The 57,010-nt window shown below is 49.3% G+C and carries 55 protein-coding genes (1 of these 55 running past the window's edge); 17 read left to right on the top strand and 38 right to left on the bottom strand.

The features are described from left to right. Positions 1 to 418, top strand: partial view of a response regulator gene (locus BQ7364_RS01675; protein ID WP_072683097.1) — the 3' portion only. Its footprint begins 296 nt before the window's first position; only the last 418 of its 714 coding nucleotides appear in the window; its start codon lies beyond the left edge, outside the window; its stop codon occupies positions 416 to 418. Between the two features lie 6 nt (positions 419 to 424). Beyond that, complete coding sequence (locus BQ7364_RS01670; protein WP_072683096.1) at positions 425 to 688, top strand: hypothetical protein; 264 nt, start codon at positions 425 to 427, stop codon at positions 686 to 688. Between the two features lie 430 nt (positions 689 to 1,118). Here the strand turns inward: BQ7364_RS01670 and tnpA are convergent, their stop codons facing one another. From tnpA to BQ7364_RS01655, 3 genes are all read right to left on the bottom strand, one after another. Continuing rightward, a complete protein-coding gene (tnpA, locus tag BQ7364_RS01665) occupies positions 1,119 to 1,586 on the bottom strand; it encodes an IS200/IS605 family transposase (RefSeq protein WP_072683095.1) in 468 nt (155 codons plus the stop codon). Positions 1,587 to 1,832: 246 nt separating this feature from the next. Continuing rightward, positions 1,833 to 2,984 carry a lactaldehyde reductase gene (fucO, locus tag BQ7364_RS01660; protein WP_072683094.1) on the bottom strand — a complete coding sequence of 384 codons (1,152 nt, stop codon included), beginning with the start codon at positions 2,982 to 2,984 and terminating at the stop codon, positions 1,833 to 1,835. 92 nt (positions 2,985 to 3,076) lie between these two features. Then, a complete protein-coding gene (locus BQ7364_RS01655; protein ID WP_072683093.1) occupies positions 3,077 to 3,634 on the bottom strand; it encodes a TetR/AcrR family transcriptional regulator C-terminal domain-containing protein in 558 nt (185 codons plus the stop codon). Between the two features lie 329 nt (positions 3,635 to 3,963). On the opposite strand from BQ7364_RS01655, the gene BQ7364_RS01650 reads away from it, so the two are divergent. From BQ7364_RS01650 to BQ7364_RS01630, 5 genes are all read left to right on the top strand, one after another. Further along, complete coding sequence (locus tag BQ7364_RS01650) at positions 3,964 to 4,359, top strand: hypothetical protein (protein ID WP_072683092.1); 396 nt, start codon at positions 3,964 to 3,966, stop codon at positions 4,357 to 4,359. Continuing rightward, a complete protein-coding gene (locus BQ7364_RS01645) occupies positions 4,353 to 4,826 on the top strand; it encodes a potassium channel family protein (protein WP_072683091.1) in 474 nt (157 codons plus the stop codon). The genes BQ7364_RS01650 and BQ7364_RS01645 overlap by 7 nt, the downstream gene beginning before the upstream one ends. Positions 4,827 to 4,828: 2 nt before the next feature. Further along, the gene (locus BQ7364_RS01640) at positions 4,829 to 5,494 is read left to right on the top strand and encodes a potassium channel family protein (protein WP_072683090.1); all 666 of its coding nucleotides are present in this window, start codon (positions 4,829 to 4,831) and stop codon (positions 5,492 to 5,494) included. Next, complete coding sequence (locus BQ7364_RS01635; protein WP_072683089.1) at positions 5,491 to 6,969, top strand: TrkH family potassium uptake protein; 1,479 nt, start codon at positions 5,491 to 5,493, stop codon at positions 6,967 to 6,969. Before BQ7364_RS01640 ends, BQ7364_RS01635 begins: the two co-directional genes overlap by 4 nt. A gap of 279 nt (positions 6,970 to 7,248) precedes the next feature. Beyond that, positions 7,249 to 7,890 (top strand): CatA-like O-acetyltransferase, encoded by a 642-nt coding sequence (locus BQ7364_RS01630; protein ID WP_072683088.1) that lies wholly within the window; start codon positions 7,249 to 7,251, stop codon positions 7,888 to 7,890. A gap of 255 nt (positions 7,891 to 8,145) precedes the next feature. Here the strand turns inward: BQ7364_RS01630 and BQ7364_RS01625 are convergent, their stop codons facing one another. The 15 genes from BQ7364_RS01625 to BQ7364_RS01555 all read right to left on the bottom strand — a co-directional run bounded on the left by BQ7364_RS01625 (position 8,146) and on the right by BQ7364_RS01555 (position 25,141). Beyond that, positions 8,146 to 9,555, bottom strand: coding sequence for an ATP-binding protein (locus BQ7364_RS01625; protein ID WP_072683087.1), 1,410 nt, complete (start codon positions 9,553 to 9,555; stop codon positions 8,146 to 8,148). Positions 9,556 to 9,666: 111 nt separating this feature from the next. Continuing rightward, the gene (locus BQ7364_RS01620) at positions 9,667 to 10,116 is read right to left on the bottom strand and encodes a hypothetical protein (protein ID WP_072683086.1); all 450 of its coding nucleotides are present in this window, start codon (positions 10,114 to 10,116) and stop codon (positions 9,667 to 9,669) included. Positions 10,117 to 10,180: 64 nt separating this feature from the next. Continuing rightward, complete coding sequence (locus tag BQ7364_RS01615; RefSeq protein WP_083538356.1) at positions 10,181 to 11,512, bottom strand: MFS transporter; 1,332 nt, start codon at positions 11,510 to 11,512, stop codon at positions 10,181 to 10,183. A 51-nt stretch (positions 11,513 to 11,563) separates the two neighbouring features. Next, a complete protein-coding gene (locus BQ7364_RS01610) occupies positions 11,564 to 12,886 on the bottom strand; it encodes a hypothetical protein (RefSeq protein ID WP_072683084.1) in 1,323 nt (440 codons plus the stop codon). 54 nt (positions 12,887 to 12,940) lie between these two features. Beyond that, positions 12,941 to 15,967 (bottom strand): AAA domain-containing protein, encoded by a 3,027-nt coding sequence (locus BQ7364_RS01605; protein WP_072683083.1) that lies wholly within the window; start codon positions 15,965 to 15,967, stop codon positions 12,941 to 12,943. 190 nt (positions 15,968 to 16,157) lie between these two features. Continuing rightward, positions 16,158 to 17,219 (bottom strand): HipA domain-containing protein, encoded by a 1,062-nt coding sequence (locus BQ7364_RS01600; protein WP_072683082.1) that lies wholly within the window; start codon positions 17,217 to 17,219, stop codon positions 16,158 to 16,160. A 151-nt stretch (positions 17,220 to 17,370) separates the two neighbouring features. Beyond that, positions 17,371 to 17,766 carry a BlaI/MecI/CopY family transcriptional regulator gene (locus tag BQ7364_RS01595; RefSeq protein ID WP_072683081.1) on the bottom strand — a complete coding sequence of 132 codons (396 nt, stop codon included), beginning with the start codon at positions 17,764 to 17,766 and terminating at the stop codon, positions 17,371 to 17,373. 185 nt (positions 17,767 to 17,951) lie between these two features. After that, on the bottom strand, positions 17,952 to 18,410 hold the full coding sequence (locus tag BQ7364_RS01590) for a hypothetical protein (protein ID WP_139248532.1): 459 nt from the start codon (positions 18,408 to 18,410) through the stop codon (positions 17,952 to 17,954). A 75-nt stretch (positions 18,411 to 18,485) separates the two neighbouring features. Further along, positions 18,486 to 20,417 (bottom strand): BglG family transcription antiterminator, encoded by a 1,932-nt coding sequence (locus BQ7364_RS01585; RefSeq protein WP_072683079.1) that lies wholly within the window; start codon positions 20,415 to 20,417, stop codon positions 18,486 to 18,488. Positions 20,418 to 20,488: 71 nt separating this feature from the next. Further along, on the bottom strand, positions 20,489 to 21,718 hold the full coding sequence (locus BQ7364_RS01580) for a hypothetical protein (RefSeq protein WP_006057241.1): 1,230 nt from the start codon (positions 21,716 to 21,718) through the stop codon (positions 20,489 to 20,491). A 9-nt stretch (positions 21,719 to 21,727) separates the two neighbouring features. Then, the gene (locus tag BQ7364_RS01575) at positions 21,728 to 22,147 is read right to left on the bottom strand and encodes a PTS sugar transporter subunit IIA (protein WP_072683078.1); all 420 of its coding nucleotides are present in this window, start codon (positions 22,145 to 22,147) and stop codon (positions 21,728 to 21,730) included. Next, on the bottom strand, positions 22,140 to 23,018 hold the full coding sequence (locus BQ7364_RS01570) for an HAD-IIB family hydrolase (protein WP_083538355.1): 879 nt from the start codon (positions 23,016 to 23,018) through the stop codon (positions 22,140 to 22,142). Before BQ7364_RS01570 ends, BQ7364_RS01575 begins: the two co-directional genes overlap by 8 nt. Continuing rightward, on the bottom strand, positions 23,002 to 23,814 hold the full coding sequence (locus BQ7364_RS01565) for a PTS system mannose/fructose/sorbose family transporter subunit IID (protein ID WP_072683076.1): 813 nt from the start codon (positions 23,812 to 23,814) through the stop codon (positions 23,002 to 23,004). The genes BQ7364_RS01570 and BQ7364_RS01565 overlap by 17 nt, the downstream gene beginning before the upstream one ends. Beyond that, positions 23,807 to 24,619 (bottom strand): PTS mannose/fructose/sorbose/N-acetylgalactosamine transporter subunit IIC, encoded by an 813-nt coding sequence (locus BQ7364_RS01560; protein WP_072683075.1) that lies wholly within the window; start codon positions 24,617 to 24,619, stop codon positions 23,807 to 23,809. Before BQ7364_RS01560 ends, BQ7364_RS01565 begins: the two co-directional genes overlap by 8 nt. An 18-nt stretch (positions 24,620 to 24,637) precedes the next feature. Then, a complete protein-coding gene (locus tag BQ7364_RS01555) occupies positions 24,638 to 25,141 on the bottom strand; it encodes a PTS sugar transporter subunit IIB (protein ID WP_072683074.1) in 504 nt (167 codons plus the stop codon). Positions 25,142 to 25,589: 448 nt separating this feature from the next. Here BQ7364_RS01555 and BQ7364_RS18285 point away from each other — a divergent pair, with 448 nt between their 5' ends. Continuing rightward, positions 25,590 to 25,700 carry a transposase gene (locus BQ7364_RS18285; RefSeq protein WP_234973134.1) on the top strand — a complete coding sequence of 37 codons (111 nt, stop codon included), beginning with the start codon at positions 25,590 to 25,592 and terminating at the stop codon, positions 25,698 to 25,700. Between the two features lie 538 nt (positions 25,701 to 26,238). Here the strand turns inward: BQ7364_RS18285 and BQ7364_RS01545 are convergent. The 8 genes from BQ7364_RS01545 to BQ7364_RS01510 form a co-directional block, all read right to left on the bottom strand. Further along, positions 26,239 to 26,979, bottom strand: a complete 741-nt coding sequence (locus tag BQ7364_RS01545; RefSeq protein ID WP_159432742.1) for a YdcF family protein — start codon at positions 26,977 to 26,979, stop codon at positions 26,239 to 26,241. 269 nt (positions 26,980 to 27,248) lie between these two features. After that, entirely contained in the window at positions 27,249 to 27,821 is a 573-nt protein-coding gene (locus BQ7364_RS01540) for a guanylate kinase (protein WP_072683072.1), read from the bottom strand. 240 nt (positions 27,822 to 28,061) lie between these two features. Then, entirely contained in the window at positions 28,062 to 28,895 is an 834-nt protein-coding gene (locus BQ7364_RS01535; RefSeq protein WP_072683071.1) for a Cof-type HAD-IIB family hydrolase, read from the bottom strand. Next, on the bottom strand, positions 28,888 to 30,372 hold the full coding sequence (locus BQ7364_RS01530) for a glycoside hydrolase family 1 protein (protein ID WP_072683070.1): 1,485 nt from the start codon (positions 30,370 to 30,372) through the stop codon (positions 28,888 to 28,890). The genes BQ7364_RS01535 and BQ7364_RS01530 overlap by 8 nt, the downstream gene beginning before the upstream one ends. Position 30,373: 1 nt before the next feature. Next, positions 30,374 to 30,883 (bottom strand): PTS sugar transporter subunit IIA, encoded by a 510-nt coding sequence (locus BQ7364_RS01525; protein WP_072683069.1) that lies wholly within the window; start codon positions 30,881 to 30,883, stop codon positions 30,374 to 30,376. 5 nt (positions 30,884 to 30,888) lie between these two features. Further along, on the bottom strand, positions 30,889 to 32,280 hold the full coding sequence (locus BQ7364_RS01520; protein WP_072683068.1) for a PTS transporter subunit EIIC: 1,392 nt from the start codon (positions 32,278 to 32,280) through the stop codon (positions 30,889 to 30,891). Positions 32,281 to 32,298: 18 nt separating this feature from the next. Continuing rightward, positions 32,299 to 33,171, bottom strand: a complete 873-nt coding sequence (locus BQ7364_RS01515; protein ID WP_072683067.1) for a PRD domain-containing protein — start codon at positions 33,169 to 33,171, stop codon at positions 32,299 to 32,301. Positions 33,172 to 33,503: 332 nt separating this feature from the next. Then, the gene (locus tag BQ7364_RS01510) at positions 33,504 to 34,421 is read right to left on the bottom strand and encodes a LysR family transcriptional regulator (RefSeq protein ID WP_072683066.1); all 918 of its coding nucleotides are present in this window, start codon (positions 34,419 to 34,421) and stop codon (positions 33,504 to 33,506) included. 195 nt (positions 34,422 to 34,616) lie between these two features. On the opposite strand from BQ7364_RS01510, the gene BQ7364_RS01505 reads away from it, so the two are divergent. Next, entirely contained in the window at positions 34,617 to 36,383 is a 1,767-nt protein-coding gene (locus BQ7364_RS01505; protein ID WP_072683065.1) for an FAD-dependent oxidoreductase, read from the top strand. Between the two features lie 46 nt (positions 36,384 to 36,429). Here BQ7364_RS01505 and BQ7364_RS01500 read toward each other — a convergent pair whose 3' ends face one another. Further along, entirely contained in the window at positions 36,430 to 37,470 is a 1,041-nt protein-coding gene (locus BQ7364_RS01500; protein ID WP_072683064.1) for a hypothetical protein, read from the bottom strand. Between the two features lie 34 nt (positions 37,471 to 37,504). Continuing rightward, positions 37,505 to 38,017: a hypothetical protein gene (locus BQ7364_RS01495; protein WP_072683063.1), complete on the bottom strand. Its 513-nt coding sequence runs from the start codon at positions 38,015 to 38,017 to the stop codon at positions 37,505 to 37,507. A gap of 421 nt (positions 38,018 to 38,438) precedes the next feature. Between BQ7364_RS01495 and BQ7364_RS17630 the strand changes: the two genes are divergently transcribed. After that, the gene (locus tag BQ7364_RS17630) at positions 38,439 to 38,657 is read left to right on the top strand and encodes a hypothetical protein (RefSeq protein ID WP_139248531.1); all 219 of its coding nucleotides are present in this window, start codon (positions 38,439 to 38,441) and stop codon (positions 38,655 to 38,657) included. Positions 38,658 to 38,746: 89 nt separating this feature from the next. Here BQ7364_RS17630 and BQ7364_RS01490 read toward each other — a convergent pair whose 3' ends face one another. Then, on the bottom strand, positions 38,747 to 39,949 hold the full coding sequence (locus BQ7364_RS01490; RefSeq protein WP_072683000.1) for an IS110 family RNA-guided transposase: 1,203 nt from the start codon (positions 39,947 to 39,949) through the stop codon (positions 38,747 to 38,749). An 834-nt stretch (positions 39,950 to 40,783) separates the two neighbouring features. Next, positions 40,784 to 41,671, bottom strand: coding sequence for a 4Fe-4S dicluster domain-containing protein (locus BQ7364_RS01485; RefSeq protein ID WP_072683062.1), 888 nt, complete (start codon positions 41,669 to 41,671; stop codon positions 40,784 to 40,786). 141 nt (positions 41,672 to 41,812) lie between these two features. On the opposite strand from BQ7364_RS01485, the gene BQ7364_RS01480 reads away from it, so the two are divergent. Beyond that, a complete protein-coding gene (locus tag BQ7364_RS01480; protein ID WP_072683061.1) occupies positions 41,813 to 42,559 on the top strand; it encodes a TetR/AcrR family transcriptional regulator in 747 nt (248 codons plus the stop codon). A gap of 343 nt (positions 42,560 to 42,902) precedes the next feature. Here the strand turns inward: BQ7364_RS01480 and BQ7364_RS01475 are convergent, their stop codons facing one another. The 5 genes from BQ7364_RS01475 to BQ7364_RS01455 are packed head-to-tail and all read right to left on the bottom strand — an operon-like array spanning position 42,903 to position 47,184. Continuing rightward, positions 42,903 to 43,853, bottom strand: coding sequence for an alpha/beta hydrolase family protein (locus BQ7364_RS01475; protein WP_072683060.1), 951 nt, complete (start codon positions 43,851 to 43,853; stop codon positions 42,903 to 42,905). After that, positions 43,850 to 45,274, bottom strand: a complete 1,425-nt coding sequence (locus tag BQ7364_RS01470) for a glycoside hydrolase family 1 protein (protein ID WP_072683059.1) — start codon at positions 45,272 to 45,274, stop codon at positions 43,850 to 43,852. Before BQ7364_RS01470 ends, BQ7364_RS01475 begins: the two co-directional genes overlap by 4 nt. A gap of 2 nt (positions 45,275 to 45,276) precedes the next feature. Beyond that, a complete protein-coding gene (locus tag BQ7364_RS01465; protein WP_072683058.1) occupies positions 45,277 to 45,627 on the bottom strand; it encodes a PTS lactose/cellobiose transporter subunit IIA in 351 nt (116 codons plus the stop codon). Next, positions 45,624 to 46,853, bottom strand: coding sequence for a PTS sugar transporter subunit IIC (locus tag BQ7364_RS01460; protein WP_072683057.1), 1,230 nt, complete (start codon positions 46,851 to 46,853; stop codon positions 45,624 to 45,626). Before BQ7364_RS01460 ends, BQ7364_RS01465 begins: the two co-directional genes overlap by 4 nt. Then, a complete protein-coding gene (locus BQ7364_RS01455) occupies positions 46,846 to 47,184 on the bottom strand; it encodes a PTS sugar transporter subunit IIB (RefSeq protein ID WP_006057274.1) in 339 nt (112 codons plus the stop codon). Before BQ7364_RS01455 ends, BQ7364_RS01460 begins: the two co-directional genes overlap by 8 nt. Before the next feature lie 336 nt (positions 47,185 to 47,520). On the opposite strand from BQ7364_RS01455, the gene BQ7364_RS01450 reads away from it, so the two are divergent. From BQ7364_RS01450 to BQ7364_RS01435, 4 genes are all read left to right on the top strand, one after another. After that, a complete protein-coding gene (locus tag BQ7364_RS01450; RefSeq protein ID WP_072683056.1) occupies positions 47,521 to 49,353 on the top strand; it encodes a BglG family transcription antiterminator in 1,833 nt (610 codons plus the stop codon). Between the two features lie 574 nt (positions 49,354 to 49,927). Beyond that, positions 49,928 to 50,299 carry an iron chaperone gene (locus BQ7364_RS01445; RefSeq protein WP_072683282.1) on the top strand — a complete coding sequence of 124 codons (372 nt, stop codon included), beginning with the start codon at positions 49,928 to 49,930 and terminating at the stop codon, positions 50,297 to 50,299. Beyond that, the gene (locus BQ7364_RS01440) at positions 50,296 to 50,892 is read left to right on the top strand and encodes a hypothetical protein (protein WP_072683055.1); all 597 of its coding nucleotides are present in this window, start codon (positions 50,296 to 50,298) and stop codon (positions 50,890 to 50,892) included. Before BQ7364_RS01445 ends, BQ7364_RS01440 begins: the two co-directional genes overlap by 4 nt. 52 nt (positions 50,893 to 50,944) lie before the next feature. Further along, entirely contained in the window at positions 50,945 to 52,048 is a 1,104-nt protein-coding gene (locus BQ7364_RS01435; RefSeq protein ID WP_072683054.1) for a radical SAM/SPASM domain-containing protein, read from the top strand. A gap of 151 nt (positions 52,049 to 52,199) precedes the next feature. Here BQ7364_RS01435 and BQ7364_RS01430 read toward each other — a convergent pair whose 3' ends face one another. The 3 genes from BQ7364_RS01430 to BQ7364_RS01420 form a co-directional block, all read right to left on the bottom strand. Further along, positions 52,200 to 53,303, bottom strand: coding sequence for a metallophosphoesterase (locus tag BQ7364_RS01430; protein WP_072683053.1), 1,104 nt, complete (start codon positions 53,301 to 53,303; stop codon positions 52,200 to 52,202). After that, positions 53,303 to 54,655, bottom strand: a complete 1,353-nt coding sequence (locus BQ7364_RS01425) for an MATE family efflux transporter (protein ID WP_072683052.1) — start codon at positions 54,653 to 54,655, stop codon at positions 53,303 to 53,305. The genes BQ7364_RS01430 and BQ7364_RS01425 overlap by 1 nt, the downstream gene beginning before the upstream one ends. A 64-nt stretch (positions 54,656 to 54,719) precedes the next feature. Continuing rightward, positions 54,720 to 55,370, bottom strand: coding sequence for a hypothetical protein (locus tag BQ7364_RS01420; RefSeq protein WP_072683051.1), 651 nt, complete (start codon positions 55,368 to 55,370; stop codon positions 54,720 to 54,722). A 457-nt stretch (positions 55,371 to 55,827) separates the two neighbouring features. Between BQ7364_RS01420 and BQ7364_RS01415 the strand changes: the two genes are divergently transcribed. Both BQ7364_RS01415 and BQ7364_RS01410 read left to right on the top strand, forming a co-directional pair. Continuing rightward, positions 55,828 to 56,175 carry a hypothetical protein gene (locus tag BQ7364_RS01415; RefSeq protein WP_072683050.1) on the top strand — a complete coding sequence of 116 codons (348 nt, stop codon included), beginning with the start codon at positions 55,828 to 55,830 and terminating at the stop codon, positions 56,173 to 56,175. A gap of 71 nt (positions 56,176 to 56,246) precedes the next feature. Then, positions 56,247 to 56,960 carry a GntR family transcriptional regulator gene (locus BQ7364_RS01410; protein WP_072683049.1) on the top strand — a complete coding sequence of 238 codons (714 nt, stop codon included), beginning with the start codon at positions 56,247 to 56,249 and terminating at the stop codon, positions 56,958 to 56,960. The last annotated feature ends 50 nt before the right edge of the window (positions 56,961 to 57,010 follow it).

Here is a 57,010-nt window from a genome sequence, read left to right as displayed (position 1 = left end):
CGACGATTATCTGACCAAGCCGTTTTCCACTACCGAGCTGATGGCGCGGATCCGGGTAGCGATCCGGCATGCGTTCCGCCAAAACACAGCGGCGGTCCAGAAGGTGCTGACGGTCCGCGAGCTGTCGCTGGATCTGGAAAAACGCCAGGTCACACTGCGAGGCCAGCCGCTGCACCTGACGCCGATGGAATACAATCTGCTGAGCCTGTTTCTGCGCAACAGCGGCAAGGTCTTAACGACCCGCTATCTGATCAGCTCGATCTGGGGCAGCGGATATGGTGAGGATACGCAGGCACTGCGGGCCTTAATGGCCGGGCTGCGGCGCAAGATTGAGGAAAATCCCGCGAAGCCCCGCTACATCGTCACCGAAATCGGCGTCGGCTACCGGCTGGTGGATCAGGACATGCAGAAAGGATAAAAAACAATGCAGAAAATACAAACACAGGAAGCGCTGGCCGCGCTGAAAAATGGTGAAATCCTGTTGACCCGGCAGGCGGATCAGGTGCAGTTTTACGCGCTGGTGAACGGGCGGGTCCGGATTCAGAATTCCAACAGCCGCTTCACGTTAAGCATCGAGGAATGGCAGGCCTTGTTCTTCAAAGAGGAATTCTGGCTTTATGAGCCGGTGGAAACGAGCGAGATCTCGTTGGAAAAAGACGCCGAATATTACGGCTGGAATCATAAATAATTCAACTTTCAAAGCAACAGTTCGACACAAGAGCTGGTCATAACGAAATGCCTGATTGAACACGCCGCAGGAAATCATCCGGCGTTGTTGCGGTGCGTGAAAAGTCCGTCATGTCCGGTTGGACGCACTTTCCGGCAAATTCAGAAAAACGCGCCTTTAAAACGAGCGCAAAGAAAGTGGTCGATCAGGACTGCATCAAGGCCGCTGGAAACGAAATGGATCGTTTCCGGCGGTCTTTTTTCATCCAGCTTATCCCCAGCGGCTTTGCTTTTTAAAGCATAATGTAAAAATCGCCATCAAAACCACCCGTAAAACGGGTGGTATCCTCTGGCCCTATAAGGGCCTTTTGTTGCACTGGGCCTTCGCCCATTGAAGCCTGACAGCTGCAACACTTTCTCCAGCTGCCTCTCAAAGAGGCTTCCCTATTGCTTTATTTCACCGGCTCACCCGTAAACGGGTCGATAAATTCCTTCATGCTCATTTGATCTGCCAGTTTGTCTTCCTGCAACTGGTTTTGAATATACTCTTTGATTACTTTTTCATTCTTTCCTACCGTATCCACATAGTACCCTCTTGCCCAGAATTTTCTGCTCCCGAATTTGTACTTCATGTTGGCATGTCGTTCAAAGATCATTAATGTTGATTTACTTTTCAAATATCCCATAAACTCTGAGATGCCATACTTCGGTGGTATTTCGATCAACATATGCACATGATCTGGACACGCTTCCGCTTCCAATATCTTGCATCCCGGTTTTCTTTCGATCAACATTCTCAAAATCTTTCCGATGTCCAACCTCAATTTGTTATAGATCACCATTCTTCGATATTTTGGAACGATGATGATGTGATATTTGCATCGCCATGTCGTGTGTGATAAACTGTTTTTGTCATTCATTTGACAAATACCCTCCTTTATTTTGTTGTTGGCTGTCAGACCTTCTTCATTATATCGGAGGGTATTTGTTTTTTTAACACTTTAAGCTCTGGCACCACGCGCATAGCACGTGGTATCCACTTCGTATGAAAAAAACACCGGGGTTTGACAATCCCGGTGTTTTTCAATCAATTCTTCATTGATCCCTGACGCTCGCTTCAAACGATACAGGCCATTTCTAAAAGCGCAGGAAATTCAGCCGGCCTCTCAGAACGCTTTCTTATAGACCTCCAGCACCAGCTCAAAGGTGCATGGGCGCGGATTGCCGCCGGTGCAGACGTCCGCCATCGCCGCTTCTGCCAGCGCTGGCAAATCTTCTTCCTGAACACCGATTTCTTTCAGGGTCTGCGGGATGTTGACATCCAGAGACAACTGACGCACCGCGTCGATTGCCGCCTGACGGTATTCGTCTTCCCTCATCGCGTCGACTCCCTTAACGCCCAGGACACGGGCAATTTCACGGAATTTCTCGCCGGTGTAATCCTTGTTGAACTCCATGACATACGGCAGCAGCACCGCGTTGGCAACGCCGTGCGGAATGCCGTAGAAGGCGCTTAATGGATGCGCCATGCCATGCACGACGCCCAGACCGACGTTGGAGAACGCCATGCCGGTCATATACTGACCCAGCGCCATGTCTTCGCGGCCCTTCGGATCATTGTTGACCGCAGCGCGCAGCGAACGGCCGATCAGCTCGATCGCCTTCAGGTTCAGCGTATCCGCCAGCTCCCAGGCAGCCAGCGTCGTATACCCTTCAATCGCGTGCGTCAGCGCATCCATACCGGTGGAAGCCGTCAATCCCTTTGGCATGCTTGACATCATCTCCGGATCGACGATCGCCACAGCCGGCAGATCATGCGGATCCACGCAGACGAACTTCCGGCGCCTGGCTTCGTCGGTAATGACGTAGTTGATCGTCGTTTCCGCGGCCGTACCGGCAGTCGTCGCCACCGCGATCATCGGCACTGCTTTATTTTTCGTAGCGGCCGTGCCTTCCAGGGAGACCACATCGGCGAATTCCGGATTGTTGATGATGATGCCGATCCCCTTGCCGGTATCCTGCGGCGAACCCCCGCCGATGGCGATCAGATAATCCGCGCCGGCTTCCTTGAAAGCCGCGACCCCTTCCTTGACCATATCGACAGTCGGATTGGCTTTGACCTTATCATAGATCGCATACGGCAGCCCTGCCGCATCCAGCAGATCAGTGACCTTTTTGACGACGTTAAACCGGACCAGATCCGCATCGGTGACGATCAGCGCCTTGCGGAAGCCGCGGCTTTTCACCTCGTTTACGATTTCGTTGACTGCGCCGTAGCCATGGTAGCTTGTTTCATTTAACATAAAGCGATTTGCCATATTTGATTTCCTCCTTCGCTTTCTTTACTTTAATTGTAAATAAATTAACAAAGGATTCAAGTGACACTTTGACAAAAATGGTACAATCGGATTTATTCCAGTTCTGTATCCCGCAGCATTGCCCGCAGCTTTTCCGGCTGAGCGTCGATCAACAAATCCACGATCGTTTCCGGGCTTTCCTTTGCCCCCTGAATCACCCATTTCACCGTCATCTGCATCGAACCCCGGCAATACATCTCAAGCAGAAACTGAATCTGGGGCGTCAGCGGCTGCTGCGTCTTCTGTTCGATCCATTTTGTATAGAAATCAAGAATGCATTGATAATCATAGTGCATCAGCGAATTGTAGTCCTGCGAACGAAAAGCCTGAGAAAAAAATGTTTTTTCCTGCCGGATAAATTCGAATTTTTTTAACAAGCCTTCCCGCAGCGTGTACTGGACGCCCATCAGCTTAAACGACTTCTGAGCCAGCCGTTCAAAATACCAGTTAACCAGATCGTATTTGTCCTGAAAATGCCGGTAGAACGACTGCCGGGTCGTATGGGCTGACTCCACAATATCCCGCACGGTGATTTTATCCAGAGGTTCCGTTTCCATCAATGTCTTGATCGCCTCGGCCAGCCGGTACTTCATCATTTCCTTTTCCGCCATCCTGACTCATCCTTTCGCTTTGCCTGTTCGCTTTCATCATAAAAAAAAACGTGCTCTCCGTCAACCGCCGCCTCCGCCGATTTCCTGATTTTCTTATTTGTCAACGTTCTTTTTCCTCACCTTCCCGCTCTGGCTTAAAGAAAGACGCGCGTTTTATCCGATGGGAACCCCCGGCAGATGTTGTCTTTTTCTTTTGTCCGCCAGCTTTTTTATCCTTGAACCGGATCTCATCCTCACGCCATTCTCACACGCCGCCGGTTCTTTCTCACACAAAACTCACAGCTTTCACGGTATTCTATTCCCGTCAAGATGAAGCGGAGGTGTTCATGATGAATGAAATCGCAAATCCCATGACGTTGGAAGCCTTAACGGAAAGTATCCGGACTGCCGTCCGGCTGCAGAATTACGCCGGCGGAGAACACGAAATCGCCGAAGCGATGCGCATGCATCCTCATTCGCCGGTCCCGCACAACCTGATGGGCATCCTGCTGGCCAGCCATCATGAGCTGTTTGCCGCCATGAAACATTTCCGGGCAGCCGCGGCCCTCGATCCCACTTATATCCCGGCCCGCTGCAATCTGGAGCTGTGCGCCTCGTTTACCGATCAGGGGAATTTCGCTTATTCCCCAGGCGACTGTCAGAGCGTTCCAGCCTGGAATCCATGGAAGATCGTCTATGACGAAAAAGGGATCGGTCATGTAGTAAGGAGGAAACATTCATGTTAAGTATTCATGTCAACTGGCTTGGCAAATCCAAATTGACGGTGATCGTCGGCTGCGGGCGGCTGGGTTCCACGCTGGCCGACCAATTATCGGACGAGGGCAAAAACGTAATTCTGATCGATCAGAACGAAGCGGCGTTCCGCAAATTATCGCCGGCCTACGCCGGACTGACGTTAGTCGGCGACGCGACGGACGCCGCCACTTTGAAGCAGGCTGAAATTGAACGGGCGGATCATCTGGTCATCGTCACCAACAACGACAATACCAACATCATGATCGCGCAGCTGGCCCGGGAATGCTTCCAGACGCCGCATGTGATCTGCCGGCTGTATGATCCGCAGCGGGAATGTGTTTACCGGGAATTCGGGATCCAGACGATCTGTCCGACCGCGCTGTCGTCTCTGGCGATCGAACGGCTGTTAAACAATCCGGCCAGTCTGAATCAGACAGGTCAGGAAGGAGGAAATTGAACATGAAGAAACGAATTCTGATTGTCGGCGGTTTTCATAAAGCGCAGACGTTGGCGCGGTCGTTTCTGGAAAAAGGCTACGACGTCACGGCGATCAATAAAAATCCCCTGCATTGCCGGGTTCTGGCGCAGATGAGCGATTTGACGGTATTGACCGGCGATGGCTCCAAGCCCTTCGTGCTCGAAGACGCTCAGGCGGAAAATGCAGATATCGCGATTGCGCTGACGCCGCGGGATGACGACAATCTCGTGATCTGTCAGCTTTGCAAGAAACAATTCCACGTCCGCAAGACAGTTTCACTGGTGGCCAATCCGGAAAAAATCAAATTTTTCTACCGGATGGGGATCGATTCTGTCGTCTGTGCGTTGTCTGCCATTACCAGCATTGTGGAGCAGCAGACCTTTCTCGATGAATTTACAACCCTGCTTCCCCTGGGGGATGGCGAGCTGCGGATTTCCGAACTGCGGCTGCCGGCTACCTCTCCCGTTATCGGGAAGACGCTCAGCGAAATTCAGCTCAGCCGCGACGTCATCATCGCGACGATTCTGCGTCAGGATCAGCCGCTGGTTCCGCATGGAGATACGAAGCTATTAGCGCAGGACGTCCTGATTCTGATCGCCGCCGCCAAACAGGAAGCCGCCTCCGTCAGGGTGCTGCAGGGCAAATGAAAAATTCAGGATGGAGCCGGCTGCGGCATGGCGGCATTATCGGCAAATTTATGATGTTGTGCGGCTTGCTTTGCGCCGTACCGATGGTGACGGCCTGTTTTTATCCAACCCTGCCCAAAGAACTGGAAGCCTTCGCGCTGCCGGCTGGAATTTCGCTTTTGGCGGGGTTGTTCAGCTGTTGGAAAGGGGCGGTGCAGGATCAGGAGGAACCACGTCCGCAGCTGATTCAAAAAGGGGGATTCTTCGTCTTGTTCGCCTGGCTGTACGGAATTTTCATCGGGGCGCTGCCCTTTGTTTTAGCCGGCCGGTTAAACTGGATTCAAAGCTTGTTCGAATCGGTCAGCGGCTGGACGACGACCGGTTTATCCGTGCTGGATGTGACGCAGGTTTCACCGATATTTCTGTTTCACCGGGGCTTTATGCAATATTGCGGCGGTCTGGGCTTCGTCATGGTGATGACGTTGTTCATCCAGAATAAACAAAGCATGAACCTGTTTCAGGCTGAGGGACATTCCGATCAGCTCACCCCGAATCTGGGCCGGACAGTGCGTTTGATCGTGTTGATGTACACAACCTTCCTGGCGCTGGGCGTCGCGGCCTATGTCCTGGCGGGCATGAATTTCTTCGACAGTCTGATCCATGCGATGTGCGCCTTATCCACCGGCGGATTCTCCACCCGCGTGGAAAGCATCGGCTACTATCAAAGTCCGCTGATCGAATTCATCACGATCGTACTGATGGTGATCGGAACGACGAACTTTGCGGCGTTGTTGCTGCTGGTGCGCAGACAGGCGCGTAAGTTTATGGCCGTCAGCGAAGTCCGGTTTATGGGACTGGTGCTGGCGATGGCAATTCCTCTGACGGCGCTGGTGTTGTTCTTTGCGGCTTACGCCGATCTGCCCGGCAGTTTCCGGATCGCTTTCTTCGAGGTGGTTTCCGCGTTGTCAACTTCCGGTTTTTCCACAGTCGGTTATACGCAGTGGCCGCAGGCCGCGGTGTTCGTACTGATCGTCATGATGTTGATCGGCGGCGGAATTGGTTCGACGGCCGGGGGTCTGAAACTGACGCGGGTCTATCTGATGCTGCGGGGGCTGGGTGAAAGTTTGCGCCGCAGAAACGCGCCGGCGGGCGCCGTTTCCTGTATGTTTTTTAAGCGGCCGCAGGGACGGGTAGCCATTGATCAAAAGTTGTTAGCAGATACCGCAAATTTTGTTTTCTGTTATTTTCTGATTTATCTGATTGGAACGTTCTTGTTGATGCTGACGGCGAATTGTTCGTTGATCGAAGCGATGTTCGATTTTTCTTCCGCATTGGGGACTGTCGGGTTGTCAATCGGCATCACCGGACCGGCGACGCCTGCTTTGGCCTTGATCGTGGAAATGGCGGGAATGCTTTTAGGGCGGTTGGAGATCTTCATTCTGCTCTCAGGGATCCACGCGGGGTTCCTTCGCTTAAAAAACGCGGTTTTCCAATAGCGGTTTTGCTTTGTGAAAGCGAAAGACGCCGGCCTTGAGAAGAAGTGGAAAGACAGTTTCTCCGCTTTCTTTCCTCTTGAACCTGCTTCTTTATCTTGAGAATCAACCAGGTCTGTTCTATAATGAAAACAAGTTATAGCAGCGCATAATCAGGTTGAGCGTTTCGACTCACAGCCGTAAATTGTGGATTAGAATCCGTAAGGGTTGGAATCTGCGTTTACGGCTTTTCAATTCATGCCCGCTTTCATTTCAAACTGCGTCAGCGCAAAGGAGAAAATCATGAATTATCAAATTTTAGATCTGGAGACCTACAAGCGAAAGAGCCATTTTGAATACTTCAGTCAGTTGGCTTATCCCTATGTCGGCGTGACCGCTGACGTCGATATCACAAAGTTCCACGCCAAAATAAAAGAACAGCGCCTGCCGTTCTTCCTTTCCTTCTGTTATTGCGCCGCCCAGGCCGCAAATGCCGTTCCGGAATTCCGCCAGCGGATTCTCAAGGGGCAAATCATTCAGTTTGATCGCTGCCGGACTTCTCATACCGTCGCGCTGGAAGATGGGACATATTGTTACTGCACGCTGGATTATTCGCTGCCTTTCCCCGACTTTTTGCCTTATGCGCAAAAGATGCAGGAGGCGGCAAAGCAAGGCGGATCGATTGCGGAAAACGAGGAAGACACGCTGGATTTTTTCTACATTTCCACGCTGCCCTGGATTTCATATTCCGCATTGATTCAGCCGGTGCCGATCCCCGCTGACAGCAATCCCCGGATCACCTGGGGCAAGTTCTCAACGCGGGATAACCGGCTGGTTCTGCCAGTATCCGTGTTATGCCATCATGCCTTAGTCGACGGCCGCCATCTTGGGCTGTTTTATCAGGCGCTGGATCAGGCCTTAGCCCAGCTGTGCGCCGCTCTGTGACGCTGATCGGTCACGCCTCGAAGAAACCGGCGTTTCTTGTCAACCAGCCGCCAGTCCAAACTTAAGCGCCGGAAGCCGCCCCGCAGGGACGGCTTCAAAGACAGATCCAATCACGATTGTTGATCAACATCGCTGCCCTGAGTGATTCAAAGATTTTCCAGTCCTTTACTCTGTGTCACCGTGAGCTTCTGCCAAAAGAAATTGAAACCAGAAAATTCACGCTGACAAAAGACGGCACTCTTCATCGTTTCTTTTTCACACTTGAGGTTCGCGAAACAATTCCATCATTTCAGTGAACGAAATCAAACTGACATGGTCCAGCGTTTCCGCCATCTCGCGGCAGCCTTGCGTAAAACCGGTCTTCGCAAATAAAAATAAGTGAACTTCTGTGTAAGAAAACAGCTGGCTGCGGCTGACTAATGTTTTTAACACGCCTTGATCGACCTTTTCATTCGTCCATTTGCATTCACCGAACAAGGCCGTCGTTTTATCCTGAACGCCCATAATGTCAATTTCCGTCTGTTTTTTTTCGCGGGGATCCGTTCCCCACCAACGACCCAGCTCTGAAAAAAACACAGGTGATCTGCCTGCCAGAAGCAATTTCCAAAGATATTGCATACAGATCTGTTCAAAAACATTTCCCATGTATTCTGATAAATAGGGCTCGATCCGCTTAAAAGCCAGTTCTTTCGCTCCGCGGGAAATAATTGAGCTGTTCTGTGGAACAAACCGGTACCAGAACCGGAAAAGATTGTCGCTGATCACATAGACGGCCTTTCGGGAAGCCTGATCACCATACGGTATTTCCTTTTGAACCCATCCCAATCCTAACAGATTCTTCAGATAGGCGGCACAGACATTCGTATTTTCGCCAACCTTTGAAGAAATCTCCGACAAACGGGAAGCCCCGTTAGCGATTGCTGAAATGATCGCATTGTAAAGGGCAGGTTCACGAACTTCTTGTTTCAGAAGATTTTCCGGCTCCTCAAATAAGGCGGACGTCGGATCTAAGAATGTATTCTTAATATTTTCAGCGACGCTGAGCCGATCGTCAATCTGAAGCAGATACTGAGGCGTCCCGCCCACCGCTCCGTAAACAAGCGCTTGTTCTTCAGCAGAGTAGCCGGGGAAACAGCGGCAGACTTCTTCAAAATCAAACGGCAGGATCTTCATTTGAGCTGTTCTCCGGCCATAAAGCGGAGCCTTGTATGCCAAAACATGATCTTCCATATAAGACATCGAGGATCCGCACAAGATAAGCATAAGTTTAGACGTTTCTTTATATTGATCGATCAGAAGCTGGAGCGTGGAAGCTAAGCTGGCAGAAGCTCGGGCTACATACGGGTATTCATCAATGACCAAAACCAACCGCTGATGTTCGGCAAGTTGAAAGACCATTTCTAAAGCTGCCTGAAAGGAAAGAAACGTCGTCTCAGCCTTGAACCCTGTTTCCATTTCCAAAATACTGCGGCTGAAATTCTCTAAATTCTGTTTAGCATTGCTTTCCACACCCATAAAATAAATGGCTTTTTTATCGTTGATAAACTGATTGATCAACGTCGTTTTGCCTACCCGGCGGCGGCCGTAAATCACGGCAAATTCAAAACGATCCGATTGATAAAGCCGATCTAAAGCAGCGAGTTCACGAGTTCTGCCAATAAACATCCGGTTCTCCTCCTTATCCTTTTAATTCACTATAAAGTAAATGATAAATTTAGTCAAGTATGATTTGGCAAATCGTATCTGAGTAATTTTGTTGATAAGAAAGGTAGGCGTTTACTGCGGGTTCCTCGGCTCGCGGTTGCCTTTGATCGTCAGTTCCATGGATTCCAGCTGATGAAACACGCATTCCACTTCATCCTCAATCTGACTGCGGATCGCTTCCGAAAACGGTTCAAGAAATTCCGCGATCGCTTTGTCATATTGATTTTTATACTTTGTGTTCAGCTGTTTCCAGTTCACTGCCCGAAACCAGGACAAACGTTCTTCATGAATCTTCAGCTGACCTTGCATCATCATCACGGCCAGAATGGGATATCCTGGATAGTGCTGCCACAGTGTCGCGTTGTCGTTGCTGGAATAGCCGTTTTCCAAAAACTTGACCGTGTACCGTTTGGCCTGATCCGAGGAGAGAACATAAGCGCGGTCGGCCCGCATGTCAATCCGCTGATCCGCCACCGCGCTCAGCGCTTCATAAATTTTTGATAGAGGGGGATTTTTTTCCATGCTTGACTCCTTTATTTTTATTCTTCTATTATACCCTGTCCGCGAACGCTGCGGACTTTTTTACTCAACTCGCCTCGGATTCCGCGCTGACGCCTTCCTTCAGGAAACGATTCAGACGGCGGTTTCTGACAAACGGCAGGTAGAGGATCAGACAAATTCCCTGACCGATCGCTGAAAGCAGGCCCAGAGCCAGGCTTTCGCCAAAGAAACCGAATGCCAGCGTCGAGATCAGCCGGCCTGCCGTCATGATCGACGTTTCCAGCGCGACTAACCGGCCGCGCATCTGTTCCTCGCAGCCCAGAATCATCGCCGAGGAAACGATGATGTTGCCAATCGAATTGAACAGATTGGCAATCAGATACGAAACGCATACTAACGCCGGATTGCGGCTCAAGGCGGTGATGAACGAGGCGATTGTGCCGATGATCATCGGCAGTAAGCTGCACAGCTTATCGCGCAGCGGTTTGGGCAGCATTCCGGGAATAAACGTTCCGGCTACCGCGCCGACGCTGCCGAAGGTCAGATATAAACTGTAAAATTCATCGGCCAGTCCCTTCTGCTGCAAAAACGGCAGCGTCACCGAGGATAAGCCCGATACCAGTACGTTCCAGGCTAAAAGCAGAAGCAGCAGATCGCGCAGGGACGGATTGCCAAACGTGATCTGTAAGCCCTCTTTAAAATCGTTGAAAAAGGAACTTGACGCTGAGACCGGGACTTCGGTCGGCCGCAGCGTGATGAAGCATTCCGACAACGACGAAGCCCAATACAGCACGCCGTTGACGATCAACAAAGTTGCCGGCCCACACATCAGCGCCAACAGGCTGCATATTCCCTTGCCAGTCAGGTTGATAACCATGAACAATCCTGTGTTCCACGACTGTGCCTTCATGAACTGGCTGCGTGAAACGACAAGCGTAAACGCGGCCGTTGCGGCTGGATTAAACAGCGCGTTGCACAGCGCCATCGCCGCCGCGCACAAAATCAGCACCGGCACTGACAACGCTCGTCCCCAAAACCAAAGTCCGGCCAGCACCAGCGTCACTCCACGGATAAAGTCCATCAGCACCATCATCCTTTTCTTGCTTCGCCGGTCGACGATCGGTCCCAAAAACGGCGTGATCAGCACCGAAACCGCCATGCTGATGGAACTCATAACGCTCATCATCATCGTCGATCCCGTCTGTTTGTAAACCCAGATCCCGGCCGCTATGCTGAACAGCACATCGCCAAAGCCGGAAAACAGGTTGCCCTGAAGCAAAAGCAGATAGCTGCGGTTGCGCAGCAGCGGCTTTTCGTTCTCCTGCCTTGGTTCCTCCCCCTGTCCTTCTTCCACTTTCTTTGCGGCTTCATCCGTCAATGCCTGCGGCATTTCTGCTTTCATTTCTTTCTTTCTCATCTTGATCACCCGGATTTACTATAACAAAAACAGGACCCGCAAGTCCTGCCTTTATCCATTGATCCAAATTTCGCGGATCAGCGCCGGTTTCCGCCGTTTTGTAATCCGCTCAAAATTTGCCAGTCCTTTGTAGCTGCCGCTCTGCTGCACCAGCGTCAGCAGTTCGTCATGGAGCAGCGGAATCAACTCCTGCGGACGGTAGACCGTGTCTTCAATCTCCGGCAGAATCTCTTTCAATATTCGCTGCTGCAGCAAGCCCGGCGCTTCCCCAGTCTGCTTCGCTTCATAATACCGGTAAACGGCCAGGGTTCCGGGCGTCGTCCAGCGGTCAAGATAGACCTGCGCCAGTTTCAAAATCCGCGCCGGATCCAGAGGACAGCGAAATAAATGCGGCAGATAGTACAACGCCAGATATGGCGCCTGGGCTAACGCCCGGTCGATCCGCTCCGTCCCCCTCTTTGCGCCGCCTTCGCACAGGCACAGCCCCAGCTCCATCCAGCCCTGACTTGTCAGCTCCTTGGGCAGCGCTGCCAGCGTTTGTTCGAATGATCCGCTCCTGCGGAATGCGTCGTCCTGATCAAATTGCTTCCAGATCCGAAAACGCATAACCTCTGTGAGGGTACGCACGGAATCCGATAATGGATACAAGCCGCTTAACACCTGATTGAAGCAATCCAGGGCTTCCGCCTTGCGGTTCAGCGCGGATAGGAAGGTGCCCTTGCGGTGCAGCCAGATCCCGTCGTGCGGCTCACACTGCTCCAGCCGTTCCAGTAAGGTTTCGGACAGTTTCCGATCCGTCCATTGATTGATGTTGATCTGCCAGAATAAGACGATCATCATGACATATAAATCCTCATCCAGCACTTGAGCCAGATCAAGGTACATGGAAATCTGATTTTTCAGCTTCGCATCAAATTCACGGTAGCGGATATACAACGGTTTGTGCGGCTGCGTATCCGGAAAGGCAAGATGTTCGATGATCAAGGACAGGCATAGCTGCAGCTCCATCGTGATCACCTGCGTTGTCAGCGGCAAGGCTTCGATATCCGTAAGCAGCTCACCGAGCGCTTTCTGATCGAACTGTTCGTAAGCCTGCTTCAGCCGCTGGATTCGTTCTTTACGCAAATCAACCTGTTCGGGTTGTTTTAACGGCGTTTCGCCCAGTTTTCGAAGCAGCAGCTCCAGCCGTTCTTCATCCTGAATTCCCTGGCCCTGTTCCAATTTATATAACGTCATCCGCGAACAAATCGCTTCTCCCGTCTCATCGAGGATAAATTGATCCTGCGTCCAGCCGCCGGCCGGATCTTCCATTAAGCGCTGACGGCGGTGAATGCCGATCAACACCCCGGCTACGCGTTTTGTTTCTTCCTGCATACACAGCCCTCCTCTGTCGGCTTCTTAAGGCTCTGACCAGCCACTTCGTTCATGCTACTCACCCAAAGCTTCCAGAATGGATTCCTTGATAAACGAATAGCGGCGCACATAGTCGTTGCGGATCGTGATCAGCCGGAGTTGATGCGCCTCGCAGATCTGGCGCTTTTTCTGATCCCGGCTGCGGACCTTGGCATCGTTGAAATGCTCCGTGCCGCCGACCTCCACCGCCAATAACGGCCGGTGGCTCAAGTCGTAGATCACAAAATCAAAATGAGCCTGATTTCCATACATAAACAACTTGCGATCTCCGGGATCCAATTCCAGAACGTCAGTGATCTTCACCTTCTGTTCGACTAAAATCTGGCCGAATACCGATTTGATGTGCAGCAGTGTTTTCAAAAACTCATCTTCCGCGGCGGTGTTGAAATACTTAAAGTTTTTGACCTTCGACTGAAACAGCTGACTTTCCCGGGCGCTGATTTGAGTTTGCCCCTGCTTTCCGACATATTGCATCAGTTCCAGCAGATCGTTGGTTTTCCCCTGGGAGAGGCGGGCGATCTGGGCCCGGTCGGCGATCATCGTGAAATGCTGCTGAGCGCGGGTGACGCCGACGTTGATCAGCTCCTGATTGTTTTTCACCCAGTCAAACGTGCCCTGCGTCGTCGATTCTGTCATCGCGCAGCTGAGAATCACCGTGTCCTTCTCGTCGCCCTGGAAGGTGTGGATTGTTCCAACCTTAACGAAATCGAGGTCCTGTTCAGACAGAACCCGCCGGATCATCTGTGCCTGACGGCGAAACGGCGTGATCACCGCGACATTCTTCTGGGGATGATCGCGAATCTGGCGGACGATCTCCGCGACTTCTTCCATCGCCACGTTTTTCTGCTTCTGCGCCGAGGAATGCACGTCGATCAGCGTCAGCGCATCCGGTGAAGCTGGCGGGCCGCACAGCACCAGCTCCCCACCGTAATATTTCTGATTGGAGAAGGCGATGATCGGATCTGCGCAGCGGTAATGATGTTTTAACAGAATAAATTTTGAGATCGTGTCGATTTTCAGCATCGTGCTGAGAATCGAGTTCATCTTATAATCATAAGCCTGGGGAATATCGTAATCCCAGACCAGCCGGGTATTGCGGGAAGCGGGCAGCGTGATGACCGGCTGCAGCTGGCTCGGATCGCCGACAAACAGTGCCCGGCGGCACCGGGCCATCGGCAATAAGGAAAGCGGATTGCTGCACTGCCCGGCTTCATCCATGATCATGAGATCAAAAATGGGTTCCGCGGTGGCCAGCTTGCTGCAGGACACATTGGTGGAAATCAGAAATGGAAAACAATCCAGCACCTGTTCCAACCCTTCACGCCTCTGAATCAGCGCCCGGAACTCAAGAAAACGGTCTTCCGGGTTGTCAATCCGGACGATGGATCGCAATGATTCATTGCGTTTGTTCAACAGGCGCTGCAGCACAGCCCGCGATTTCAGATCAAGATACCGCAGAACCTCGCGGGGATCCTGAACTGCCTGGATTTCATCTTCACTTACGCCTTCCAGTGACTGGCGCTGACGGCGCAGTCCGGCAAGCTGGCTTTCAATCGCCATCGCAGTCATCTGGGCGCTTGGTTCCTGCCGGCTGCTAAACCGCAGCTGGTTTAATACCCCTTCCAGCGATTCGATCTGTTCATCCAGCTCCAGCCGGGTTTCAATCTGATCCAGCAGCTGATTCATCTGCTTGCGGCTGCCGCCCAGTTTCTTCGTCAATACCTTCAGTTCTTCCCGTTCTTCCCGCGTCGGCGGACAGGCCTGAGCTTGATCTAAAAACAGCTTGATCTGCACCAGCGCCTCCTCAATCCGCTGATTGGAGCCCAAGCGCAGGATTGGAAAGCGTATTCGCCGGTCTCCGCTTTGCAGGGAGTTCAGCTTGCGGTCCAGATTGTCGATCGCTTCGTTGTTATTGGAAACGACCAGGGCGGTCTGGTTATTGAGAAAGCAGGAAAGCAGCACGTTGACGATCGTCGCGCTTTTCCCGGTCCCCGGCGGTCCCTGGACATACACAACGTTTTGATTCATGGCGTTATAAATCGCCCGGAACTGATTGATGTTGACCTGCGACCCCAGCGTCAGAATCGGCGTCTTCCGCCGGCGGACTTTTTCCGGCATGCCAAAGAAGGCTTTCAGCGGAGCACAGAGCGTCTGATTCTGCATCTGGTTCTGAATTTCATTGTATTCTGTTTCAATGTTAATGTTCATCCGGCGCTTGAGTTCAAACAAATACGGCCGTTCATCCACAGTTTCGCCTCGTCCGCAGTTCACCGCAATCTGTTCGCTCATCATCGCAGCCTGAGTCGGATAGCGGTCGATGAATTCCCCGGCTGAGCAGTCGAGATAGCGCTGCAGTAAAAACCGCGGCTGCTCCTGGTCGTCGCTGACTTTGATGTTGAAGCCAAGATCCGGCGAGACGATCAGCCGGCGGTGAACCAGATCGAGCAAAAGATCGCGGTAAACGATTGGAATCATCCCATCCCGCCGCTGCAGGGCCAGTACGTTGATCGCCAGCTTCAGCCAGGCCGGAGCTTGTTTTCGCCGCTGCAGGCGCAGCTCGTTCTGCAGCCGGCGCACCATCTGATCAAATTGTTCCAGCCCCAGCGGCATCGCGTTCTTCTTTAAAATATCAGGATCCAGACCATCGACCAGCGTATAGCTGTGAACGGAGGTGTCCTGATCCAGCAGGTAGCATTGCCGGTAATAGCCGAGCACCCGCTCATTGATGCCGGTATATTCCAGAAAGTCAAAGTCATTGTAATGCGTGCGGATTTTATCCATCAGGGCTTCCTGCAGCGGAAAGATTGTACTTTCGATGACCCGCGCCGACAGAATTTTATCAAAATAGACCGTTCCGTCCAGAACGTCCATTGACTTCTCCGGGTTGAACATTTTCACTTTCATTTTTCGGCTCGGGACTTCGATGTCTTCGATCGCAATCCAAAAAAATGTCCGCTTCTGATCGCTCGTGTTGTCATACTCGATCTGCAGCCATTTTCCGCTCTGTATCGATTTTGAACACTCCAGGGCCTTGGAATTCATAGATTGACTTGCTCCTTAAGTTGATTATACCACAGCCGTTTTCAAATAGAAAAGCAGACCGTACAAAGGGTACCCCAGGGCAGTCCGCTTTTCAACATCCAGAATTGAAAGAGAATTATCAATAACTTCCATAAGCTTGAACGTGTTCCGTCCAAATCAAAGAACAGAACCGCCTGGATCCGCTTTGCACTCAGTACTTATTCCCACAGGCTTGAACGAACGCCGCTTGTCCGTTCATCAGGAACGTTATGATTTCAGAGGCGTTCACGGAAATAGGGATGGACTCCATGATGTCCCGTAAGACCGATTCCGTAAATTGCGGCGGGTTGTACTCAATCTGATTTTGGATAAGAAATTCTCTGAAGGCGTCGATCAGCCGATCCTGGGATCGATCTAAATTTCTGGGGTATCCCATCGCGATTAAAGAAAGATTATTATCAAAGTTCGGCGCCATTCCCAGAACCTTACCGGTCGTCCGGGATCGTAAAATACCGTAATTCATCTCATGGCGATCGGGATTTCTAACGATTGCGTCCAGATACAAAAGATCTAAATATTGCCTGCCGCAATCTGGATTCAGATTCTTCAGCGTTTGATAATTCAATGTGTAATCTTCCGTTTGATCACCAATCAGCGCGGCCGCTGGTTCAAAATTCATTTCCTGTTTCGTAAAATCCTCCGACATGATATAGTCTTCTTTTAATCGGTAGACCGCCATGTCCATGCCTAAAAAGCGTCCGAGCTGAGCACAGAAGAATTCGCTGAAAAGTTGTTCAGGACTGCCTTGCTTGCTTAACCACCAGACTCCGTCAACAAGCTTCCAGCCTTTTTCAAAGCTGCCGATATTGGTCAACTCCGGAGTGTGCGAGGATCGCGGATCTAATCTTTGGGAAAACACCTCCAAATCTCCCGCTAAGGCAAGATCGGAATAGGTATCGGTTTTAAAGCGGATATCCTCATACGTCAAGGTGTCGGTGTCTAATTTGATCCAATAGTTATCTGTAATACACGCAGCTCTAACTGCCATGGTTGTGGATAACTCATCCTTCCTCTGCAGCTGAAGCGCTTTTTTAAGAAGACGGGAATGTACGCGATCCCCGTCAATCGCCCGACTTTGGATCCATGTCAATAGATCGCCGTTTCTGCGGAAATAATAAGGAAGGCAATCGCTGCGGAGTATTTTAAGCTGATTCTTCTCGATGAGAGCGACCGGCAGATCTCCGCTCATCAGCAACCCATTGATTTGATTCATGAGCTGTCCTCCTTTTTGTTTATTCTATTTTAAGCGATCCCAAAAAGTTTGGCAATGCCTGCCTGCTTTTCTATCAATTCTGCGCTGATTCAACATTTTCTAAACGACTAAGCTTAAATCCAGAAAAGAGCTTCATGCTTCTTAAAGCATTTTAAGCAGAAAAATCAGCTTGTTCCATCGCTTCATATTTTCTTATAACTGCATCAATTTCATCAAGAGCCGCCTGGTGTTTCTCCGGATCTTCGATAAAACCGAGAAGAATTTCATCAAAGGTCTTATTTTCACTTTTCATTAAGAGTGAATTGAGTAAATTTTTAGAATACTGACCTTGGGTGATGGAAACCCAATACTTTGTTCCATCAATTTCTGCTTTCCTGATTAGCTCTTTTTCTTCCATTCTCATTAGAAAAACAGCGACTGAACTATCTTTCCAGTGGTTGGGATACGCTTCACGCACCCTTTTATAAATCTCATGACAAGCGATTTGATATTTGTTGTTCCAAAATAATTGAAGAATTAAGTTCTCAGAATTAGATGTTTTTTTCATACAGCTCTCCTTTAGCTACAATTATATTATTTTTTGTAGTTTTTGAAAGAGATTTTACTAAACAAAGCCTATTATTTCTGTTCTTGTCCTTCAGCTTGTAGATTCAACCTTTTTGGTTATCATAAATTCTACGCCCAGTCATTACTCTTCAATTTTCTTTCACCCCGTTTTGACAGTACTCTATTTTACTGAGACGCCCGGCGAGGCTTCTTCGATTTCCGCTCCCGCAGCTGCCGCTGACGGATTGCAGACGTTTCAAATTCCGGCATGCGCCTGCACAGCGCTCTATGCGCTTTCATTGTGTCCCGGGTTTCAATAAAATAAGTTTCTCCGTTCAGAGTCCGGATTCGGATTCCATCCCGGGTATTCCACTCCGCCACCTCGCAGAACGGAATAGCCGTCACAGCCTGTGTTTTTTCCGGAAGCAGAACGATTTCTCCGGCTTCGATTCGGGCGCAGGTTTCATCCTGAATGCCGAAGACGACGATCAGCGCCGTAAGGGCAAAGATCAGACCGGGAATCATGAGCGCGGCATTCCCGGAAAGGATCATCACGAAGGCAAAGAAAGCACACAGTCCTGTCGAGGTTCTTGGCTTCGTTTTGATCCGGATACCGGCTGTCTCATTCGCAGTTAATTCTTTCATTTTTTCCTCCATTCCCGTGTTCTGCACGGCCATCATTCATGTCTGAAAGTAAGCCAATCGCCTACCCTTCATGCTTTATTCCTCTACATTTAATATTTTCCGCAGCGTATTCAAATTGGGCTCGCCGATCAGCAGGCTGCATTTATCCGGGTCGATCAGCATCGCCTGCAGACCCATTTCATAGTTCTGCAGATCCGGATAAGCAGCGGCCTGAATAAAGATGATATTCTGCACAAACCGCTGGTTCCAGGAAATCGCATTTTTCAGAATCAGGAAATGAATTTGATTCACTGCCGACGCTTCGATCACAGCGACCAGCGCCACCCGGTAGCCGCATTCACAGGTCAGCCGCTTATCCTGATCCGTCAGTAAACTGACCGGATGCCTGAATTCCGGCATCGGCGCCAAAAACCGCTTGGCGATGTAGCGGAAAACTTCATGCTTCGATTTTAGATCCAGATTCGTTATGAAGCATTCAGGACTGAGCTGATGATAAAACCAATAAGTGCCGCAGATCTGGGTAATCCGGTATTCCGTTTGCGGCTTCATCGTATTAACTGTACTGTACGACTGATAGTAAACCAGTTTTTCGTCCCGAGCCGCCAGCTTGCGGTCATTGATCAGGATGACGTCAAACTGATCGTAGATTTTTTCAATCTCATATAACTCGCAGGAAGCAATTTGTGCCAGGGAATCCTGATATCGTTTTTGAAGCTGTTCGGCATAACGCCGGGCTTCGCAGAGGCCGTATTTACTTGTGACCAAGACCCGCTGCTTCTTCCTCAGCCGGCCGCGGTCCAGCCCTTCCGCGATGCAGACGGTCAGAAAGACCATTTCCTTATCCGCAATTCTCGTATGAAGCTTATCTTCCAGCAGCCGGGAAAGCTTGCGGCTGTATTCAGCGGCGGTGATCAGCTTGCGCTTCACGCGGGTTACGCCCATATACTGCCGGCTGATGTCAAAATGACTGCGGACCTGAAAACCCCAGAAAAACAACGACAGATTTTCCATCAGAGCATCTGCGTCCTCAAGCCGGCCGCCGTCATAAAAATCTTCTAAAATGACGTTGGCCGCCAGCTTGCAGAGCGCATAGGCTTCATTGTCCATTTCCTGAATCATCAGGTTTCTGCGGCTGCCGAAGGAAATTAAGATCATCGCCAGGAAATAACTGTCGTCGCGCAGAAATTCGTAATGATACCGGCGGTCCAGCAGGGCAACGATCGCCTCCGCCGCGCTGAATTCCACGTCGTAGCTCTCCAGCATCCGCTTTTCTTCCTCTGTAAACGACACGCATTTGTTAAACTGATTGCGCCGGTAGGAAATCCAGAGCGACTTTGACATGTATTGAAACAGCAGCGACGGGACGCTCAGCGTTTCGCTCTGTTTGAAAAAACTTTCCAGCGCTTCATACACGTTTTCCTCAAATTCAGGATTGGTGATCTGGCCGCGGATGTTGTCCGGGATTCCCTTGTATTCCGGATTGACATAGATTGTTTTTAAAGCCGCGATGCGGATTGCGATCTCATTGCCGTTGACCTTTAATTTCCCGTTGGCGAAGTTCATCGTGTAGTGACTTTTGAGCGAGGTGCCGTTGGATTTTTTGATCAGCGAGCGGATTGTTGATTCACTGAAATACAGCATCTGCGACAGCTTATAAAGCGTGACATCCTTCATCAGCATTGCCAGAAGACGGATTTCACGCTCGCGGAAATGGATCAGCTCCCGCTCCATCGTGTTGACGTCATAATCCAGATCCTTCATAAACTGCCTGAACTGGCACACATCCTTGACCCACACCTTGTAGCCCTTCGTATGCGTGCTGACCAGTTCAAAAAAATCATCCAGTTCCTCGGAAAACAGAACCTGATTGATCCGTTTGATATCATCGCGGATCGTCCGCTCGCTCACTCCGGTGACAGCCGCCAGCTGCTTGCCTAAAATATAGGTATCGCTGATGGACAGATAATGCAGGATATTCTTTTCGCGGGAAGTAAAATGATAGACCATGGATTTCCTCCTGTTCTGCAAAGAATCCTCATCAAAGGCAAAATGCTTTCAACGAGGATTCTTTCAATGACTTAATTATTAAATAAATGCTGGATGATCAGGGCGACAAATTCTTCCGCCTTGCCTTTCGGCAGCTGCGTTGAGATTCCGTCATGACCGCCGCCGAATTCGCTGGCTTCGACGACATAGCCGTTCTGGCCGTTCGCATAGCCCCAGACAAAGCACACCTTAGCCTGGGAGCTCTTTTTGATCTGACGGCCGAAGGCGGAAACCAGCTCGCACGGCAGCACGACAATTTCTAAGTCCTGCATCCGCAGAATCGTCGCTTCCAAATCCATTTTAACATGACCCGCTTTGATTTTCCGCTGGAAACCATTGATTTCCGAGATCAGCCACTTCCGCTCATCGTAAGCGACCGCCTGTTCCAGCTTAGCCTGGGAATCGGCCAGGCGGGCTTTCAGGACGTCGATGTCCGGGTCGTATTCGATTGGAAAGACAAACGTTTTTGACTGCGGATGGGCAAGGGTCAGGTCCAGCTTTGTATCAAACTGGGAAATCTGCCGGGCGATTCCTGAGCTGACACGCTTCAGTTCATTGAAGTCATTGTTCTGGCGGTACAGCCGGTTGGACATATCGCCGGCGTTGCCGTTGCAGACAAGCGGCGTGACGTTCAGATATGGAATCAGCTCGCGCCGGACGGCAGCCAGCAGATCGCCTGAAATTTGGTATTCTTCCGGAGAAAGCACGGTGGAATGACAGGACATGTTCACCAAGGCCGAGATGGTGGCATCGGACTCATCCTTAAATTCGATCACAACGATCGAGGTATCGCCGTATTTGTCCTTCGCGTTGCGGTTGCCGTAATATCCCTGCGATTCGCCCTTCGTGCACTGCACGCGCGCCGCTTCGTGAAATTCCTTATTCATCGTTTCCTGCGCACCGTCAATCAGCTTCTTTAGAACCTCCTTGCGCCATCCGTCGTCATGCGGCATTTCCGGATTGCGCGTCAGCAGCAGCGGAGCGGAATGACTGTGGTCCGCGCTGAGGATGATGTGATCGTAGGGAATGTGCAAAGTTTCGACGATGTGATACTTGAACAAATGGACAAAATCACAGTCAAAATTAGAAATATCCGCCTCGATCCATAAAAACGGCTTCCCGTCGATCTGCAGTCCCAGCATAATCGCTTCGATTTCATCATGAACGCCCTTGAACTTCTCCGTCCGCATGGCGTGTCCGGCAATGTATGTCGGATGATCGGGCGTGATGTTCACGCTTGTCGTAGTCGTAACTTTTACCATAAAATCCTCCTATTCGTCGCCGTCCTGAAATTCGACGGTCACTTCCCGCATGAATGCGATCGAATCGCGGCAGCTTTTTACTTTTTCGGATATGAGTTCCGGGGTGACCGACTGAGGCTCCATCGTGATCATCTCCAGAAGCAAGGGCAGGTTCAGTCCCGTGACAATATGCACGTTCGTTCGGTTCTGCAGCTTCAGCATGATCTTCTGGTTGACGCTTCCCCATAAAATGTCCGTGAGCATCACGACGACATCATCCTCATGAATATCCTGAATCCAGGCATCCAGCTGCACTTCCACATCCGATTCGGGGTTTTCCTCATAAAAGGGAAAGATCTGAATGAAGCTGACGTCCTGGGCAAACAGCTTTGCGGTTTCCCGCATGCCCCGGCATAAACTGCCATGACTGGCCAACGCTATTTTAAACATGGCTTTCTCCTTTGATTAACAGTTGTTCCAATACGGTATCAACATGACCCGCGCAGTAAGCCGCGGCTGAGCGCAGCGGATCGTCATTTCTGCCGATATAATAGCTGTGATCAAACAGCTGCAGCATCTCGATATCATTTTCATCATCCCCGGCGCAGGCAATCTGATCCGCACTGATGCCAAGACTGTGCGCCAGCCTGAGAATTTCAGATGCCTTAGAGCGTCCCTGAGCCAGAACCTCCGCCTGTTTGTCTCCGGTTTTGACCAAACGATAGCCGGGGAAATGAATTTGGAATTCTGACTTGATTCCAGGATACAGCTCCCAGCGGTCCAGGTGCAGGCAGATCCGGCTGATCTGCATCGTTGTTGCTTTTCGAATGTCACTGATCAGGAAATCGGCAACCCCATTCAAATCACAGATCCGATCGGTGCGCCGCCATTTTTTCAGCAGCGCCTCCCGGCTTTCCGAGCTGCTTCCGCAGGCTATGCCATGATCCGAGTACAGCGTCATTTCCAGACCGGGGTTGTTCTGCGCAAAGACGTAGACCGCTTGGATCATGTCCAAGCTGAACGCCGCGGCTTCTTTCTGGCGGCCGTGGCTGACATTACCGGAATAGCCGATGACTGCGTCGAATTGAAATTTCCGGATTCGTTTTTGAATAAAGGACGGATGCCGCCCAGTCGCAACGATCAGCCGCAGGCCCCGGCAGCGCAGCTGTTCCAGCAAAGTCGCGGTCTGATCGTTTAAATCTACATTCGGCACATCCTTGGGAACCAGCGTGCCGTCAAAATCCAGCGCTGCCAGACGAATCCCGGACAGACCGCCAGTTTCGCCGATCCGCCGGGAATCCGGCTTAGGCAATGATGCCAAAGTAGGAAAGCAGAATCGTCACGACGATCAGAATCCAGACCATCTTGACCGTATTCATGCCCTTGATTTTTGTTAAGCCGAAATAGGTCATCGCAGTGACCAAACACGGCAGCAGCGCCGGCAGAATGCCGTCCAGAATCGACTGAATCGTCTGCGTCGCATCGCCGACAGTGATCGCCAGCGGTGTCGTGACCTTGACCAGCGAAGGAATCAGAGCGCCGATGACGATGACGCCCAGCACAGAAACCGCGTCGCGGATGTTGTTGAGCTGATCCTTGCGCGAGGTAATCAATTCCGCGCCGCCGTAATAGCCGACTTCGATCATCTTCTGACGAACCCAGGTAATCAGCGGTGTAAAGATCGCGATCATGATGATGCTGGTAATCCAGTTGCCCTCAATCGCTGCATAAGCGGTCATCGCGCCCATGACGACCTTCGGGATCGTGTTGAACAGCGCGTCGCCGATGCCGGAGAACGGACCCATCAGCGACGTCTTTAACGAAGCCGCCAGCTGCAGAGACGAAGGATCGCGGTCCTGCTCGATCGCCAGCGCCGCTGCAGTGATTGCGGCCCCGAAGTAGGTTTGGCAGTTGAAGAATTTCAAATTGTTCTGGAACTTCTTCTGCATCAGCTCCGGATCGTCAGCGAACCATTTTTCAAAGAATGGTCCCATCGAATAGACGCAGGCAATTCCCTGCATCGCTTCGTAGCTCTGACTGGCCTGGGCAGTAACGGCATAGCGCAGCGAGAATTTCCGCAGTTCTTTTTTAGTCAGTTTTTCATTCTTTTCACTCATCTCCGATACCTCCTGCATCCACGTTCAGATAAGCGCTGGCTGCCGCTTTGGACTCTTTTTCCATGCGTTTAAACAAGACGATTGCAATGACCGCGCCGACCAGAGTAATCGCCAGGATCGACTGGCCGAAAAAGACATACAGCACAAAGCCGAGAAGCAGATAATGGAAGTTTTCCTTCACCGGCATGTACAGCATCAGTAAAGCCATGCCCAATGCCGGAAGTACGCCAGAAACCGTGCCCAACGCACTGGTCAGCCAGACCGGCATATAATTGATAATCAGCTGAACAATCGGCTCGCCGAACAGTAAGAAGATGATAACCGGCAGTGTCTGGCCTAAAGCGGCGCGGCCGAAGCCGTATTCACCAATGAGAATATCGCGGTATAATTTCTTGTATTCGCGTTTCTCGACATGTTTTTCAGCGCAGTGATACCAATAGGAATTGACCGTCTTGGCGATGACGTCCAGCTGAATGCCCAGCGTGGCGACCGGAACGCCGACCGCCATCGCCAGCTCCAGCGGAGCATCGGTGCCGGAAGCGATCGCAAAGGGAACAGAGATCCACAGGGCAGTGTTGAAATTAGGAATCGACGCGCCGCCATAGGCCGCCAAGCCCATGGACATCAGCTGGAAGGTACCGCCGATCAGCAGCCCGGTTTTGACATCCCCCATAATGAAGCCGGCGATCAGGCCGCGGAATACCTGCTGGCCGCCGAATTTTGCGACTAACTGGACATTCTGCCCCAGCGTTCCGATGATATGGCAGGCAAGAATCAGCAGTATGATCTGTATCGGATTAAACATTCTTTCTCTCTCCTCTCCTCATGATTTACGTTTGTCTTTCATCACCTGATAGAAATTGGCAATCGCGTCGTCCGCCGGCTGCAGCTTGGCTTCCAGCCTGACCCCTTTTTCATGCAGCTGTTCCAGAACGGCGGCTTCCTCATCATTCACGGTGATGTAGCGGCTGATCACGACCGAATCTGCGGTCTTGTCGATGTTGCCGAGATTTCCCAGCGTCAGCGATGGAACGGGTATCCCGTTTTCCACCAGGGTTAAGAAGGTTTTGGGACTTTTGGCGACGATCATGACGGCTTGATTTTGATAGCGGTCAGCTTTGAGATTTTCAACGGCTTTTTCGTGAGTTAATACGGACAGGAATACGCCATTGGGTGTGGCCATGCGCAACGCATTTTTCAGCATCGGATTGTCTGCGCTTTCATCGTCAATGCACAGAACGCGCTCCACATGGAGTTTCGGGACCCACATTGTCGCGACGCAGCCATGCACTAAGCGGTCGTCAACACGGCAGTTCAGAATATTCATTGAAATTCTCCTTTCTGCGCCTATTCTAGCATCCGAGTTGTCAAAGAAATCATTCCCAGATTCCGCTCAAAGCGGAAATACTTTACATCCTTTTTGTCGAAGACAAGAAGGATTCATAGCTTGTTTAGGTTGATCGTAAAATGAATTTAGGTATTTTTATCATATCTTGCATGAAATCCCAAACCTGCCGGACATAAAATATTCAACACCTTATATCGGTTAATCGCTCAATCAGAAAGTCATTAAATCATTGAGAAAAAGTGTTCTACGAACACTCTGAAAAACCAATCAAGAGGGGGTTGACTACATTATCCATTATGTAGGCCGACCTGTCATTGCTCAAAGTCGGATTGAAAACTATGATTATGATCTTAATTTCGTTTGATGGCATTATATTGATCATCAAACGAAAGAACAGGTCGATATCTTTGACTCCATCGTAGATTTCATGAAGAAATTGATGATCCATATTCCCGATGAGAACTTCAAAATGGTTCGCTATTTAGGCGCTTATACTTCACGGAAGAAAAAACTCAGCGCCTGTATTCGAAAGATGTAAAGTAAACCCCGGAAGCAGTTTCACAAGAAACTGGCCTCCTATCATGAATTCCGTAAAGAGTCCACCGGGATATTGATTCTTTACTCTGTCCCTGCAGTCATGTTCTGGAATTTGTAGAATTCCTCTGCCCGTCTGGATTGGAGATGAAAATCAATGAAACGTGGAAATTTGTTGACTGGCACAACGGAATCGATCCCCTTCAAGTGTACTCAGTGCGACTTCTTTGATCCGATGGAAATCGACATCGCGGAAGAAGTTTGCGACTTGGTTACCGTAAACGGTATTCTATGTTTTTCTGCTTATTGTATCCGTTGTGATTCTCTGATGCTTCCTGGGGATGTCCTAAAGAAAGTTTCTAAAACAGAGTATTCCTACTTCTCTTTCTTTTCAGTGTGTACCTTAAAAATGAATCCCATCACTTTAAAATTCTTTAGCGCAACATAACTTTAAAGAGTTTTTATTTTCCTTACTCCTTTACGTGCACTTTCCTAATAGATAAAAAAGATTTCTCAGTTTCGACTAAGAAATCCTGTTTATTTTATTTCTGCAGCGCCAGTGCTTTCACTAATCCAAACCATTCCCGCACGGTATACATCGGAATCAGCGATATCGGAGTTTGCGAATTTACAACGCTGATTTGTTCGATTCCCAACTGTTTTGCCAGAATCGAAGCACGCAGCTGATGGAAGCTGTCCGTGACGATCACAACATTTTCGCTCAGGCTGTTCTGACGCAGCAGCTTTAAAGAATATTTCAGATTTTCACCCGTGTTGCGGGCTTGGTTTTCTTCCAAAATTCGATTCATCTCCAGCCCGTTTTCCACAAGCCAGTTCTTCATCACCGTGCTTTCCGCATAATCCTCCCCCTTGCCCTGACCTCCGGTCACAATGATCATGCAATCCGGATTTTCATTGGCATAATCCAGTGCAGCCTGAAGCCGCCGTTTCAGAATTAAGCTCGGCTGATCCGCATTGATCTTCGCCCCCAACACGATCACTGTGGACCCCTGATCTTTAAGAGCAGCGACATGCATGTTGGCCGCATTTACCATTAAGCCGATCAAAATCAGAGCCAGTATGCCGCTGATCATCCAGATACCGTTCATCCATCGCTTTCCTTGTTTCCCCAGCTTTTCATGGATTAATCCCTCGCCGATCAGCACCACTGCTAACGTCAGAAAAAAGGCGTTGCCGAATTGCAGGGAAACCGTAACCATTGTCAGACAGGCATAGATGAAACAAATCAATCCTGAAATCACCATAACTGTTTTTCTTTTCATCATCGCCGCCTGCCTTTCTGACGTTAGAATATCATATTTTATGATGAATATCCGGAATGTCAGAAAACCTTAAGTTCACCGTAAGAGTCCACGATATTTCGTTATCAATTCGTATGGATCTTACTTCAATTTTTCACTTTATTTTTCTGCTTTGTCAGAAAAGCAGCTTTTTATTCAGAAAGGAAACCCCGGATAAGGTTATAGGACAAATTGAATTCTGTTCCTCTTTTTCCCAACAAAAAACCGGCAATACGCCGGCTTTCCTTCTCCTATTCGCGATTTTTCAATTCTTCCAGCAGTTCCGTCTTGATGACGTTGAAGGCTTCTTCATCAGAAGTCAGCGGCACGCAGGTGCCGAAGATATTCGCCAGTTCCAGTTCGGTCTTCGCTTTATTCATTCGCAGATTGATGCCCGATTCGTCCGCATGATACCGCTGGCGGATCTGCTTCTCCAATTCGTCCAGACTTGTCGGAACCAGGAAAAAAGCTTTGTTGTCCGGATGTTTAATGCGGATCTGGCCAACGCCCTGCGCCTCAATGGAAATCAGAACATTCTTCCCCATCGCCGTCAAAAACTCTACGTGCTCCGCCGGAGTTCCATAGTAATATCCGTTGAATTCAGTATATTCCAGCATCCTATGATCCCGCACGGCATTCGCAAAGTCCTTATGATTAACAAAGTAATAATCCCAGCCATCTTTCTCCGTTTCCTTCTTTGGCCGTGTGGTCAGAGAAATGATATCCATCAAGCCCAATTCCGGATCATCCAGCAGCTTCTGACGCACCTGATCTTTGCCGATACTGCTGACACCGCTCAAAATAACGACTAATCCTTTTGCCATAAATTCGCCCCTCCCTCAGATTTCATAATGTAGTTATACCGCAAAACGAAGGCAATGACAAACATTTTCTTTTTGATTGTAAAATTTTCATCATAAAATGTTTCATTTACAAACATAACTCTCCATGAAATCTGTTCTTCTGAATCTATTATAGCAAGAAAGCGCGTTTCACTGCACAAAGATAGTCCTCTAAAGGAAGAAATTCGATGTAAATCCAAATTCACCTCTTTAAACACAATCTTAATTATTTAATTTACTTAGAATCCAATCATCATCCCGCAGCAGCGCTTCCAACAATCGTGCAAAGCCGTCCTGATCATGCGGAGGCGCGATGATATCGGCAATCTGCTTCAACGCATCCGCACCGTTTTCCATAGCCACTTTCATTCCGCTGGCTTCCAGCAATTCCAGATCATTCAGGCCGTCGCCGACCCCCAGAATTTCTGCTTTCTTCAGCTGGTATCGCGCAGCCACCGCTTCAACGCCCAGACCTTTATGCACATTCAGCGGGACAACTTCCAGATAATACGGCCGGCTCCGGACAAACTTCGCCTTTGTTTTCAATCTTTCAGGAAGAACAAGCGAATCCAATGTTTCCGGCTTGTCAGCGATCATGATTTTGCAGATATCTGACCGCTGCAGCAGATCTTCAAACTTCGCGACTTCCAGCGGCATATTCGTAATAAAGCTGTCCCGCACCGTGTAATGTTTCACCGGATTCAATCCCGTCACAATCGAAGACGGAGATTCCAGGTGAAAATTCACGTTCACCCTGCGCAGCTCATCGACAATTTCCCGCAGCGTTTCCGGCTCAAAAAAGGCTGCCCGCAATACCGTGCCCGTACCATTTTCATACAGTACGCCGCCGTTGAAACCAACGCTGCAGTACGCTCTTTGGTTCAATCCCAAAGCTTCAAGATAATCCCGCATCCCCGGAAATGGCCGGCCGGAACAAAGTACAATTTGAATTCCCTGCGCCCTTGCTTTGCCTGCCGCTTCCAGGGTTCGCAGCGTCAGCTTCATTTCGGCGTCAGTCAACGTTTGATCAATATCAGTGATGATGCATTTAATCATTGCTTAAATCTTCACCGTTGCTTGCGATCACTTTTTTATACCAGTCAAAGCTCTTTTTCTTATACCGCCGGTTGGTGCCCTGACCGGCGTCGTTGCGGTCAACATAGATAAATCCATAACGCTTGGACATCTGGCCTGTACCGTTAGAAACCAGATCAATCGGTCCCCAATAAGTATAACCGAATAATTCAACGCCGTTGCGGATCGCTTCTTTCATCGCATTGAAGTGATCGGTTAAAAACTCAATCCGGTAATCATCCTCAACCGTTCCCTCAACCAGTTCTTCCTTCAGCCCCAGGCCATTCTCTGCGATAAAAATCGGAACCTGATACCGGTCATACAAATCGGTTAACGCCAGATATAAACCATCCGGATCAATCGACCAGCCGGAAGGCGTCAGCTTCAGATATGGATTAGTCTGCCCGGTCGAAACAATATCCTGACGGCCGATCTGCTGCTGATCTCCGTCAACGAGCGCGTCCGATTTATTAGTGTCCTTCTGCACGGATTCAATATAATCCTTACCCGCAATACGGGACCGGTAATAGGTAAACGATAAGAAATCGACAGGATTTTCTTTGATGATCCGCATATCTTCTTCTTCATATTCAATCTCGATGTGATGTTCTTCTAAATACTGCCAGATATAGGATGGATATTCCCCGCGCACCTGCACATCAGGATAGAAATACGATTTCTGCTTGCATTTGGAAACCACGATGGAATCCTTCGGATCACAGGTGATCGGATACATCGTCTTATATTCGATGACAGAGCCAACTTGAGCGGCCGGGTCGGTTTCGTGAATATATTTTGTCGCCAGCGATGACGCGACAAACTGATGATGGGAAGCCTGGAAACATTTCTGCTCGAGATTTTCACTGTCGGCGCGGATACCGGCGGTCATCCACATCATCGGATAATTGACATTATTCCCGATCTCATTGAACGTCAGCCAGTAGCTGACCTTGCCGCGGTAGCGATCGACGATTGTTCTTACGAATTTCATATAGAATCCGATCCACTTCCGGTTATCCCATCCGCCATATTTTTTCACCAGCGCCAGCGGCATTTCATAATGGGAAATCGTGATCATGATCTTCATGCCCTTGGCGATCAGCTCGTCAAACATCGCGTCATAAAATTGCAGGCCGGCTTCATTGGGCATTTCTTCCTCGCCGGTTGGATAAATCCGCGTCCAGGCAATCGAAGTGCGGTAGACGTTCCAGCCCATTTCCGCAAACAGCGCGATATCCTCTTTATAATGATGGTAGAAATCAATGGCTTCATGCGTGGGATAGAATGGCTGATCCTCCTGTGGTCCGCCGAAGATGCCGTGCGGCTGGACATCCGCGACGGAAGGCAGTTTGCCATCCGCTAAATAAGCTCCCTCATATTGATTGGCCGCCGTGGCTCCGCCCCACAGGAATCCCTTGGGGAAACCTTTTGGCGCTTGAATCTCTTTTGTATTTTTCATCTTATTTGTCCTTTCCTTCCTTTACTTGATAGGTCGCAATCCGACTTTGTCCTTTTTTGACAAGGCCGCTGCGCTGTATATCGAGCTGAAAAGCATCGGCGTTGGGAAACAACGTCATCGTTGTCATGTCCATGCCTTTCTGATTCATGAGATAGGAATCGAAGCGGATCATTTTATCGCCGCGCTTTACTGAATCCCCTTCCTGAACATAAGCTTTAAAGCCCTTTCCCTGTAAGCTCACCGTATCAATTCCGATGTGCACGAGTATTTCCAACCCATCAGGATTAACTAAGCCGAACGCATGCAGGGTCGGATACAGCATCGTGATTTTCCCATCGCAGGGAGCGGCGACAATTTCACCTTCCGGCTGGATCGCCGCTCCATCGCCCAGCATTTTCTGCGCGAACACTTCATCCCGAACCTCGCTCAGCGGGAGTAAGCGGCCGCTGATGACCGCAGTGATCGCGGTTTGCGGACAGCTTGAAGCTTGTCTTTTGAAAAGATTCAGCATCGGCGTCAGTCGTTCACCGTTTTCCCGTTATACAGCACAAAGGTGGCCAGGAAAGAAACGAAGAACGCCGCAATCACACCCGCTACAATCGCCGTGATCGTATTCTCGAAAATGACAACGCCCAGAATACTGGAATACCCCATGGAAAAAGCTTTCGCCCCCATAAATCCGGCAACTGCCCCGCCGACCAGACCGCCGGCCACGACGCCGAAGATCGGTGTTCTTAAACGCAGATTGATGCCATAGAGCGCAGGCTCGGAAACTCCGGAAATAATCGCGCCGATCGCCGCGGACAGCGCGCTGGATTTCAAATCTTTATCTTTCGTTTTCAGCATGACTGCCAGACAGGAACCGCCTTCTGCGATGTTGTGCAGAATCCAGCCTGGACGGAAAACATTATCGTAGCCGACCGACGTGAATAATTCGGTCATCGGCGCGACCATCAGCATGTTGACGCCCATCATGACTAAGAAGGGATGAATCGCCGCAATGATGCCCGGCGCAAAGCCGCCGACATGGGCCTGCAGCCAGACAATACCGGTCACAATCCAGGTGACCACGACAACGCCGGCCGGTCCCAGAATTAAAATCGTCACCGGGTAGCCGACCAGGAATACGCACAGCGGGGCAAAGACGGACCGCAGCATCCCGGGAATCACACGATAGAAGAATTTCTCCAGATAGGCTAACAGAATCGCTGAGAAAATCGCCGGCAGCAGCGAACTGGAATAGCTGACCAGCTTCACCGGCAGACCCAGCATCGTGACCGGATCCCCCGCTGCGACCATCGCCGCAAAATCAGGATAAAGCAATGCGGCCGCCACGGTGATCGCAAACGCCGGATTGGATTTCAGGACGCGGGAGGCGCCGTAAGCAACCAGAATCGGCATGAAATAGAACGGCGCCTGCGACATGAAGTTAAACAACATATACGTTGTGCTGGACGTTATTACCGGATAAAAATAGGAAGCCAATGACAGAATGACCCGCAGCATGCCCGCTCCGAATAAGACGGTAATAAACGGCGTCAAGGAAGCGGACATGAACTGAATCGCCTTCATGAAATAATCGTTCATTGTTTTCTTTTTTCCATTCAGCGCCAGATCTTCCGTATGGTTTTCCGCCACGACGCCGCCGGTTTCGACTTCATAATTCTTAACGATTTCGTCGAACACCGGAAACAGATTTTCCCCCAGAATCACCTGATACTGACCCGAACCATAAACCACGCCCAAGACGCCGGTCAGCTGTTTGATTTCAGCATCCTTCGCCATTGAGCGGTCCTTGAGTACAAACCGCAGCCGTGTAACGCAATGTGATACAGTATGAACGTTGCCGGAACCGCCGACGTTTTCCATAATCGCCGCGGCTAATGCAGAATAATCAATTTTAGCCATAAGTTTCTCCCTTCGCTATTACGCTTTATGACTTCCGCCCGGCTGATCCCACAGCCGGACGACATGAATCATCAGATATAACCGGTCTTCATCGGTTAGCGAGTAATCATAGTGTTTAAGAACATAGTTGGAAATCAGATCGACACAGCGGCTGGCCTGCTCATAGCCGGTAGAAAACTGGGATAACATGGATCCCAGCGATCCTTCGCTGCGCCGGACTTGTTCAAAAAGGATGCTTCGCATAAAGAATTTCAGATGGATAATGAAGCGGGAAACCGCCATGGAATCTTCATCCAGCGTCAGACCCAGCGTCTGCTCCACAAGTTTGATGATTTCACTGACCCCCTGCATAATCCGCAGCGCATCATGGTTCGGTCTTTTTTCCGCCGCGGTAATCAGATGGAAGGCAATCGACGTGGATTCTTCCCGTTTCAGCTGGATATGCAGCGTTTCGTTGATCAGGCGAACCGCTTTTTTACCTACCTCATATTCATCTTTATAAAACCGCTTCACTTCCTCGTTGACCAGCGCCGGCATATCAAAGCCGGCTTTGTACTGATTGACGCTGAATTGAATATGGTCCGCCAAGGCTACGACCAAATTCACATTAAACGTCATTTTGAGATCTTCCTGCGCGATGTCAATAATTCTCTGCGTCAGTTCGATGATCTCAAAGGGTACCTGTTCAAACAAAGAAAGCAGCTGCGGACGGGCAGATCCATCGACCAGCACATACGTCTTCATTACTTCGCGGCTGTTAATACCGTCATACTTTTGTTTGCGGAATCCCAGCCCTTTGCCAATCGCGACGACTTCGTGGCCTTTGAAATCCTCGGCGATGACAATGTTGTTGTTTATGATTCGTTTGACCCGCAGTGTGTCTTTCAGCATAAGTCCAAACGAGTCCTGTCCTGCGTCATCTTTTCCTCTTGCCTCCTTCCCAGAGAAGAACAAAAAAAGGCAAACTCCAAATTGGGTTGTCCTCTCAACAGCCCATTGGAATTTGCCTTAATCTTAAGATCAAGTAACAAGTCCGATTTCTATTTTTGTTCCTGACTGTATTATAATGAAAGCGATTGCAGATTGTCAATAGCGATTTCATATTTCATGATTTTCAATTTTATCGTTTCCCTTCCCTCGATTAACGCAGGATTCCCGCTTCTTCCATTGCCAACTGACCGATGTTTCAATAAAAACCGGACAGCGTGAAATTGTCAGCGAACTCAGGCCGCGATGGCCGAGTTGTCAGTCTGTGCCTGGCTTTGCATGAATTCCATAAACAGCTGCTGAGCCAGCGTGATTTCCTGGGTCTTCCGCGTGATAGCGTAAATTCCCCAATCATCCGTTTCGCCAAGATTCAGCGGCAGCACCTTGACCTTGGATGGGGAAGGGTGTGTGTCCTTGCGGTAGTCTGGAAATGCAAAGCTGACCGACCGGTTCTCCAGCACGAGGTTGCGTGAGATATTCACATCCGCAGTGATAATAGAAAAGGTTGGTAAAAAACCATTTTCGTGACACTTCTGCACATAATAGCGATGCAGGTCATATTTCTCTCCAAAGCCAACCATCGGCACATCCTTTAAATCCTGAAATGTCAGCGATGTTTTTTTCGCCAGCGGATGATCGACGTGCATGCACACATGCAGATCACTCTTTTTGATCAGACAGTAACGAAACCCCTGAATGTAGGCCGGCGTGGTTCCGATCAAGCCCAGATCGGCTTCGCCTTCCGTCACATGCCGCAGTATCGCTTCATTGTCTTCTTCCTTTGTCGATAATAAAATGGAAGAATAAGCGGTGGAAAACCGCGCAAAAATCTCAGCTGACAAGTTCAATACGATACCGGCGCCCATAACGATTTTAAGTTCGTTTTTCTTATCTCCGGCCTGTTTCATCATCGCTGCTTCAAACTGACCGAAAGCGCGGACAATTTTTGCCGCTTCCTTCTGAAAAACCAGCCCTAACGGGGTCAAGGCCAGCGCATTCTTCCGATTGATCAGAAGCGGCGACTGCAGTTCCGTTTCCAACTGACGTACCGCCTGTGCAACCGCCTGCCGGCTGATATATAATTCCTCTGCCGCTTTGGTATAATTCAATGTCCGGCTGACGGTCAGAAAATAACGCAGATGCTGAATATCCATCTGAATTCCCCCTGTCTTCTCCTTATAATTGATTTGACTTTTTTTGCACAAAGCAAGTTTCCCTTGCGCAGCCGCAAAAAAAGAATGCTTTTTTCCGAATCCGAAACCGCCTACAATATCAATTAAAGAGCATTGTGCATTTCTTGTCAATCTTATAAAAGCACAGTTCGGCTCGAAAACTCAAGGAGGAAGGAAATGAAAAACACTGACAAACTCGCGCAGGGAATCTCTCGGCGGGACTTCATCAAAGGTGCGGCAGCGGGGGCTGTCGGCTTGGCGGCTGCCGGTATGCTGGGCGGCTGTGCTTCGGACAACGATGCGAAAACCCCGGAGGCTTCATCAGCGCCGGCCAACAACGACGTCTTAACTGCCGATACGATGGCGCAGAAAAAATGGTCGTTTGAAATTGCGCCGGATCCAATCCCGGATTCTGAAATCAAAGAAACGATCGAGCATGACATCATCGTCATCGGTTCCGGTATGGCCGGCTTATGCACGATGTGCTCGGCAATGGAACAGGGCGCTGATGTTCTGATGTTTTCCGCCGGCTCCCAACCGTATTCCCGCGGCGGTTCCAATCATGCAGTGGGTTCCAAGTATCAGAAGGCCAAAGGTATTGATTATTCGCCGGAAATTGCCCGGGAAATCGTAAAAACGGAACAGACCTCCGGCACTTATTTCATGGATAAAAAGAAATGGGAACGGTGGATCAACAACAGTGCGGAATCCGTCGACTGGATGATCGACAAAATGGAAGCGAAAGGATTGCATGTCTGCCTGGAACCCGGCTATTATGATCCGGATGGAGTCCTGACCGTACCCAGCGCTTCGCACAATTTCTGGAATGAGGAACAGCCGTTCGGCGCTCTGTTCGGCGCGCCGCTGCAGGCTCAGGCCTATGCCAGCCACATTGCGGACATGGGCGGAGAAATTCATTATAAGACCGTCGCAAAATATCTGATCCGGGAAAATGACAACACCGGACGTGTTTCCGCCGTCGTTGCGCAGAAGGAAGACGGAAGCTATGTTAAATATATCGGCCGCAAGGCGATCGTGCTGGCTACCGGCGACTTCTCCCGAAACAAAGATATGATGGCCAAGTATTCGCCATGGGCTTACGAAATCTTTAAAGATACTTTATCGGATGAGATCGACTATGACGCCGGTCTGGTTTATAACGGTTTAATGCCGGGCGATGGTCAGAAAATGGGGCTGTGGGTCGGTGCTGCCTGGCAGAAAACCTACCCTTGCGCTCCGATGATCAACGGCGGCGTGCCGGGGCCTTCCCATGCGGTTATCTCGAATTTCTGGGGCTTGAATCTGGATATCCGCGGTCAGCGATTCCAGAACGAAGTCACCAACTTCGCTTACGGCGCGATGTCGGTACTCCAGCTGCCGCAGCGCACCGCTTTCGGCGTCTGGGATGTCAATTATGCCTATACCCAGGATCAGTGGGAACCGTTCGGCCATTGCGTCGACGAGGAAAACGGCATCAAAGCTTATTCCCCGGAAGAATATATTGAAATGTGGAACAGCAACTCCAATTATTTCAAAGCCGATACCCTGGAAGAACTGGTCGATAAGATGTACGAAGGTTACAGCGATGAAGTGAAAGCGAATGCGCTTGCCAGCATTAAGCGCTACAATGAATTTGCCAAAGCGGGCAAGGATGACGAATTCCATGTGAACCCGGAAGTGCTCTATCCGATCGAAACGGCGCCGTTCTACGGCTCCAAGGTGACAGGTGCAACCTTCTTAACAGTCTGCGGTGGTCTGCGTACCAACGATCATCTGCAGGTCTGCGACGCCGACGATCAGCCGATTGAAGGTTTGTATAACACCGGCATCATGGTAGGCGATTTCTATGCCAACTCCTACAACTTCGTCATGCCGGGACAAAACCTGGGCGCTGTCTGCTGCACGCTGTCCTATCTGTTAGGCCGCGAACTGGCGGAACTCTAATTCAGATTTTAACTCCGGTAAACTTCGGTTCGCCGGATTCTTTTGTTTATGGATTCAGGCGGAAAGAAGTCGGAATAAAGACATGCGCTAAAGACTCTCCATTCTCGATGATCTCGAAATCAATGCCTGAATTCTGGACAGACTGTGAAAAAAAGTAGCTTCGCTGCCAATCTTCCGTAATGAAAACATAACCGTAAGACTCGCTGTCCAAGTCCTCGGCAAATCCCTGACCTGAGTTGAAACACACCGGAATCGGGATCACTTCCGAATTGGCATTGACCAGCAATTCCTCGATCAGATCGCGCAGAACTTCGCCGCTGACCGTTTCCGTTTCATATAAAGGACCGTCAAGATAACCGCCGACGGTCTTTTTGGCGATCAACAGTTGATCCGTTTGCGGCAGAAAATCATGGTAATCTGCAGCCGGACAGGCGCTGCGGTCAACCACTTCGCAGGCTACTTTCCTTATTAACATCCCTGAAAAACGACTGATTACCTTACAGGCTTCAATATCGACAAGAACCGGCGCGCTGTCGGGATCTACCGCACGGCTTTGCGTAAAAATATTTCCGTCTGCGTATTCAGAATACGGATAAAGCGTTAAATACTCTGTCCGATCTAATTCTTCCTGAGTCGGCGAACCCGCAATCACCGTCGCCGGCACGGTTGTCACCGTCACATCCCCCTCCTTATCCCGCAGCGTAAGAGCAATACGGAAGACTTGATCCTGATCAAAATGGAGCGAATCCAAAGCGTAGATCAGCACGCTTACCGTTTGAATTTCTTCCTCGGGAATTGACGACCCATCTGTCGGAAACAGCGGTTCTTTCCATCGCTCCCATTGATTTCCCTGTTTGATTTCAACGTAATTTTCGATGATTTCATACTTTGGATAGCGAACTTGCGGATCAAGAATAACCGCAATTTTCCCCTGGGTATAAAATTCTTCCCGGCCGCCAATGAGTTCCACGATGTATCTTGCTTCTTCTGAAGCGGCAGTTTCCTCTGGCGGCACATTGGCCGTCGACGGCGCACAGGAACAGAGCCAAAACAAGCTCGCACAAAACAGAATGATTCTTTTTCCCATGCTTTTCTCCCCTTTTCGCAATCCATTTTCAGGATCAATCCAGCTGCATATCGAATACCGGCGTCAGCTTTTTAAACTGCCGAACGCAATCCTGTTTTTTCATCCTTGCGGCAGTTTCTGCCTTCCCGGAAAAGGCTAGGAAAAAGACGTCAGTGTGTTGATAACTTCGCCAATCTTCTATCCTTGTCAAATTTGCAATCTTATTTATTCCAATCGCATCGTAGTGCTTTCCAAAATAAATTTCCCATGGAGTTTCATTCTCGCATAAATAAGGTCCGCCTTCCAAGGCGCTCACCAGACCTTCCGTTTTTTTAATCTGGCAGGCCTGACCGTCGAACTCGATCAGGATAAAATCAGGAGTGCTCACCAATTTTAGTTCGCCAGATGCCTCTGTTTTTTCATCGGCGCTGGTAAAACGAACAACCGATAAGGTTTTCTCGCCCCGGAATTCACGTTCAGAGAAGTAAAAAGCCATGATCAAACCAGACGCAGTCATCAGCGTAATAACAGAAATTAAAATGATTAACAAAACTGTCTTACCTTTCATATTCATTCCTCTTATCAACGTTCTTTGATTTCACAAAACTGGCGTCCACATTAGAATAGGCAAACCAGACGCAGATTGACAGGTCGTGGATTCTGATTTCATTATAACTAGTTTCTGTCAAGAAAGGTGAAGAAACTTTTATCAGAGAAAAGTATTTAAATATTGACTGCCCGAAAATAAAAAAATTCCCTTTGCAAAAGGAGAAATTCGGAATTACCAAGCTTATTTCGTATCATTTTCCAGATCATTTCCCCCGCTATGATAAAAACACTTTCAGACACTTTTAAATAAAGATCCGCCCTTTAGAGTTTTACTAAACCTCAAAAGTAATTTTACTTTTCCCATTTTCTCAGAAGGCTTTTTTGAATTTTACGCAATATTAAAGATGTAGGGTCTTTGATAAAGCGGCTGCCCGTCCTGGATGGATCTTTCTTTTGATTCATTTGTTTTTCGAGCTTGTTTTTTGCAGCTCTGGAAAGGAGGGGCTTTCTATGAATTTTTTCATGGAACTTTTGTCTTCTTTAACGATAAGGGACATTCTGGCGGTTGCCCAGCTTTTGACAACCAGCCTGGACTGCATCTTAAAAATTATAGAACTCAAAAGAAATTAGATAATAAAAAACAAGAGTTTTTTGCGTGAATTTGAAAAATCTCAAAATCTCAAAAAACATCAATACAAAAAGATTGAATCTCTTCAACTTTTTGTAATTTGAGATATAATATAGGTGGTTAGCTGGTGAACACAGTACCCGTCTTGCACATCCCATGGATTGTGCGAATTAGCTTGGTGATACAAGCTACCTTGGCAGCTTTCGACTTTAGTGGGGTTGATTGTTGCCTTTTCTTTTGATAGAAAGCGTTAATGGGATTCTCTTTCCTTGATCGTATACTACAGGTTACCGCTAAATATAAAATGCATCTTAATCGTTTATTCCCTTTTTTGGAAATCGATAAATGATAGCCTTCTATGTCCCCTGATTCTGCTCTGTTGGGATCATTCCCCACATAGGCCACCATTGCACCTCTGGTTTTGAATTTGCTTATATCGCCAAACTCTGCGATGATTCTTGATGCCAGATTGGGACCGATACCATCAATACTTAAAATAATAGAGTAGTAGGGCGTTGCTTTCGCAAGCTCTATAATTTTATCGAGCTTCGCCTCTGCCTCTTCCATCGTATCCTGGAGATGATGAATGTCATCGACCAACACCGCAACCCAAGCATCCTCTTTATCACAGCCCGGATACGTTTTGTTCGCAAACTCAATCACCTTCTCTGCCGTTTTCAAACAAACTTCAAAACTATGATCAGTGTGCTTATTCAGTTTTTTTGCCACTTTCTCTGGCTGCTTGTTCTTCAACCTATCGGGATGGGGATACATTTCCAGTAACTGCAGCGAGATTTGACTGTATCCGTCTTGAAAGAGCTTCATATAGCCTGGAAACACGATACTCAGGTGACTTTGAAAGGTGACTTTATACTTTCTTAAATGAACAAGACAGTCTTCATATACACGATTGGCAGTACGCAATTCATGATAGAGATCCGCTTCTTTTTCATTCTCTCGGAGCTCTTTAATATAATAGACTTCCGCGATGGATTCTGGGTCTTTTTTATCTGTTTTCTTATTATGTATTTCTGTTTTCCTTTGTTTCGCTGACTGTAACGGCGAGATGGAGTATTGTTTGATTTCGTTCTTTTCTAAAAATCTTTCTAATGGCTTCGTATACACGCCGGTTGCTTCATAGACCGCAACCACTTCTTCGTTTGTTTTCTTCTCCAGTTCTTCTATTTTTGATTTTAAGAAGTTAAAGCCTTCTACGGTGTGAGAAATCCGATGCACCTTTCCCATTTTAGTGCCTCTTTGTGTAAAACATTGGAAGTGACTGTTTCCGTTGGATACATCAATACTAACGATAGGCCCTTTCATTGACAAAACCTCCTTTCACAAATAAGAGAGAGAATACTTCCATATTCAATTCAACTTTGTTTCGTAAGAAATCCAGACGATTCCACTCTTGTGGCGGATGCCTTTTTAGATTTAAACAAGCTTATGAATTTGAATAGGAAGAATGGCATTTTCTTTTACGAACTAGATTGTTCCAAAAAGTGCCAAGCCATTTCTTCTCTATGAGCTTCTCAACTTAGGTTGGCCCACAAAAGAAAAGAAGCTAAGAATATTATATCCTAACTTCTGATACCCTTGATGAGATACTAAGATTAACTGAACATCACCTGTATGATTTCTTCTCAATTTCAATATTTTATACTCATCTAATTCTATTTCGAGTAGGATACTTTATTCCTACTTTTATAATACGAAAAAGTGCCGCAATCAGTCGCAAAGATCATCGGCACTTATCTGTCCACCACTTCTCAAATAAGAGATAGTGTCTGACGGGTATCGCTTTCTCAAGCGTCCCTACGCTTATAGTATATTCCATTCCTGAGTTATTTCAAGAACTTTTTATTTATTTTCTCTGAGTTGTCGCTCGCAAAACAAAAGAGGTGAAAATCTGTTTCCCCTTATTATCCAAAAAAACAAGTCCTCATCTGTGCCGCGGCCTACCAACACCGAATCGTTAACTCCATATCTTATAAGCAAAATTTCAGTATCGCAAAATTCTTCCTGCTGCCACTGTGGAAGCCTGCCTCTCCATTAATTTCTTCCGTTGCCAGCCATTCCACGCAAAAACCGCAGCGGATTTCGCTGCGGTTGCCTTCTTTCCTGATTTCTGACTTGAAAAAACCAGAGATCCGTGACTTAGATGAAATATTCAACAGACTTCTTCGCCGACAGCTTGCCTTCGATAAAGTCACGTTTTACTGCGGTATCATACGAGCGCGCGTTATACTCGCAGACAAATGAACAGCGCATACAGTTGATACACTTGGTCTCATCAATTTCCAATGTCTGTGGATCAATGGCTCCGGTCGAACAATTCGCCGCGCAGGCTCCGCACTGGATACAATTTTCCGCTTTGAATTCTTTCGGCGCCGCTGAGATTTCCTTCGCGAAATCAACTTCCGGCGTTCCTTCAATCGTGATCGCTTCAACAGTTCCGCTGTTCAGTTTATCCATAACCTTGCCCGCGAATTCAGCCATGATCTGATTGTCTTCAACATTTGGACGGCTGTGTCCCGCTTTGGCAACGCTGGCAAAGACGTGCGGCGTTACCAAACCGATTGCGCCAACGACGACAAAACCCTGCTTGGAAACGATGTTCGCAATGTTGGCATAGACGTTCTCCGCTGCACGGTTTCCGAAGGCGCAGACGACGACGCATGGGGTGTTATCGCCCTTTAAGTTTGTAAACAAACCTTCGATCATCGGAATCTGTCCGCCATACGACGGCGCAGCGACGATCGCCAGATCCTCAGCCGCAAACGTCACTTCTTCTGTCCGGGATGCCGCGTTGGTCAAATCCGCAAACTCTACATCATCAGAGAACTTCGCCGCTAACATCGCCGCGGCATTCTTTGTTCCTTCTGTCGGCGAAAAAACCGCAACCTTTACATGTTTGGATTTCGGCGCTTCCTGCGGTGCCGGCGTGTTTTCCTCAGCGCAGCCGGCCAGTCCCATCAGCGCAGCCCCAGCCGTCAACGCAGCGGTTCCTTTAATAAAATTTCGACGTGATATTTCCTTCTTCATTTCTATTTCCTCCTCGTCTCTTCCATTGTATCAGGGTTTGTTCATTTTTCAACAATCAAACGATTATTTTTACAATCAACGAGTTATTTTATTTTGATCTTTGAGAATTATGCTATAATGACAGGCAAAGAGGACATGTCTATGAATGAACATAACGCTCTATTAAAGAAATCCCGGATGACCCGCTACTTTATCGACGCGGTCGTCTCACTGTCGGATGACATGCCGGTCGATGCGATCACGCTGCGCCAGGTCGCTGCCGCCGCCGGCTACAACAGCGCGACGCTTTACAACTATTTTCAAAATATGAACCAGCTGATCGCCTTCACGCTGATCGACCGAATGAGCCGGATCTGGATCGACGCTTCAAAGTTACAGGAACAGCTGAACGGCTCGCTCAATCACTACCTGGGCCAATGGCTCGCCCAATGCCGTGAATCTTTCCAGCATCCCCAGCTGTTTCTATATTTTTTCCAACTGGAAGAAAAAGCGCTGATTTACCAGCGAATTCCAGACTATTTTGCGGTCTTTCCAGAGATTCGCGAACAGCTCAGCGCCCCACTGTTGGCACAGACTGGAGAAACGGACTTTGCACGAAAGAATCAGAATATCCTGCTTCCCTGTGTAGAGGAAGGTTATTTCCTGTCGGCCGATGTGGAAAACCTGATCGCGGCAGCTGATATCCTGTTCGGCGGCATTCTCTTACAAATTCTGCGCCATCGCACAGATTCACAAGCGCCAGTTCACTACACTCAGATTTTTTTCCGTTTCCTGCATTCATTCACTGACGCTTATCGGCAAAAAGCAAGTCCGGAAAGTGACTGGTTGTACGAACAGATCGAACGCTGGGATCCTTCTTTCTCATTTCTTAATTCCTTTTTCATCTAACTTTAATCCTCTTATTTTCAAAGCTTTCTCCCGGGCATCACTCGTTTCGGGAGTTTTTTTCCTGCTTCTTCATTTCTTTCCTCCGCCGCCTTCCTTCTTTAAGGGAAAATGATGTTCTGTCTTTTCGCTGGTCTTGCTTTCACTCCACAATTAACGTTGTTGCAAAAAGTCCGCGGCTGATGGAAACCCTTCGCCAGATTCAACAGTTTTCAGTTTTGTTTGCGTCTGGCGTAAACAAAAAGGCATACGATCATGCCTTTTTATTCGGGGAGATTATGAAAGAGCTGAATTTCTCGCTTTAATCCTTGGATGCGATGCTCCAATTTTTCGCAGGAATCCTCCATTATTTCATCTGATCCGCAAAAAAGTGGACAGTTGCCTCGACGACGGCATTCTGGACGTCCGGATCGCTGCCGAATTCCCCGGCCCCAAGCGAGTGCGTGCCGCGTGGCACATCCAGATGGGTTGTGATTTTAGTGTTGACCGCCGCTTCAAAGATCGGATCTGTGATCGCCTTGGTTACAGTGTTATCCTGCCCGCCGGTGACCACCATCAAACTGCCGGTATAAGCGCTGAGATTGCCCATCGGTTTGGCTTGCGCGGACTGTTCTAAGAAGTCGTGCGCGACCGGAACCTCCTGATTCCAGATCCAGATAGTAGCAACGCCGCTGTCCGCGGATTCTTCGATCAGTTTTCTAATCGTTTCCTCATTCCCCATGCTTGTCAGCGACTTCAGCCCGTCGGCCGCCGCCGGCGCCCATAAGACGGTCGTTCCGACCTTTTCCTCGCTCAAATACAGCGAAGTCACGCGGCCGCCCATACTGTACCCCAGCATCCCAATGCGATCTTCGTCAAGCTTGTAGTTCGCGCGGGCATACGCGAACACGCTGGCAACGTCGTCGTGCATATTTTCAAGCGTATAGGCCATAAAGTCTTCCTGACTCTCGCCGCAGCCTGGAAAATCCAGCCGAAGACTGGCGATGCCCTGTTCAGCCAGTCCTTTTGCGACATCGGTAAACGCTCCGCTTTCTTCCTTGCTGCCCTGAAATCCATGAGCGAAAACGACTAACGGATAACCCGCTTCCGGCATGTCCGCCGGCAAATCCAGAACAGCCTGAATTTTGATGCCGCGGGCGGAATCGATCTCAACCTTCTCGCTGGTCGGCATTTTCACTGTTTCCGGGAGCTTCTCCGGATCGGACGTTGGAGTTGAGTCCTGCGCGGGCGAAGAAGCGCAGCCGGCTAAGCTCAGGCACAGACTTGCCGCTAATAAGCCATAGCTCCAGGACTTCATAACTCTGCACCGTCCGTTTCGATGACATGCCGATACCAGGCATAGCTGTCTTTTTTCACCAGCTTGCGCGTACCCTGACCATTATTGTCCACATCGACATAAATCAGGCCGTAGCGTTTTTCCATCTCGCAGCTGTTGCCGCTGACGATATCGAACGGCGACCACAGCGTATAAGCAAACAATTCCACTTCATCCTCTATCAGTTTCCGCATCTGCGCGATATGCTCGTGATGATAGGCAATGCGGTAATCGTCATGAATCTGACCTTCGCTGTCCAGCGTTTCTTCCACGCCGATACCGTTTTCCGCAATCATCATCGGAACATGATAACGATCCCAATAGGAGCTCATCGCGATATACAGTCCAGTCGGATCAATCGTCCACCCCCATTGCGTTGCTTTCGTAAACGGATTGGCCACCTTCTTGCCGGAAGCATCGACGCAGTGTGAATAATAATATGCCACCGCCAGGAAATCCATCGTGTTTTCCTTGATCAGCTCCGCATCACCCGGCTCCATCCGAATTGTAATGTGATGTTCCTTAAAATAACGCTTGGCATATCCCGGATATTCCCCGCGCAGCTGCACGTCGGAATAGAAATAATCCTTCATCCGGTTCGCCTCTAACGCCTGCTCGCAAGCTTTCGGATCGCTGTTGAGCGGATAAGTCATCTGATCGGCAAGCATGACGCCGATCTGGATCTGCGGATCAATCGCCTTCGCTGCCCGGACTAACAGCGCGTTTGCCACAAATTCGTGATGAACCGCCTGATACTTCGCTGCCGTGAAGTCCTCGTATTCATCCATGATCATGCCTAACGAGCTGAATGATTCGCCGAAGATCAGATTGATCTGGTTGACAGCGATCCAGTACGGGACTAAATCGTGGAACTGTTCAAAGCAGGTCCGGGCATAATTCACATACATTTCGATCGTCTCACGGCCATACCAGCCCTGATGATGCTGGACGATCGCCAGCGGCATATCGTAGTGCGACAGCGTGACAATCGGCGTGATCCCGGCCTCATGCAAGGCTTCAAAAACCTGGCGATAATAGGCAATGCCCGCCGCATTAGGCTGTGCGTCGTCACCATTAGGGAAAATGCGCGCCCAGCTGATGCTCATGCGGAAGGCCTTAAAACCCGCCTGCTTCATCAGCTCAATGTATTCCGGATAGCGATGATAGAAATCAACCGCCTCATGCTTGGGATAATGATGAACCGGGTGATCGGAGAAAACATCCGCCACCCGTTCCGTCAAGGATTGCCGTGTATAATTGACGTTGCCGCCATGCGCGTCGTGAACCCGGCAGATCTGGATATCAGCGACATTAACGCCTTTGCCGCCTTCCTGCCAGCCGCCCTCCATCTGGACTGCCGCGCTGGCGCCGCCCCACAGAAAGGTTTCCGGAAACTTCGCCATCGTTAACCCTCCTTTTCCGTCAGCTTCCGCATGACGACTTCAAAAGTCAGAATCAGATCGGCAGTCAGCTCGATCTCGCTGTTGATCGTCATCAGCGTATCCTGAGCGTGATTAAATAACATGCTGTATTCATAGCGGATGCCGCGGGCTTCATTCTGGATGATTTCCGTCTGTGCCCGATGCGCTTCCGCAATTTCCTTTTTCGCCATTTCCAACAGCACGTGGGCTTCAGTGAAATTCATTTCCCGCATCGCTTCGCGGGCCTGCTTGGCATAGTTGCGGGCGTCGCCGGCGTGCAGGATGATTCCCATCGCGGCGCTGACCAGGGCTGGCTGTGTGTTTTGTTCGCTCATGCTTCTTCCTCTTCCTTCAACACTTTCATTTCGTGGGCCTTAAAGAAAGGATACCAAATAACCCAGGATACCGCAAACAGGACAACTTCCAGCAATATGACCCGGAAATCCCCATGTGTCGCCAAGAAGGAACAGATCGGCATCGGCAGCTGATTGACGTTCATGACGGCATGTGGAATGGTGACCAGTCCGGCCTTTAAGACAAACCAGACGATCGTCGGGATAACCAGCGAGTTGATCCACATCGGCAGCATCAGAATCGGATTCAGCGCGATCGGCGCACCGTAGACCAGCGGCTCATTGATATTGAACAGTGATGGGACCAGCGCCACTTGACCGAAGCGCTTCAGGCGCTTGCTTTTGGAACGGCACATCATGACATTCAGCGCCAGCGTCACGCCCATGCCGCCGATAAAGATAACGCTGAAGGTGATATTGGAAGTATAGATATTGGCCGGCGCCAGCCCGTTGGCAAAGGCTTCCGCATTGGCGGTGATGCCGGCCAGCGCGATCGGTGTCGTGATCGGATTCATAAACCAGCTGTTGACGCCGAAGGAATAGAAGAACGCCGGAATGAAGATACATAACAAGAAGCCCGGGAACGTCTGTCCAATCGCGATCAACGGACTGAACAGCTGCGTGATCAACGCGAACAAATCAAGGTTCAGGCCATAGATCAAGGTCGTGGTCAGCACGAGTACGACAATGCCCGGGATGACCTGGTTCAGCCAGCGGACTAAGAAATCAGGAATCGCTTCCGAATCCTCAAACCAATGCAGCTTGAAGTAAAGATTACTGATAACAATCGTAACGATCCCCGCGAAGAACGCCGGAATCATACCGGTCCCGCCAAAGCGGCCGAAAGCCACCTGGAACTGGAAATTTTCGATTGACGGACGGATGATCATCATGAACATCATCAACGAGATCAGACCTGTTGAAACGCCATATTCGCCGAAGCCATATTCCTTCGCGCCATGATAGCCGACTAAGAAGACCAGCGTCAGCGACATAATGCCGAAGCTAAACGTGTATACCGGCGATAAATCCGGCAAGAACGGCAGATAACCGGCGATCAGATTGTAGATGGAGATCAACGATCCCAGCAACAGGATCGGAACGTTCGCCATCAGTGCGCTGGAGAGTGCCTTGATGATTTTTTTGTCCATAAACTTGGCAACTTTCGGGGCAAAATCGCTGCCCAGCCATTGAATCAACTTATCCATGATTGAATTCTCCCTTATTCTTCTTAATTGCTTCCATGCTTAATTCCATCAACCCTTTGCCATCCAGTCCGGCGTACATTTCCTTGGGAATGACGATCACCGGCACATGATACGGCTCGCACAGCTGCGTCATCTCCGCTTTTACATATTCCAGATGCGGACCTAACAGAAGCAGGTCGATCGCGTTCACATCATCCTGAACGCTGTTCTTGTTTTTAGCTTCGATCTTGGCGACGACATTCATTTTCTTAGCGGCGATCCGCATTTGCTGAGCGAGGAATCCGCTCGACATGCCCGCGCCGCAGCACAGCAGAATTCTGATTTTATCCATCTTGATTTTCCCTTCCTTTTCGTATGAGAACCGGTTCTTACGCTCTCATTATTGTCGATAAAGGGATTCCTTTCCACTCGCTTTTTTCACCACTGGTGTGAAAACTCCAACAATTTCATGCCTGCGGTGAATTTCATTGATTGAACCCGGCGGGAACTCATGCGTATAATAAAATCAACAAAGCGTCCGTGTTCAACCGGGATTTGTTCTCAAAACAGGCGGCTGCCGGATAAAAGATCCGGTATTCAGTGTCTGCCGAATAAGCAAACCGATACACGACAGCCATCCAAAAATACCGTAATTCTCATTTTATCCAATCGGAAGGAGGGAAACCGAATGGATCCAATCAAAGAGAAAATCATCCAGCAGCTGCAGAAGCAGCCGGAGCCGATAAGCTCGACCAGTCTGGCGGAGCAGCTTCATGTCAGCAGCCGGACGATCAAGAATCACATCAAGGGGATCAATCAGGAACAGCCCAATTTAATCCAGGCGACGGCGAAAGGGTACATCTTAAATAAACAAATGCCGCTGCCGGTTCCGGAAGAAACACCGGCGCAGTCCTATGAGGAGCGGTTTTCCTACATCACGCATCTGTTTTTTGTCGATCATGCGTCCTCGCTGAATCTTTACGATTTGTGCGATGAGCTGTATTTGAGCTATTCTTCGATGAAACAGCTGATTTCCAAAGTCAATCAACAATATGCTGCTTACGATTTGTCTTTAAAATGCAAGAACGATGCGATTTTTCTCATCGGCACTGAGCGCAACAAACGCCGCTTTCTGACGCAGACCTTATATAAGGAGGCCGCTGGACACTTTGTCGACGCCGCGATGCTGAAAACGCATTTCCCGGAAATTGATATCGCGTATCTGCAGACGACGATGCACGATATCTTCATGAAATATAATTGTTATATCAACGACTTCGGGTATACCAACCTGCTTTTACATATCACGGTTATTCTTGACCGGATCCTCAACGGCAACGCCTTCAGCGAAACCGACGGCCGGCAGGAAACAGTCCATCCGATCTGTGAGGAATTGATCGCTACTTTTTCCATCCACTTCAGCGTACAATTTAATCCGCTGGAGCGGCAGAATATGAACGAGCTGATCACCGCAAACATCAATTTTATGCAGCGCAAAGATGATGAAACATTAAAAACAATCGTCGGACCGCAGATTTTCACGCTGACGCATGAAATTATCGACGAGATCAACCGCCGTTATCACCTGCAGCTCAACAAGGAGACATTATTGGTGCCGTTGTCTTTGCATTTCAAGAATCTGTTCTACCGTTCTCAGCAGCAGACCAGCCTGAAAAATCCATTATTGGAAACGATTCAATCCTCCTGTCCGCTGCTTTACGACTGCGCGATCTGCATTACGGATTATCTCGACGAACATTTCAACATTCAGATCAGTCCCGATGAAACGGCCTATCTGGCAATGCACATCGGCGCGGATCTGGAACGGCAGCAGAAGGACATCAAGAAGTTGAAATGCGCGCTGCTCTGTCCGGATTATCAGCAGAATCAGCAACAGATTTACAACTGTTTGTTAATCCATTTTGATTCAGATATCATTATTCCGACGGTAGTTTCGTTTGAGGAGGAGTTGGAGGATAAAAGCTACGAGCTTCTGTTTACCACCGTGCCGGTCCATGCGAACCGGGGCTTTACGATCCTGCTTCCGCCGATGATCAGCGCGATGAATCTCAAAGAGATTTACAGTCAAATTCAGACTGTTCTGGACCGCAAAAAAATGCAGATTCTGACGGAATATTATCCGCAGTTTTTCTCGCCTGCCTTATTTTATCTTGACAAACAAGCGGACAGCCGGCGCGAAGACATCCTGAAAATTTTATGCCGGAAGCTGCATAATGAACAATTTGTTTCTTCTCACTTTCTGGATGAAGTGCTGAAGCGGGAGCAGGCAGCCTCCACCGCTTTCGGACAAATCGCAATTCCCCATTCGATGAAAATGGACTGTGAAAAAACCGGACTGGCCATCGCCATTTCTCCCGGCGGCATCCAATGGGGAGCACAGCGCGTGCATATCGTTTTATTGATCGCGATCAATGAGAAAGACTCGCACTTGTTTAAGGAACTCTACGAAGCGTTAATCCTGCTTTTCTCCGATCCGTCCATTCTTGAGGTCCTGCGCTAATGCAAGACCTTTGAGGAATTTACCAATGTCATCTTCAGCTTTACAATGTAATTTACTGTTTCAATAAAGCTTCAGGATTGGCATATCAACGTTAAAAAGCCAGGAACATTCCAGTTCTTTCTGATTTCAGATCTCTTTCTTGTTGAAACGACGAAACTCCCGTATTTCTCAAACGGGGGTTTTTTATATTTCCGAATCAGCGGCTTTAGAAAAAACAGCGTCTTCTGAATTTCCCCTAGCTCAAGCTTTTCTTGTTATCAGTCTCGTTCTTTATCTTTTAGCGGATTTTATAAACGAAAGGCTGCGGCGATGTGATCTGATTAGCAGCTGCCTTCCAATTTTCTCTTTGCCTCGGCACTTTCAGCCCTTTTCACTTCAGCCCAATTTTTCCTTTTGCGATATTTCGCCTTCCTCGGGAATTGGGTGAAAACATGCTATAATGATTAAGAAACCACCGCAGGCTATACAGCCTGATTCTCTTAGCAAATTGAAGACCGCAGTGGCTGAGCTTCCTTTGATGACCGGGAAACAGCGGTGCGGACAGGGAATCGCAAATGAAAGGGACGACGTAAATATGAATACAGAAAAACGGAAATCCGTTGAAGATTACCTCAGTTCATTCCCGGATAAACAGCGAAATCTGTTAAATCAGCTGCGGGCACTGATCAAAAAAACGATACCTCAGTGTGAGGAAAAGTTGTCCTGGGGTGCACCGACATATATGCTGGAAGGCCGTTATTGCCTGCAATTTGCCGGGAATCAAAAGCACCTGGGTTTCTATACGAGTCCAACAACGATCAGACAGTTTCGGACTGATTTAACCGCCTATAAAACCAACGAAAAAAACACGCTGCAGCTGAGCTGGGATCAGCCGCTTCCTGAAGATTTACTGATCAAGATGATCCAGTTCCGCGCGGAAGAAGTCCGGCAGGAGGCTCTGAAATGAAGCTGAAAGCGGGCTGCCATGTTCCCTTTGCCGAACGTTTGCAGGAAGAATATAAAATCAATGGCGATCAAATTACAGCCAACGTCGGAACCGATAAGATCGAATCCGTAATGCAGCATTTCATCGCGGTCCACGAAGAACCCCTTTTCTTTATCCTGGAGCTGCCCACTCAGGCCAGAAATGAACAGGAAATCCGACCGGGCGTCGTGGAAAAGCTGCATGTTGATGTGTATTATCTCGACGGCTGTTCGCAAGCTGCGGCGCTCGCCCTTTTAAAGCAAACGGGGCCGCTTTTGTTTGAAGACGGACTCTCGACCTTTGGCTTTGGCGGTTTGCAGAGCGGCGATGAAATTTTGTTCAGCAAATATAACATAGTAACGATCTTCAGCCAGAATCTTCAAAGTTACGCCGAGTTCTTCGCAGCGCATCAAATGCGCGAAAATCCTAATCTGCTTACGGCCTGGGATCTCTTTGATCCGCAGCATCCCGGCGTCAGTAAAACCGTCACGGTTGAGGGGAAGGACATCTATTCCATCCCTGAGCAATTAAAAGATTGGGGACTGTATCTGGCTCAGCGCCGGGAAGAAAACTAAGCGGAATATTGATCGCTCTAAAAGAAAAAGCAAGTAGAAATGAGGTCACTCTATGAAATACTTTTCGATGTTAATCAAACCGGCGTCCAGCTTATGCAACCTGCGCTGCCGTTATTGTTTTTACTGCGACGTCGCGGAAAACCGAAAGATTCCTTCCTACGGCGTGATGAGCGAAGAAACGATGAATATTCTGATCGACAAGACGCTGGGCTTCTTCCGTGAAGAAGTGACGATCACCTTCGCCTTTCAGGGTGGGGAACCCACTGTGGCGGGGCTGGACTATTTCCGCCGGTTTATCCGCCGGGTCAACCTGAAGAAGAAGAGCTACCACCAAATCCAATACGCGCTGCAAACCAACGCGACACTGCTCGATGACGAATGGGTCCGCTTTTTGAAACAGAATCGTTTTTTAGTCGGGGTATCGCTGGACGGCTACGCCGCGCATCACGATGCGATGCGCCCGGATGCCAAAGGTCAGGGAACGTTTGCCCGCATTTTGGAAAACATTGAAAAGCTGCGTCAGGCAAAGATTAATTTCAACATTCTGACGGTATTAACCCGTCAGCTGGCGGAGCATCCGAAAGAATTATTTGATTTCTATCTGAGACAGCATCTCGATTATATCCAGCTCATTCCCTGTCTGCCGCCGCTGGAGGATCAGAACGATCCTTATTCCCTGACGCCGCAGACCTTCTTCCGGTTTTATGATGAATTTTTCCAGCTGTGGCTGGAAGAATTAAAACAAGATCACTACATCAGCGTGACCTTGTTTGATAATCTGATCCCGCTGTTCGACGGTGTCCCGCCGCAGCAATGCGGTTTTCTGGGCTTCTGCAGCATGCAGTTTGTCGTAGAGAGCGACGGCAGCGTCTATCCATGCGATTTCTATGTGCTGGACGAATACAAACTGGGCAATCTGCGGGATTGCAGCCTGGCGGATTTATCGAAATCAAAGATCCTGTCCGGCTTCCTGCAGGGGCCGCGCCGATCAACAAAGCTTTGCGAAACCTGCCGCTATGCACAAATCTGCCACGGTCAGTGCAAGCGCCTGAATATTTGTTACTTCGACGAGGAATTCTGTGGTTATCAGGCGTTCATTCAGAAACATGAAGCGATACTGACACAGCTGGCGATGATCCTGCGCAGACAAGCGTAAACATAAAACGATCATCGTTTAAAGAAACAAAACAAAAAAGCATCGAATAATGGGAATGAAATAAATTTTGAGTCAGCTCTCCGGCTGACTTTTTAATTGACCTCCAAAAAACAGACGGTTTTCTCCGCCGTCTGCCCGCATTATTCCTGCTTTACCGGATGTCCAGCACGGCATTTGCGACCCAGCCCAGCTGACCGTTTCTTTTGCAGAACGACCGATCGGCAAAGGTTTGAATAACCGCCACTTCCTGCCCTTGACGCAAAGAGAGCCAACAGCTTGTGCTGTTAAAACAATGCGGCTTGCCGTCGATCATCCGCAGCGCACTTCGGGGGATTTCCAACAGACGGTGAGTTCGTTGATGCCGCACGCGCAGAAATTCGCCAGCTTCCTCCAGCACTTCGATTTCACTTTCAAAATACCGCACGAATACCTGCTGATCCTTCGGCGTGCCCGCTTGATCGGCAACAACCCGCCGCCGCGGCAAACGATCCACGCTGACCGTCTGAAACTGCTGAAAGTCGCCGTTGTGAACGATCAGGGCATTCAGCTGACCATGCGCATGCATTCCGCATCCGCCGTCGATCGCCAGGATATTCCGATCTTTCAGAAAATGCACGCCGCAATTTCCCTGTCTGTCACTCAGCGCCACTGTCGGCATGTGGCCCACGATCACCGGGAACGGAAATCCCACGGCAGACTTCAACAAAAAATCATTATCTTTTAAAATCAGGCGCGGATCGTTATTTAACAAATGCTGAAGGTCCTGAATACTGGAATGCACCGCAGCATAACCCGAACCCGCGGCGATCAGCGGCAACTCTTGCAAAAACGCAAATTCCGCGGCATACGCGCCTGTCAAGCGCTGACGCAGAGCCTGAAAATCGGTCTTTTCATCCATTGTCACGCCCTGTTTTCGAGCCATCTCGCTGATCAGCGACCGCCGCGTCCGCAGATAACTCAACTTCATCGGCAGCGGTATTTTATCTTCCAGCAGTTGTTCCGCTTCATCATTATTTCCCTTTAACACGATAACCCGTTCGTTGCGGGCCAGTGTCATCACCAGCCGCAGCGTTTCCAGACTGGCGCTGCCTTTCTCAATCAGATCCCCCAACAGAAACAGGAAATCTTTCCCCGGAACATAGTCAGCCTTTTTCAACAAAGCTTCCAGCAAGTCTTTTTCACCATGGATATCCGAAATGAAAAGCGCCCGATAGGAATGAAGATCCTGAATTCGAAGCTGTGAACGATCCAGCATCAGCCGCGGACTCCGCTGTGTTTCAGCCAGGTTCCCCGCTGATAATAAAGAAACAACGTCACGGCCGACAATGTCCAGGTCAGCGGATAGCTCCAGAACACGACGACGATCGAATTGACAAACATCATCGCCACCGCCAGGAATACCTGCCGGATGATGCAGTAATAGAAGACGTTGACCAGCATCGGCACAGTCGTATTGCCCGTTCCGCGCACCGCGCCGGTCAGCACCTGCGCCACATTGAGAATCGAATAGAACGGCACCAGTGTGCGCATCATCCACGATCCATAATAAATCACGTCCGCTTCCTGTGAGAACATCCGAATGCACAGATCCGAGAACAGATAGGCCGGAATTCCGATCGCGATGACAATGCCGATTCCCATAAAGATACAGGTGGTAATGCCCTTTTTAACCCGTTCAATCTGATTCGCGCCCATGTTCTGTCCGACAAACGTCGTGATTGCCAGCATGAAGCTGTTGACCGGCAGACCGAGGAAATTATCAAACTTGTTCGCCGAGCTGAAACCGGCGATCGCCGCCGAGCCAAACCGGTTGACATATGACATGACGAGCACGTTGGAGAAGGAAACGATCATCTGCTGCAGACCGCTGGGAATTCCCAGCCGCACAATCTGCATCAACATCGGCTTGTCAATCCGGATTTTCTTCGGGATGATCTGGTAGCTTTCCTTTGACCGCAGCAGCGTGACCGCCACCAGAATGCAGGACACCGTCTGCGCGATCAGCGTTGCCCAGGCCACCCCGGCCACGCCCATGTTCAGCTGGATGACAAACACCAGGTCCAGAATGATATTCAGCACGCTGGCAATCGTCAGAAAGCACAGCGGCCGGCGCGAATCGCCGACAGCCTGCAGGATGCCGGCCCCGGAGTTATACAACATCGTCGGGATGATCCCCAGAAAATAAATCCGCAGATACAGCACCGCCATGTCCATGATATCCGCCGGCGTCCCCATCCATTGCAGAAACAGCGGCGTCAGCGTAATCCCGGCCACCATCATCAGCACGCCGAACAAAAATGTAAACGCCACAAACGTATGCACCGCAATATGCAGCTCTTCCAGCTTCCGCGCGCCGAAGAACCGCGAAACCAGAACACCCGCGCCGGCGGCGACGCCCATAAAAAATCCGATCAACATGTTGATCAGCGGCGTGCTCGCACCGACGGCAGCCAGCGCCTGATGTCCGACAAAGTTGCCGACGACAATCGAGTCGACCGTGTTGTAGAGCAGCTGGAATAAATTTCCCAGCAATAACGGAATTGAGAATAATAAAAGTTCTTTCCAGATCACGCCGGAAGTCATGAGTCCACGTTGTTTCGATGCCATGCCTTTCCCCCTTGTTTGCTTTTCTATTTATTAAGAGTAATTATAATCCACTTTGTGAAAATTGTTAATCCTTCCCGGCCATTTCCATTCCCGGCGCAGGCCAGCGCAACGTCACGAATCCGCCTCGTTTCGTCGTTGTTCTTAACCACAGCGAAAGATCCGCTTCCTTGATCTGACTTTCGTCAAAAAAGGTGATCACGCCGGTTTGCGGGTCCAGTGCACTGATCATCACCCAGTGCCAGTCGTCGATCCGCTTTTCCTCCCCCGCGCACAGGTTGAGGAACGCCGCCGGTTCATCCCGCTTCAAGGCTTCCTCCAGAAACTGGCTGACCGCCGTCCACTGCGGTCTTTGGGCCGGATCCTCCGCGACCTCCAGCGCCTGAACTTCAAAGTTTTCTTTGACTTCAGCACGGTACTTCTCCAATCCTTCGGTAAACATCGAGACCCGGTTTACCCCGCCATGACCGGGCGTGATATAATTCCACAGCTCATTCATCTGATCCAGTAAATTCTGCCGGCTGGATAACAGCGGCTGCCTGTGCATCAACCGCTGTTTCTGTTTTTGATAAAAGAGGAGCGAAGCCGCAGCCGTTGGTCCGCAGCCTGCTTTGCGCTGCCACAAATCACCATACCATTCCTGATTCGCGCCCCAACTCACCTGACCGCTGGCAGGATCCACCAAACACATCGCTTCCGGAAATAAAATCGCCGTCATCCTTACCGCCCCTTTCGCCCTGCATCCGCTTTTCAATACCCCTTATCATAGTCCTAACGGGCAGGAAAAGCAAACTTCTTATACCGGTAAAAATCCCGTTTTCCCCCATAAAATCGCAGCGGTCATAAATAAAACGCCGGATTTCTCCTGTTTCAAAATCTCTGCGTTTCCTTTGCTTCCCATCCCCTCTGGAAATGGTATAATAAGGCTATAAAATAATTTGTTTTCGTTTAATCTTTACGTTCGTTCAATCGTGCAGCGTGTCAGAATAAAACTATTCCACCTTAATTTTAAAATTGTTGCTTCTGTTTCTCTCCATAAAATCCTCATGGAGAAACTGACCAGCCTTAATCATCAGATTCTTCCAGTAACTCCTGTTTCCAAGTTTTCGGATGCCTCAGTTTAACAGGCAAAGACGAGATCCCTTTCATCCAATACAAAGAAAGGAAGGATTAAGATGAAGATCAAGAATTCAGCTTTTACCCTGCTTGCCGCCGCAGGGCTGTCTGCGCTGATGTTGGCGCTCAATCAACACCGCAAAGCTTTGCTTCTGTTTAATCCAAAGGCCGTGATCGGGGCCTATTTCTGTTTTGGATTGCTTTGCGGGCTTGTTTTTCACCGCAAAGATTTCCGCAAAATTTCCGGGACTTCTCTGATCGCCGCCCTGATCGCCGGGCTGATCCTGACTTTCCTGATTTCATTAACAGGCCCGCGGTTTATCGCCTTCCACCTGTTCCTGATCAGTGACGCCGCGATGGTCCTTAGCGGCTGGGGATTAGTCGAAATCCTGTTTTCCGGGGAATGACTCTATCTTTTAAAATCGGAATCTGCTATAATCCAGATAAGTTAACATATTAAGTTAAGGAGTGAAGAGAAATGGAATACAAGGTCGCCAAGTATTTCCAAATCGAACAGGATATCATCGCCGCCATCAAATCCGGCCAGCTGAAACCGGGCGATAAGGTCGACAGTGAATCCGTGCTGAAAAAAAAATATAATGTCTCGACGATCACGGTCCGCAAGGCATTTACCGATCTGATCAACGAGGGTTATCTCACCGGTATTCAAGGGTTGGGCACCTTTGTCGCCAAGAAGCAGATGATCCGCGGACTGACTTCGCTCAGTTTCAGCGACGAACTGCTTCAGCAGGGATACCAGATTGACATGCATGTGGATAAAATCGAACTGATCACCAACGCTCAGATCGCTGAGAAACTGACGATTGATCCCGATCAGCCGATCGTCTGCGTCCGGCGAATCCGCCTGGCTAACGACGAGCCGATCGCCTATCAAAGTTCGTTTGTCGACAGCCGTCTGCTTTCGCTGGAACAGGCACAGACTGTCTACGAAACCAGATCCTTCTATAAAACGCTGGCTCAGGTCAATGTCACGCCGGTCTGGGTAAATGAAAATTACTCAGTGCGCGAGATCGGCAACACCGAGATCGCCCGGCTCATGAACATCCGCAAGAATGCCGCGACGTTCTTCGTTAAGCGGCTGACCTTTGATCAGCGCGATGAAATCATCGAATATGCGGAAACGTATTTCAACAAAGATTGGTATTCCGTCACCGTCAATATTAAAATGTAAAGGACATTCTTCGACAGAATGTTCTTTTTTTGACTGAAAGGGCTTGCATA

Origin of the sequence: Holdemania sp. Marseille-P2844, from assembly GCF_900120005.1 — a bacterium.
GTDB lineage: Bacteria > Bacillota_I > Bacilli_A > Erysipelotrichales > Erysipelotrichaceae > Holdemania.
The sequence above is the reverse complement of the archived record's forward strand: the minus strand, read 5'-3'. Positions and strand labels throughout refer to the sequence as shown.

What these genes read in the sequence shown, in the direction of transcription:
- BQ7364_RS01625 (WP_072683087.1), bottom strand. Translation starts at nt 9,555, where the DNA reads ATGTTTATTGGCAGAACTCGTGAACTCGCTGCTTTAGATCGGCTTTAT.
- tnpA (WP_072683095.1), bottom strand. Translation starts at nt 1,586, where the DNA reads ATGAATGACAAAAACAGTTTATCACACACGACATGGCGATGCAAATAT.
- BQ7364_RS01670 (WP_072683096.1), top strand. Translation starts at nt 425, where the DNA reads ATGCAGAAAATACAAACACAGGAAGCGCTGGCCGCGCTGAAAAATGGT.
- BQ7364_RS01490 (WP_072683000.1), bottom strand. Translation starts at nt 39,949, where the DNA reads ATGAAAGGGCCTATCGTTAGTATTGATGTATCCAACGGAAACAGTCAC.
- BQ7364_RS01510 (WP_072683066.1), bottom strand. Translation starts at nt 34,421, where the DNA reads ATGGATATTCAGCATCTGCGTTATTTTCTGACCGTCAGCCGGACATTG.
- BQ7364_RS01410 (WP_072683049.1), top strand. Translation starts at nt 56,247, where the DNA reads ATGGAATACAAGGTCGCCAAGTATTTCCAAATCGAACAGGATATCATC.
- BQ7364_RS01455 (WP_006057274.1), bottom strand. Translation starts at nt 47,184, where the DNA reads ATGGATAAAATCAGAATTCTGCTGTGCTGCGGCGCGGGCATGTCGAGC.
- BQ7364_RS01590 (WP_139248532.1), bottom strand. Translation starts at nt 18,410, where the DNA reads ATGAAAGAATTAACTGCGAATGAGACAGCCGGTATCCGGATCAAAACG.
- BQ7364_RS01600 (WP_072683082.1), bottom strand. Translation starts at nt 17,219, where the DNA reads ATGAATCAAATCAATGGGTTGCTGATGAGCGGAGATCTGCCGGTCGCT.
- BQ7364_RS01555 (WP_072683074.1), bottom strand. Translation starts at nt 25,141, where the DNA reads ATGAATATTCTGAACTGCCGTGTTGACGACCGCTTAGTGCATGGCTGC.
- BQ7364_RS01470 (WP_072683059.1), bottom strand. Translation starts at nt 45,274, where the DNA reads ATGGCGAAGTTTCCGGAAACCTTTCTGTGGGGCGGCGCCAGCGCGGCA.
- BQ7364_RS01560 (WP_072683075.1), bottom strand. Translation starts at nt 24,619, where the DNA reads ATGTTTAATCCGATACAGATCATACTGCTGATTCTTGCCTGCCATATC.
- BQ7364_RS01545 (WP_159432742.1), bottom strand. Translation starts at nt 26,979, where the DNA reads ATGAAAAGAAAAACAGTTATGGTGATTTCAGGATTGATTTGTTTCATC.
- BQ7364_RS01460 (WP_072683057.1), bottom strand. Translation starts at nt 46,853, where the DNA reads ATGGATAAGTTGATTCAATGGCTGGGCAGCGATTTTGCCCCGAAAGTT.
- BQ7364_RS01650 (WP_072683092.1), top strand. Translation starts at nt 3,964, where the DNA reads ATGAATGAAATCGCAAATCCCATGACGTTGGAAGCCTTAACGGAAAGT.
- BQ7364_RS01610 (WP_072683084.1), bottom strand. Translation starts at nt 12,886, where the DNA reads ATGCAGGAAGAAACAAAACGCGTAGCCGGGGTGTTGATCGGCATTCAC.
- BQ7364_RS01640 (WP_072683090.1), top strand. Translation starts at nt 4,829, where the DNA reads ATGAAGAAACGAATTCTGATTGTCGGCGGTTTTCATAAAGCGCAGACG.
- BQ7364_RS01480 (WP_072683061.1), top strand. Translation starts at nt 41,813, where the DNA reads ATGAATGAACATAACGCTCTATTAAAGAAATCCCGGATGACCCGCTAC.
- BQ7364_RS01435 (WP_072683054.1), top strand. Translation starts at nt 50,945, where the DNA reads ATGAAATACTTTTCGATGTTAATCAAACCGGCGTCCAGCTTATGCAAC.
- BQ7364_RS01635 (WP_072683089.1), top strand. Translation starts at nt 5,491, where the DNA reads ATGAAAAATTCAGGATGGAGCCGGCTGCGGCATGGCGGCATTATCGGC.
- BQ7364_RS01450 (WP_072683056.1), top strand. Translation starts at nt 47,521, where the DNA reads ATGGATCCAATCAAAGAGAAAATCATCCAGCAGCTGCAGAAGCAGCCG.
- BQ7364_RS01585 (WP_072683079.1), bottom strand. Translation starts at nt 20,417, where the DNA reads ATGGTCTATCATTTTACTTCCCGCGAAAAGAATATCCTGCATTATCTG.
- BQ7364_RS01415 (WP_072683050.1), top strand. Translation starts at nt 55,828, where the DNA reads ATGAAGATCAAGAATTCAGCTTTTACCCTGCTTGCCGCCGCAGGGCTG.
- BQ7364_RS01485 (WP_072683062.1), bottom strand. Translation starts at nt 41,671, where the DNA reads ATGAAGAAGGAAATATCACGTCGAAATTTTATTAAAGGAACCGCTGCG.
- BQ7364_RS01425 (WP_072683052.1), bottom strand. Translation starts at nt 54,655, where the DNA reads ATGGCATCGAAACAACGTGGACTCATGACTTCCGGCGTGATCTGGAAA.
- BQ7364_RS01645 (WP_072683091.1), top strand. Translation starts at nt 4,353, where the DNA reads ATGTTAAGTATTCATGTCAACTGGCTTGGCAAATCCAAATTGACGGTG.
- BQ7364_RS01540 (WP_072683072.1), bottom strand. Translation starts at nt 27,821, where the DNA reads ATGGCAAAAGGATTAGTCGTTATTTTGAGCGGTGTCAGCAGTATCGGC.
- BQ7364_RS01535 (WP_072683071.1), bottom strand. Translation starts at nt 28,895, where the DNA reads ATGATTAAATGCATCATCACTGATATTGATCAAACGTTGACTGACGCC.
- BQ7364_RS01505 (WP_072683065.1), top strand. Translation starts at nt 34,617, where the DNA reads ATGAAAAACACTGACAAACTCGCGCAGGGAATCTCTCGGCGGGACTTC.
- BQ7364_RS01495 (WP_072683063.1), bottom strand. Translation starts at nt 38,017, where the DNA reads ATGAAAGGTAAGACAGTTTTGTTAATCATTTTAATTTCTGTTATTACG.
- BQ7364_RS01440 (WP_072683055.1), top strand. Translation starts at nt 50,296, where the DNA reads ATGAAGCTGAAAGCGGGCTGCCATGTTCCCTTTGCCGAACGTTTGCAG.
- BQ7364_RS01525 (WP_072683069.1), bottom strand. Translation starts at nt 30,883, where the DNA reads ATGCTGAATCTTTTCAAAAGACAAGCTTCAAGCTGTCCGCAAACCGCG.
- BQ7364_RS01475 (WP_072683060.1), bottom strand. Translation starts at nt 43,853, where the DNA reads ATGAAGTCCTGGAGCTATGGCTTATTAGCGGCAAGTCTGTGCCTGAGC.
- BQ7364_RS01420 (WP_072683051.1), bottom strand. Translation starts at nt 55,370, where the DNA reads ATGACGGCGATTTTATTTCCGGAAGCGATGTGTTTGGTGGATCCTGCC.
- BQ7364_RS01500 (WP_072683064.1), bottom strand. Translation starts at nt 37,470, where the DNA reads ATGGGAAAAAGAATCATTCTGTTTTGTGCGAGCTTGTTTTGGCTCTGT.
- fucO (WP_072683094.1), bottom strand. Translation starts at nt 2,984, where the DNA reads ATGGCAAATCGCTTTATGTTAAATGAAACAAGCTACCATGGCTACGGC.
- BQ7364_RS01580 (WP_006057241.1), bottom strand. Translation starts at nt 21,718, where the DNA reads ATGGTAAAAGTTACGACTACGACAAGCGTGAACATCACGCCCGATCAT.
- BQ7364_RS01565 (WP_072683076.1), bottom strand. Translation starts at nt 23,814, where the DNA reads ATGAGTGAAAAGAATGAAAAACTGACTAAAAAAGAACTGCGGAAATTC.
- BQ7364_RS01515 (WP_072683067.1), bottom strand. Translation starts at nt 33,171, where the DNA reads ATGCTGAAAGACACACTGCGGGTCAAACGAATCATAAACAACAACATT.
- BQ7364_RS01430 (WP_072683053.1), bottom strand. Translation starts at nt 53,303, where the DNA reads ATGCTGGATCGTTCACAGCTTCGAATTCAGGATCTTCATTCCTATCGG.
- BQ7364_RS01445 (WP_072683282.1), top strand. Translation starts at nt 49,928, where the DNA reads ATGAATACAGAAAAACGGAAATCCGTTGAAGATTACCTCAGTTCATTC.
- BQ7364_RS01520 (WP_072683068.1), bottom strand. Translation starts at nt 32,280, where the DNA reads ATGGCTAAAATTGATTATTCTGCATTAGCCGCGGCGATTATGGAAAAC.
- BQ7364_RS01620 (WP_072683086.1), bottom strand. Translation starts at nt 10,116, where the DNA reads ATGGAAAAAAATCCCCCTCTATCAAAAATTTATGAAGCGCTGAGCGCG.
- BQ7364_RS18285 (WP_234973134.1), top strand. Translation starts at nt 25,590, where the DNA reads ATGAAGAAATTGATGATCCATATTCCCGATGAGAACTTCAAAATGGTT.
- BQ7364_RS01615 (WP_083538356.1), bottom strand. Translation starts at nt 11,512, where the DNA reads ATGAGAAAGAAAGAAATGAAAGCAGAAATGCCGCAGGCATTGACGGAT.
- BQ7364_RS01595 (WP_072683081.1), bottom strand. Translation starts at nt 17,766, where the DNA reads ATGAAAAAAACATCTAATTCTGAGAACTTAATTCTTCAATTATTTTGG.
- BQ7364_RS01530 (WP_072683070.1), bottom strand. Translation starts at nt 30,372, where the DNA reads ATGAAAAATACAAAAGAGATTCAAGCGCCAAAAGGTTTCCCCAAGGGA.
- BQ7364_RS01465 (WP_072683058.1), bottom strand. Translation starts at nt 45,627, where the DNA reads ATGAGCGAACAAAACACACAGCCAGCCCTGGTCAGCGCCGCGATGGGA.
- BQ7364_RS17630 (WP_139248531.1), top strand. Translation starts at nt 38,439, where the DNA reads ATGGATCTTTCTTTTGATTCATTTGTTTTTCGAGCTTGTTTTTTGCAG.
- BQ7364_RS01605 (WP_072683083.1), bottom strand. Translation starts at nt 15,967, where the DNA reads ATGAATTCCAAGGCCCTGGAGTGTTCAAAATCGATACAGAGCGGAAAA.
- BQ7364_RS01655 (WP_072683093.1), bottom strand. Translation starts at nt 3,634, where the DNA reads ATGGCGGAAAAGGAAATGATGAAGTACCGGCTGGCCGAGGCGATCAAG.
- BQ7364_RS01630 (WP_072683088.1), top strand. Translation starts at nt 7,249, where the DNA reads ATGAATTATCAAATTTTAGATCTGGAGACCTACAAGCGAAAGAGCCAT.
- BQ7364_RS01575 (WP_072683078.1), bottom strand. Translation starts at nt 22,147, where the DNA reads ATGTTTAAAATAGCGTTGGCCAGTCATGGCAGTTTATGCCGGGGCATG.